The organism is Halorubrum sp. GN12_10-3_MGM (assembly GCF_005435235.1).
GTDB classification, from domain to species: domain Archaea; phylum Halobacteriota; class Halobacteria; order Halobacteriales; family Haloferacaceae; genus Halorubrum; species Halorubrum ezzemoulense.
On the sequence record NZ_SGUB01000018.1, the window covers coordinates 1 to 56,079 of the forward strand.

Sequence of the window (56,079 nt, forward strand, 5' to 3'; positions counted from 1 at the left end):
CCGCCGTCGCCCCCGTCGTCGACCTGCTCCGCGCTACAGCCGGCGAGCGCGACGGCCCCCGCCGCCCCGGCCGCAGTCAGGAACCGCCGTCGGGTGTGTGGCCGAGCGCGTCGCCGCCGTGTCCTGCTTTCGTCGTCGGTCATCACTCGGTTGTTGTACTCGGTGGTTACATAAGGGATCCGGGTCGGGGCGACACCGATTTGCCCGTCGCGGCCGTCGAATTCGTATGAAGCAGCGTCCGACGAACGGATCTGCGGCGACGCCGCCCCCACGCGAGACGACCACCCGACGCCGCCTGCTCGCGGGCGGCGCGGCGGTCGGCGTCGCCGGGCTCGCCGGCTGTCTCGGCGCCCGCGACGGGCCAGTCCCGGCCCCCGAGGTGACGAGCGACCGGATCGACGACTGGCGACGGACCGACAAGTTCGAGCGGACGGTGTTCGAGCGGTCGTACGGTCCCGTCACCGTCCGGGCGCTCGAACACACGGGAATCTACGAGTACGCGCCCGTCGCGGACGCGCTCGCCGAGACGCTCGGCGGGTCCGGGTCGCCGGTCGTCTTCTTCGCGACGCGGATCGACCTCCGGCCCGCCGTCGACCGACTCCCGGCCGAGATCGGGCGCGAGCGGATCATGCGCGAGGTGGAGGCGGCCGCGACCGACGCCTTCCGCGGGCAGCTCCGGAGCGCCGGCATCGAGAACGTCGAAATCGCCGACGAGGGGATCTCCACCGTCCGGTCCGGCAACACGGCGACCGTGTGGCGGCTGACCGGCGAGTACGCGCTCGACGGCGAGGTCCCGCTCCCGGACGGGACCGCCGCGGGACTCGATCGACCCCTCGACATCGGGGCCCGCCTCGGCGTCTGGCACGACGGAACCGACGTGATAGTCGCCGGCGGCGCGTATCCGACCGATCCCCTTCTCGACGCCTTCGACGCGGCGCTGCCGGACTCGATCGACGCCGAGAGCGCTGTGCGACGGCTCGCCGGCGCCGAGAGCGCCGAGGCGCTCGCGACCGACCCCGCCGCCTACGACGAGGACGTCTCGCAGTTGCTCATCTCGGTGGTGTGAGCCGACGGCCCCCCGGAGCCCCCCCGCTCGGCCCTCCTTCCGCCTCGAACCGACCCGTTTAATCGCCGTCGCGGGCTTCAGTCCCGTATGAGCCACTTCTCGGAGTTCGAAGTGATCCCCGCCGTCGACGTGCAGGACGGCGAGGTCGTCCAGCTGGTCGGCGGCGAGCGCGGGACGGGCAAGCGCTACGGCGACCCCGTCGCGGCCGCCGAGCGCTGGGTCGAGGCGGGCGCCGAAACCCTCCACCTCGTCGATCTCGACGGCGCGTTCGAGGGCGAGCGCGTCAACGCCGGCGCGATCGAGTCGGTCGTGGACGCGGTCGGCGGCGACGGCGCGGACGCGGTCGGCGGCGACGGCGCGGACGCGGTCGGCGGCGACGGCGCGGACGCGGTCGGCGGCGACGGCGCGGACGCGGTCGGCCTCCAGCTCGGCGGCGGCATCCGGGCCGCCGAGGGCGCGCGCGCGCTGCTCGACTTGGGGCTCGACCGCGTCATCCTCGGGACCGCGGCGGTCGAGACCCCGGATATCGTCGCGGAGATCGACGAGACCCACCCGGGGAGCGTCGTCGTCAGCCTCGACGCGAAGGACGGCGAGGTCGTCGTCTCTGGCTGGACCGAGGGGACCGGGCTCGACCCCGCCGAGGCCGCCGCCCGCTACGAGGAACTGGGGGCCGGCGCGATCCTCTTCACGAACGTCGACGTGGAGGGGCAGCTGGATGGGATCGACCGCGAGGCGGTCGCAAGCGTGGTCAACGCGGTCGAGATCCCGGTGATCGCCTCCGGCGGCGTGGCGGCGGTCGACGACGTGGTCGCGCTGAAGGAGGCGGGCGCGGCCGCGGTCGTCGTCGGGACGGCATTATACGAGGGCGAGTTCACGCTGCGCGAGGCGCAGGACGCGGCGGACGAGATTTAAATCGACTTCGCATTTACCGTTGATTGCTTATAATAACTGACTGCGGATCGGCGGCGAACACCGCCAAAGCCCCAGCCGCGAGGACTCGCGCGCCTCGTTGCGCGCTTCACTCGGTCGCTCACTCCGTTCGCTCCCTCGCTCCAGTGCTTACGTCGTCGTGCTTCGTCCTCGCGGCTGCCCCTTTGACTCCCACCCGACCGCACCGCAACCACGCCTCACACCTCCCCAGCCTCGCGGCTCCCTCCGCTTCGCTCCGGTCGCCGCGTCCCTCGCGCGCGCTGCCTCGCGGCCGCCGGTGGCGACCGCTCGCAGGCACGCGCCACCGCACCCCCGCTTATAACCATTCCCTCGACTCCCGCACCACGTCCGCTCCTCTCTCGCGGATCCGGAACCCCGCCACACCCGCAACCGACTTACGAATCCCCCGCGACGGGCCGGTATGAGCGACCACGACCGGACCGCGGCCGTCACCCGCGAGACGAGCGAGACGACCATCGAACTCACGCTCGCGGTTGACGGCGACGGCGACAGCGAGGTCGACACGGGGGTCGGCTTCTACGACCACATGCTCGAATCGTTCGCGAAGCACGGCCTGTTCGACCTCACGGTCCGCTGCGACGGCGACCTCGACATCGACGACCACCACACCGTCGAGGACGTGGCGATCTGCCTCGGCGAGGCGTTCGACGAGGCGCTCGGCGACAAGCGCGGCATCCGGCGGTACGCCGACCGCCGCGTCCCGCTCGACGAGGCGGTCGCGAGCGTCGTCGTCGACGTGGCAGGGCGGCCGTACTACGAGTTCTCCGGAGAGTTCTCACAGGAGTCTGTCGGGGAGTTCACCAGCGTCATGGCCGACCACTTCGCGCTCTCCGTAGCCCACAACGCCGGGCTGACGCTCCACGCCGCGGTCGAGCGCGGCGACAACGCCCACCACGAGGTCGAGGCGCTGTTCAAGGCGCTGGCGCGCGCGCTCGACGACGCCACCCGGCTCGACGAGCGCCGCAGCGACACGCCAAGCACGAAGGGCGAGCTCTGAGGCGGCGTCCCTCGGGGTCACTCGGGCGCGGCGAACTCGTTGTACTCCCCGTTGTGGTATACGAGCTTGCCCGTCTCTTCCAGCTCGTGGAGCAGGTCAAACACCTCGCTGTACTCGTGTTCGCGGTCGTACTCGACCGCCAGCCGCTGGACGACCACCCCCGGCGTCACCGCCGCGGCCTCGTGTTCTCGGACGATCCGGACCGCGAGCCGCCCGAGTTCCGCCCGTTCCGAGTCCATCTCGTGACGACGTTCGGCCGGGGTCGGCAAAACGGTCCGGGTCCGGGACGCGCCCGGTTCGCGTCCCGTCCGGACTCGGTTCGCGTCCGGTTCGCGTTCCGCCGACAACTTATCACACTGCGAACCGTTGGCAGGGCCGTATGGAACTCCGCTGTGAGGGCTGCGCCGGCTGCTGCGTCGACTGGCGTCCGCTCGATCCGGCCGCGGCGGGCTCAGACCGCACCGGGCCTCGTCCCCCGCTCGACGACACCTACGACCTCGTCCCGCTCACCCGCGACGAGGTCGTAGGCATCGTCGACGACGGCCTGGGCGACGCCCTGGTCCCCCGACTGTTCGAGCCGGCCGAGCGCGACGAGCGCGTTCGGATCGACGGGACCGACCTCGCCGCGATCGACGGCCGCCCCGTCTTCGTCGTCGGCCTCCGGAAGCCCCCCAAACCGGTCGCACCGATCGGGACCGACGAGCCGCGCTGGCTCGGCGCCTGCGCCTTCCTCGACCCGACGACGCTCCAGTGCCGGATCCACGGCGACGACCGCTACCCGCGCACCTGTTCGAGCTACCCGGGTCACAACCTCGAACTCGACGCCGAGACCGAGTGCGAGCGCGTCGAGGCCGCCGGGGGCGGGGACCGGCTCCTCGACGACGAGCCGGCCGACGACCTCCCGGCGCCCGCGTTCGGCCCGCAGGCGCTCGGCGCGACGGTGTTCGCGTACCCCGACCCGGAGGACCTCGACGGCGTCGTCGCCCGGCTCCGCGACGGCGGGGCGATCGCCGACGACCGCGCCCGCTTCGCCGGCGCCGCCGTCGGCTCTCGCCCCGGATCGCTGTCGGTGACGCGCGACCGCATGGCCGAGGCTCGGGACGACGCCCGCGAGGCCGACTCGTGGGTCGGGTCCGCGATCCGCGAGTGGACGGAGCGCGCCGGCGCCGACGGCGAGCGGGTCGGCCTCGACCGCGACGCGCGCGACCGCCTCGCCCGCGTCGTCGAGGACGACGCCGGCGCGCCCGGCACGCCCGGCTGGGACGCGGAGCGATAGGGGACGCGCCGACCGTCCTCGGTCGTGTGTTCGCGCCGCCTTCTCGCGCGCACGCACACGCGCGTGAGGCTTACCCGTCTCCGGACCCTCCGTTCGAACATGGACGAACGAGCCCCGACTGACGAGCCGGTCGAGTACGCGCGAGAGGACGTGTCCGTCCTCGTCGTGGGCGCCGGCGCCGCCGGCGCGCGCGCGGCGATCGAACTCGCCGAGCGCGGCGTCGACGACGTGCTCGTCCTCGGGAAGCGCGGACACGGCGACGCCCACACCACGTGGGCTCGGGGCGGGATCAACGGCGCGCTCGGGACCCACGACCCCGAGGACTCGCCCGCGATCCACGCGGCGGACACCCTCAACGAGGGCCACCTGATCAACGATCCCGGGAAAGTCGAGACAGTGACCGCGCAGATGCCCGAGCGGCTCCGCGAGCTCGACGACTGGGGGATGGCGTACTCCCGCACCAACGACGGCGCGATCGACCAGCGGTTCTTCGGCGCGCAGTCGTTCCGCCGGACCGCCTTCGCCGGCGACCACACCGGCGAGTCGCTGCTGAACACGCTCGTCGACCGCGCGCAGGCGCTGTCGGTCCCCTACCGCGAGAACGTGATGATCACGAAGCTGGTCTCCGACGGCGAGGCCGTCCACGGTGCGGTCGGCTTCGACATGGACGACGGCGAGTTCGTGCTGTTCAACGCGGGCACCGTCGTTCTCGCTGCCGGCGGCCACGCGGCGATCTACAACCGGCACACCTCCCGCGACGACGAGAACAACGGCGACGGCGCGGCGCTGGCCTTCGACGCCGGCGCGTCGCTGATGGACATGGAGTTCATGCAGTTCCACCCGACGGGGATGGCCGTCGACGAGGCCAACCCCGAGTGGGCGCCGTGGAGCGGCCGCCTCGTGACCGAGGCCGTCCGCGGCGAGGGGGGCCGCCTGTTCAACGCCGAGGGCGAGCGGTTCATGGAGCGCTACTCTCCGGACCAGATGGAGCTCGACGCCCGCGACGTGGTCGCCCGCGCCATCGCCCGCGAGATCGGCGAGGGGCGCGGCACGGAGCACGGCGGCGTCTACCTCGACATCTCTCACCGCGACGCCGACTTCATCGAGGAGCGGCTCCCCAGAATGTACGAGCGGTTCCAAGACCTCGGCGTGGACATGGCCGAGGAGCCCGTCGAAGTCGCGCCGACCTCCCACTACGGGATGGGCGGCGTCGCCGTCGACGACCACGGCGAGAGCGACGTTGACGGCCTCTTCGCCATCGGGGAGACGATGGCGGGCGTTCACGGCGCGAACCGCCTCGGCGGCAACTCGCTGGCCGAGACGGTCGCGTACGGCGTCGTTGCGGGCGAGCGGATCGCCGACCGCGTCGACGGCCCGGGCGAGGTGCCCGACGCCCTCCGCGAGGAGACCGTCGAGCCGCACCTCCGCGACCTGCGCGCGATGGCGGACAACGACGGCGCCAACGAGGTCGACGCGGTGCTCGCCGACCTCCGCGAGCTGATGTGGGAGCACGCGGGCATCCTCCGCGACGAGTCGTCGCTCCGGGAGGGGCTCGACCGCCTCGCCGCCGTCCGCGACCGCGCCGCGGACATGCGCGTCGGGCCGGTCACCAGCGAGTCGTTCGAGCTCGCCGTCGACGCCGGCTTCATGCTTGTCGCCGCCGAGGCGGTCCTCCGCGGCGCGCTCGAACGCGAGGAGTCGCGCGGCGCGCACTACCGCACCGACCACCCCGACACCGACCCCGACTGGCGGCGCAACGTCTACTTCGACGCGGCCGACGTCGGCGGCATGACGCTCCGCACCGAACCGGTCGATCAGCCGAGCGACGCCGTCCAGGCCGCCCTCGACGAGGGCCACGAGCTGGACTACCACCAGCTAGAGTAGCGACGGCCCGCTCCGCTCGTCCCTCCTTCACCCGCCCCGCTCCCGGTACCAGACGCGCTCGCCGACCGGCGACTCGCCGTCGTCGATCGGGAGCCGGCTCACGAACAGGTCCCGCACGGCGAGCGTGAGCGTCAACTCGACGGGCTCGCCGCGGTCCCCGTCTGCCACCGCTTCATCTCTTCCCGCCTCTCTCTCCGGCACGATCGGCCGCACCGTCACGACGCAGTGGCCGTCGCGCTCGCCGATCGATTCGACGACGCCGACCGACCACTGGTCGACGTGGTGCGACGGTTCCCTGGCGTGGACGCGGTCGTGGTTCACGACCGGGTCGCCTCCGCGTCGGTCGCGTCGCCCGCGACGCGCCGCACGGCGAGCGCGCCCTCGCAGGTACACGTCTCCTCGCACTTCGGGCACTCCGCCGCGGGGCGCTCGATCGGGTCGCGGTGGATCGTCTCGTAGCCGTGCGCGTCGAACAGCTTCTCCGGGGAGTCGTCGCCGCCGTGGTACCACGAGTCCGCGAGGAACAGGTCGACGCCCCGCTCCGCGCCGGCCTCGTGGAGGCGACCGAGCAGCCGGCTGCCGATCCCCCGACCCGTCGCGCCCTCCCTGACGTACCCCATTTCGAGGTGGCCGTACCGCTCCGCGGCGGGCAGCAGGTCGGGGTCGTCGAAGAAGTACATCTCGTCGGCGACGGCGGTCGGATCGGTGAACTCGCGGAGCGCCATGACGCCGAGGATCGCGCCGTCCCGGTCGCCCTCGCCGTCGACAGCGTCGGTTCGGTCACTCTCGCCGTCAACCGCGTCTCCCGCCGACTCGACGGCGTCCCCCTCGACCGCGACCAGCACGTGGTACGTCGGGTCGTCGATCCCGAGGTCCACGCCGTAGGAGCTCCCCTCGGTGAAATGAGAGGTGATGAGCGCCTCCAGCGGCTCGGCGTCGCCCGGTCGCGGCTCGCGGATCGCGATCTCGTCCATCTACCGGACGGACGCCGTCGCCGACCAAGAGCGGTGCGGTGCCGGCACCGGCCGCCTCCGGTCGGCGCCGATCAGGCCCCGGCGCCCGGCCGCCAGACTCCCTCCCGCCGGTCGAGCCACGCCACGACGACGACGTGCGGGAGCGTCATGGCGGCGATGGCGACGAGCGACACGGCGAGCAGGTCGCCCGGCGCCGCCACGCCCGCGGGGACCGAGACGCCGACCGCGCCGACCACGAGGAACCCGCCGAGCGTGAGCGGCGCCGCGTCGCGCCCGAAGCGGGCGAGCGCGCCGACCGCGTCGCCGGCCGACGCCGCGCTCGCCGCCGCTGGGTCGACGAGGACGAGCCGGCCGACGTGCCGGAGCGCGTGCCACAGCGCGAAGTACACCCCGATCGCGAACACCGGCGCGGCGAGCAGGAACCACGCCCACAGCACGGCCAGCTCGCCGGCGTCGCGGCGCCAGCCGCCGGCGTCGTGCCCGCTCCGAACCCGCCGGTAGCCGAGCCCGACCGACGCCAGCGTCGCGGCCGCCATCCCGACGCCGACCCCGGCGCGGACCGCGGGCGCGAACAGGGGGTCGACGGCCGTCGCGGCCGCGCCCCCGTCGACGAGGAACAGGCCGACGATCCACTCGGCCACCAGCCGGTACTCCTCGGGGTGCGCGAGGAGCGGGACGCCCATCGGGAGGCCGCCGCGGACGATAAGCGCCAGCCAGCGCTCGGCCGAGGTGGGGAGGTGGTCGACGCCCGCGATCGCGAGCGTCGCCACGTCGCCCTGCCCCCAGTGGAGCCACGTGAGCGCGATGAACCCGACGAACGCGGCGACGGGCGCGGCGAAGAACGCTGCGACGACCGCCCCGCCGAGGACCGCGTAGCCGACGGAGACGACCGCGATCGACCGCCGGAGCGACACGCCCGGCGCGGCCCGTAGGGGGACGAGGTGGTCCACTGCCCCGTGCGCCATCCCGACGGCGAGGGTGCCGAGCGCGAACGTCGCGACGCCGAGTTCGACCGGAAACAGGGGGGTCGCGGCGCCGACCGGCAACAGCGCCGCCAGCGCCAGCGCCGGACGTCGCGCGAACCACCGGTCGACCCGCTCGGCCGCCGGGTCGGCGTCGCGCCCGTCGCCGACGCTCTCGTCGGCCCCGCGTCCCGCGGTCGCGACGGACTGGGCGTCCGCCGCGCTCCGCGACGCCTCCGACGCCTCAGTCATCGACTACGTCCGGGTCCGGGTCGGCCGGGGACTCGGGGCCGCGAACGTCCCGCTCGGGCTCCGACCCGGCGCCGGCGACAGCGTCCGCCGCCGCCCGGCGGCGGTCGTTCCAGTCGAGCACCCACTCGAACAAGACGAGGCCGTTGATCGTCATCACTCCCGCGGCGACGAAGAACAGCATCTCTTCGATCGGGAGGCCGAGGACCGCGATCCCGGTCGTCAACTCCGGCGAGAGGTACCACGTCCCCATGCCGATCGCGATCCGGTCGGCGACCCAGAAGTACGCCGCCGGGGCGAGCGTCGCCGTGATCCACAGCCGCGGCGTGCGCGCGAGGTAGCCGCCGCCGACGCCCCACTGGAGCGCGAGGACGGGCCCGACCCACGCGATCAGCCCGCCGAGGTACAGGAACGACGGGTCGAGCCATGCGAGCCCCAGCCCGATCGGGACCATCGCGAGGCCGACGAGGACGCCGGCGGCCCGGGGCACGCGGTCGAAGTCGCCCTCGCGGAACGTCGGATCGAAACCGATCCGGTGGAGCGCGAACGCGACCACGATCGTCTGGATCGCAAAGAACAGGTACTCGCCGAGCGGGATCGAGAGCGCCCGCGCGACGACGGCGCCGTCCGCGTACCCCCAGGCGCCCCGGCGGATCATGTAGCTGATCCACGGGGTGGTGTAGGCGTACGCGATGGCGACGAGGATCGCGATCCCACCGACCGCCCGGCGCTGCCGCGTCGCCTCGTACCGCGGGGCGAGGTACCACAGCAGCGCCAGCACGGGGAGACTGAAGACGAGGTGAAACTGGAGATACGTCAGCGTCGGTAGCATCGGACCACCCCGGCGAAGACGCTCATGCCAACATATCGCCCCCGTTTCTGTTTAACCCTTCAGCCCAACGTGGTCAGGTATCGCCGGCCCGAACCGGTTCGGTGATCAGTCCCCGGCTGCGAGGACGCCGTGCGCCTCCAGCACCTTCCCCAGCCGGTACATGGAGGCGACGACCGAATCACAGACCGGCCGCACCGCGGACTTCGGGACGAAGCCGACCGCCAGGCCCGCGACCTCCAGCATCGGGAGGTCGTTCGCGCCGTCGCCGACCGCCACCGTCTCGCGCATCGGGACGCCGACCTCGCGGCCGAGGTCGGCGAGCGCGTCGTCCTTCGTCCCCTCGATCAGCGGTCCCTCCGCCTCGCCGGTGAGGGCGCCGTCCGGTCCGGTCGGCAGTCGGTTGGCGACGATCGTGTCGACGGCGACCCCCTCGCGAGCGAGCGCCGCCTCGACGCCGCGCTCGAACCCCCCGGTGAGGACGGCGACGTGGTGCCCCTCGTCGCGGAGGCGCTCGATGAGACGCGCGGCGCCGGGCCGGATCCGCACCGCGTCGAACGCGTCCTCGACCTCCGCCTCGGGAAGGGCTTCCAGCAGCTCCGCGCGCCGGTAGAGGCTCTCGGCGTAGCTGAGTTCGTCGTTCATCGCCCGCTCGGTGATCTCGGCGACCTCGTCGGCGACGCCCGCCCGCTCCGCGAGCAGGACCGTCATCTCGGAGTCGGAGAGCGTCCCGTCGAAGTCGAACGCGATGAGACTCATGGCGTCCGTTCGTCGCGGCGGGGCCTTGAAGCGCGCGGTCGCCCCCGATTTTCACCGGCGGGAGCGCCTCTCGGACACGGCCCGCTCACAGCCGCTCGCCGCGGTACTCGAAGTACCTGACCTCCTCGGCGCACCAGGCGCAGCCGCACTCGCTGTAGTAGCCGCTCCGCCCGGTGAGCCGATCGGGGTGGGTGATCTCGATGCCGCGCTGGAACCGCTCCGCGAGCTCGTGGTATCGGTCGCACTCCTCCCAGAACGACGCCGCAGCGGCCATCGTGTCCGTTTACGTGAAACTCGCATTTGAACGGTACTCCGAACTCGCGCCCGCCCGGCCCCTTTCGGCCGCGTCGCAGCGGTTCGCGCCGCCCTCCTCACTCGCCGTCAGCGTCGGCGAGGAACTCCACGTCGCCGGCGATGACCGCGCTCGCGATGACGCCGACGCCGACTACGGTGGCGACCCCGAGGGTGGTCATCGTCACCGAGAGCGCCGAGCCGCCGATCGCGACGCCCACGAACGCCCCGACGGCCCCCCCGACGCCGCCGGCGATCACCGCCAGCGTCTGTGCCTCCCGCATAGGTGTCGCTTTAGTAACACGGGTTATAAGCGTTCCCGCCGGGTTCTCTCCGGTGATAACGCCGCCCTCATTCCGGCGCCGGTGCCGCTCTCGGCGGTCGCCGGCGCCTCAGCGCGGGTACCGCCGCCCGAGGTCGGCGCCGTCGTCCGCCGCGTCGCTCCCGGCGGGCTCTCCGTTCGCGTTGTCGGAGTTCTCGTCGCCCGCATCCCCGTCGCCCACCTCCTCGCCGCCCGGACTCACGCTCCCGGTTCGGTAGCCGGCCATGTCGAGGGTGACGTACTCGAAGCCGAGGTCGGTGAGGTGTTCGTGGACGGCGTCGGCGAAGGCCGGGTCGAGCGCCCGCTCCAGTTCGTCGGGGGCGATCTCGACGCGTGCGAGGCCGTCGTGGTCGCGAACCCGGAATCCCTCGAAGCCCCACTCGCGGAGCACCCGCTCCGCCTTCTCGACGCGGGTCAGCCGCTCCTCGGTGACCTCCAGCCCGGTCGGGATCCGCGAGGAGAGACACGCCATCGAGGGCTTGTCGGCCACGGAGAGGTCGCGAGACTCGGCGATCGCGCGGACCTCCGCCTTCGTGATCCCGGCGTCGAGCAGCGGCGAGAACACGTCGAGCTCCTCGACCGCGCGGAGCCCCGGTCGGTGCCCCTCGCCGGGGTCGTCCGCGTTCGTCCCGTCGCAGACGGTGTCGATCCCCAGCTCCTTCGCGGTCTCGTACATCCGGCCGAGCCGCATGGTCCGGCAGTGGTAACACCGGTCGCCGTCGTTGGCGACAAAGTTCGGGTCGTCAAGCTCGGAGAACGTCACCGTCTCGTGGCGGACCCCGATCTCGTCGGCGACTCGCTTCGCGTCGTCGAGCTCCGCCGCGGGGAGCGTCTCGCTGCGGGCGGTACACGCCACGGCGTCGTCGCCGAGCGCCTCCGTTGCCAGCGCGGCCACCACCGCGGAGTCGACGCCGCCCGAGAACGCGACGAGCACCCCGTCGCGCTCGCCGAGCGCCTCGCGGGCGGTCGCCGCCTTCGCCGCCGCCTCGGGGTCGAGCGACCCGTCGCCGACGGCACGCGCGTCCTGACTCATGGCAGGCGTTGGCGACGAGCGCGAAAAAGGGCGTCGCACCCGGCGCGCTGGTCCTCGCTCTGAGACGCGCGCCGCCCCCCGACCCGCCGGACGCCGCGGGGATCCGCGGGAGCGACCCGCACGCTTTACACCGTTGCCGTGATACCGGCGGGTAGATGGAGCTGGAGGCGATCCCCGGCGTCGGCGCCAAGACGGCCGCTTCGCTGCGCGAACTCGACGACCCGGTCGCGACCGTCGAGTCCGGCGACGTGGCCGCCATCGCCCGCGCGCCGGGCGTCAACGAGGCCCGCGCGGCCCGCATCGCTCGCGGAGCGATCCGGCGCCGCCACGGCGACGACGGTCGCGTGCTGGCCACCGACCGCGCCCGCGAGCTGTACCGGGAGGCGATCGACCTGCTGCGCGAGCGCACCGTCACCGACTACGCGGCGAAGCGGCTGGAGACGTTCTACCCGAGCGCGTCCGCCTCGCGGATCGCGGAGGCGCAGTCGTTCGCCGCCGACGCGGCCGACCGCGACCCCGACCCGGCGGTCCGCGAGGCGCTCGCGGACTGCGCGCCCCTGTCGGACCCCCCGACCGTCCGCGTCCGCGACCGCTGCCTCGCGACGGCTGACGCCGAGACGCTCGCGCGCGCCGAGGCGGAGGTCCCCGAGCTCTCCGTCGAGACCGTCGAGGACGCGCGTGACGTCTCCGAGCTGGGCCGCTCGTACGCGTCCGTGATCGTCTTGGACGAGTCGTTCGCCGGGCTCGACGTGGAGGGCGACGTGAGCGTGCGGCCGGACGCGCTGGAGGCGCCGGCGGAGACGGTGCCCGAGCGGCTGCTCGCCTTCTTCGCCGAGAACCGCGACCGGCTGGAGGCGGCCGCGGCGGTCCACGAGGCGGCCGCGGCGGCCGGCGACCCCGTCTCGGGCGGCGGCCCTCCGGTCGCCCTCGACCGCCTGCGCGACGCGCTCTCGCGGCTCGACGACGACGGCACGATCGCCGGCGACGCGGAGCTGGACCGGCTCACCGCCGCCGTCGACGACCTCGACGCCGCGGTGTCGACGGCCGCCTCCGTCGCCGATGACCGGCTGCGCGAGGCGATCCGCGAGCGCGACGTCACCATCGAGGGGACCGACTTCCTCTCCCTCGTCGAGCAGGGCGCCCGCGTGGACTCCCTGCTGGACCGCGAGCTCGCCGACGAGTACGACGCGGCCGTCGACGCCGCCCGCGAACACCTCGCCGACGCGCTCCGACTGGAGCCCGAGGAGGCGGAGCTCGCGGAGCGCGTCTTCGGCGGCGACCCATCTTTCCCGGTCGACCACGACGAGAGCGCCGTCTCGCGGCTCCGGACCGAGCTCTCCGCGGCCCGGGACCGCCGGGCGGCGAAGCTGAAGGCCGACCTCGCGAGCGACCTCGGGGACCTCCGCCAGCCGGTCGAGGAGCTGGTCCGCGACGCCCTGGAACTCGACGTCGAGCTCGCCGTCGCGCGGTTCGCACGCGACTTCGACTGTACGCTGCCCGAGGTGGTCGAGCCGGCGGGCGACGACGGCGGCGAGGCCCCGCCCGCCGGCTTCCGCATCGAGGGCGGTCGCTCCCCGCTCCTCGACGTAGACTTCGCCGATGTCGAGCCCGTCGACTACGGCGTGTCGGGCGCGACGCTGCTCTCCGGGGTGAACTCCGGCGGGAAGACCTCGACGCTCGATCTGGTCGCGCTGGTCGTCGTGCTCGCGCAGATGGGGATGCCCGTGCCGGCCGAGTCGGCGACCGTCGAGCGGTTCGAGGAGATCCACTACTACGCGAAGTCGCAGGGCACTCTCGACGCCGGCGCGTTCGAGGCGACGCTGCGGGACTTCGGCGATCTCGTCGACGGCGCCGACGGTCGGCTGGTCTTGGTGGACGAACTCGAATCCATCACCGAGCCGGGCGCCTCCGCGAAGATCATCGCGGGCATCTTGGAGGCGCTCGACGACCAGGACGCGACCGCCGTCTTCGTCTCGCACCTCGCTCGCGAGATTCGCGCCGCCGCCGACTTCGAAGTCGCGGTCGACGGCATCGAGGCCGCGGGGCTCGTCGACGGCGAACTCCGCGTGAACCGCTCGCCGAAGAAGGGGCACCTCGCGCGGTCGACGCCGGAGCTCATCGTCGAGAAGCTCGCGGACGACCGCGGCGGCGAGTTCTACGGCGACCTGTTGGAGAAGTTCTGAGCCGGGAGCGGGTCTCCCCCCGCCCCGAGAACTCAGTCGCCGCCGTCGAGCTCCGCCGTGACCGTGATCTCGACGTCGAGCGGCGCGGGGAGCCGAGACACCTCGACGCAGGTCCGCGCCGGGTACGGCTCCGAGAGGAACGACCGGTACGCCTCGTTCACCGCGTCGTAGTCGTCCATGTCGGTGAGGTAGACGGTCGCCGACACGATCGCGTCCGGGGTCGTCCCGGCCGCCTCCAGAATCGCGGCGACGTTTTCGAGCGTCTGCGTCGTCTGTTCGCCGACCGAGTCGGGCGCCTCCCCCGTGTCGGGGTCCACGCCCGTCTTCCCGGAGACGTGGACCATGTTGCCCGAGACGATCGCCTGCGAGTACGGGCCGAGCGCTTCCGGGACGTCGTCCGTCGTGATCTCTCGCATGACCGGGGCGACGGCGCGCCGCGGCATCAAGATGCGGGTCGCGGGGGTCGCCTCGGCCGCTCCGACACCGCCGCGAGGCGGTCGCCCCGACCCACGCCCCGTCCGGGCGTTCGTCGCCCCGCCGACATATTCATACAGGCTCGGTCGGAATCGAGCCGTATGCCAGCCGTGTCCCCGTTCGGCGTCCTCCTCTTCGCGGCGCAGGTCGGCGTCGGCGCTCAGGTGTCCCGCTTGCTCCCCGACCGTGACCGCGCCCGTCGCGCGGCCGTCGGGCTCGCCGTGGCGGTACTGGGTCTCTTGATCCTGTTCCGCTTCGGTTCCATCGCGGCGCTCACCGTCGACCTGATCGCGCTCCTCGTCGTTGCGAGAGCCGTCGGATCGCCCGGCCGTCGGCCGACGGCGGGGTAACGCGACGGTCTCGGCGCCGCGTCGTCCCGGTTACGATCGCACCCTCAGAGCCAGACGAGCCGCCACTCGCCGTCCGCGGTCGCGACGAGCCACTCCAGTTCGAACTCGTCGCCGTCGCCGTCGGTGACTGTCACCGAGACGACCGCGTTCTCCGCGGCGACGGTCTCGATCGTCTCGTCGTCCGCGGCCCCGGCGAAGAAGTCCGAGACGCTCCGGACGCGCTCGGCGTCCACGTCCTCGGCGACGACGGCGGCCTCGACGAGCCCCTGACGCCGCGCGCCGTCGAAGAGGCCCGGCACGTCCGCCGCCACCTCGCCCAGCGGCGACGCGGGGTGCGAGAGCTCCCGGATGTCGTCGGCGAACGCCGCCGCGCTCTCGGCCTCGCCCGCCCGCCGGTAGTACTCCCTGACGACTGTCACCGGTCCTTCCGGTTCGCCGGGCCACACGACGCCCCACTCGCCGTCGTCGGTCGCGACGAGCCACCGACGCTCGAACTCGCCCCCGTCGCCACCGACAATGGTCGCCGAGACGACCGCGTTCTCCGCGGCGATCGACTCCAGCTCCTCGTCGGTGAGCGAGGCCGACAGGAATCCGGATATCGAGCGGATCCGGTCGGCCGAGACGTTCTCCTCGACGACCGCGGCGTCGGCGAGTTCCTGTCTCACCGTGGTGTCGAACGCCATCGGCACGTCCTCGGCGAGCGTCGAGAGCGGGGAGACGGGGTGCGCGAGCGCCGGAACGTCCGCCGCGAACGCCTCTGCGTCTTCGCTCGCGCTCGCCCGCCGGTAGTACGCCTCGACCGCCGCCGCGGGACCGCCGGCGCCTTCGGCGGTGGAGGAGCGCCCGGCCGCGAGCGCGAGGACCGCTGCGCCGCCAACGGAGAGGAACGACCGTCGTTCCATGACCGTGTGTCAAGCGATGTCGAGCAAAAGTTCTTTTCCCAATTTCGCCCCGAAAGCCACCACAGACGCCGCTCAGTCGTCGTCCGCGACCGCGGGCTTCCGACGGTCGTCGCGGGGGCCGTCGAGGTCCACGTCGGGCAGCATATCGCGGAGGTAGCGCCCGGTGTGCGAGGCGTCTTCCCGAGCGATCTCCTCGGGGGTACCGCTCGCGACGAGTTCGCCGCCGCCGTCGCCGCCCTCGGGGCCGAGGTCGATCACGTGGTCGGCGTTCTTCACGAGGTCGAGCTCGTGTTCGATGACGACAACGGTGTTGCCGGCGTCGACGAGGCGGTGGAGCACGTCGATCAGCTTACGCTCGTCCTCCTTGTGGAGCCCCGTCGTCGGCTCATCGAGCAGGTAGAGCGTGTCGCCGGTCGCGCGCTTGCCGAGCTCCTCGGCGAGCTTGACGCGCTGCGCCTCGCCGCCCGAGAGGGTGGTGGAGGGCTGGCCCAGCTCCATGTAGCCGAGCCCCACGTCCTTCAGCAGTTTCAGGCGGCGTTCGAGCCCGCGGTGGCTCTCGAAGAAGTCGTACGCCTCCGCGACGCTCATGTCGAGCACGTCGGCGATGGTCTTCCCCTTGTACTCCACGTCGAGCGTCTCGTCGTTGTAGCGGGCGCCGCCGCACTCCTCGCAGGGGACGTACACGTCCGAGAGGAAGTTCATCTCGATCTTGACGGTCCCCTGCCCGCCGCACTCCTCACAGCGGCCGCCTTTCACGTTGAACGAGAAGCGGCCCTTCTCGTAGCCGCGGCGCTTCGAGAGCTTCGTCTCCGCGAACAGCTCTCGGACGTGGTCGAACACGTCCGTGTACGTCGCGGGGTTCGACCGCGGCGTCCGCCCGATCGGCGACTGGTCGATGAGCCGCACCGTCTCGACCCCGTCGAGCCCCTCGATCGCGTCGTGTGCGCCGGGATCGACCGAGGTGTTGTCGTTCATCTCTCGCGCCAGCCCCTTGTAGAGGATGTCGTTGACGAGCGTCGACTTCCCCGAGCCGGAGACGCCGGTGACGGTCGTCAACGTGCCGAGCGGGATCGGCACGTCGAGGTCCTTCAGGTTGTGCTGGCGCGCGCCCGTCACCACGAGTTCGCCGTCTGGCTCGCGCCGCTCGTCGGGCACCGGGATCGACTTCCGGCCCGCGAGGTAGTCGGCGGTCACCGACTCGTCGGTCCCGACCACCTCGTCGAAGTCGCCCTGCGCGACGACCTCGCCGCCGCGCTTGCCGGGGCCGGGGCCCATGTCGATGATCTCGTCGGCGCGCCGCATCGTCTCCTCGTCGTGTTCGACGACGAGCAGCGTGTTGCCGAGGTCGCGGAGCCCTTCGAGCGTGTCGAGCAGACGGTCGTTGTCGCGCTGGTGGAGGCCGATGGAAGGCTCGTCAAGGACGTAGAGGACGCCCACCAGTCCGGAGCCGACCTGCGTCGCGAGCCGGATGCGCTGGCTCTCGCCGCCAGACAGCGTCGACGCCTCGCGGTCGAGCGTGAGGTACTCCAGCCCGACCTCCTCCATGAAGCCGAGCCGCGCGCGGATCTCTTTTAAAATCTCCTCGGCGATCGTCGTCTCGCGCTCGTTCAGCTCCGCCTCCATTCCCTCGAAGTGCTCGCGGGCGTCGGCGATCGACAGCTCGTTCACCTCGGTGATCGACGTGCCGGCGACGAGGACGTGCCGCGACTGCTCCTTCAGTCGGGTGCCCTCGCACTCGGGACAGGTGGTCACGGCCATGTACTCCTCGATGTGGTCGCGGGCGCGCTCGGAGTCGGTCTCGACGTGGCGGCGCTCCAAGTTGGGGATGACGCCCTCGAAGCGCTCCGTCTTCTCGCGCGTGCCGTTCTTCGTCGTCCACTCGAAGTGGACCATCCCGTCGGTGCCGTAGAGGAACTGCCGCCGGATCGACTCGTCGAGCTCCTCGAAGGGCGTGTCGAGGTCGACGCCGAAGTGCTCCGCGACGTTGTCGAGCTGGCGCGAGTAGTAGGTGCGGTCGTAGCTCCACGGCTCGAACACGTGCTTCAGCGGCTTCGAGGGGTCCTCGACGACGAGGTCCTCGTCGACCTCCTTCGTCGAGCCGATCCCCTCGCACTCCGGGCAGGCGCCGTACGGACTGTTGAAGGAGAACGAGCGCGTCTCGATCGCGGAGAACTGTACGTCGGAGTTGGGGTTGCCCAGCTCCTCGGAGAACTCGACGACGAGGCGGTCGTCGCCGTCGGCGTCGGCCGCGAGCGATCCCGTCGAGCGCGCGTTCGACGCGAAGGGAACGTCCTCGGGCGGGTCGGGGACGATCAGCTTGAGGACGCCGCCCGCCTCCTCGAGGGCGGTCTCGACCGAGTCGGTGATCCGCGAGCGCGCGTCCGAGGCCACCCGAACGCGGTCGACGATCACGTCGATCGTGTGGTCGTAGTTCTCGTCGAGGTCGGGGTCGTCGAGGGTGAGATCGACGGGCTCGCCGTCGATCTCGACGCGGCTGTACCCGTCGCTCACCAGCTCCTCGAATAAGTCCTCGAAGGCGCCCTTCTGGTCGCGGATGACCGGGGCGGCGATCTTCGCCCGCGTGCCCTCGGGCAGGTCGAGGATCTGCTTCACCATGTCCTGGGCGGACTGCTCGCCGACCTCCTCGCCCGTGACGGGGTCGTACTGGGTGCCGATCCGGGCGTACAGCAGCCGGAGGTAGTCGTGGAGTTCGGTGACGGTCCCCACCGTCGACCGTGGGTTGTTCGCCGCGTTCTTCTGGTCGATCGAGATCGCCGGCGAGAGCCCCTCGACGGACTCCACCTGCGGTTTGTCCATCTGTCCGAGGAAGTTGCGCGCGTACGCCGACAGCGACTCGATGTAGCGGCGCTGTCCCTCTGCGTAGACGGTGTCGAACGCGAGCGACGACTTCCCCGAGCCAGAGAGCCCGGTGACGACGGTGAACTCCTCCCGCGGGATCCGGACGTCGAGGTCCTTGAGGTTGTGTTCCTCGGCGCCGCGGACCTCGATGTAGTCCTTGCTCATTTCACTTCGTCCGTTGCGGGCGCGCGCGGGAATAGTCGTCGGTCGCGGGGACCGGCAGCGCCCGTTCTCGCCGTCGGCCGCGCCGAGCGCGGGGACTCACTCCCCGACGAACTCCGCGGGCGGAGAGAGGTCCCGCCGCCCCCCGAAGGTGACGAGGAAGAGGACGCCGACGCCGACGCCGTACGCCAACATCAACGGGATCGTCGCGAGGAACATCGTGATCACGTCGGCGGGGGTGAACACGGCCGCGACGAGCAGGATCCCGATCGTCACCTCGCGCCAGCGGGCGCGGAACACGCGGTACGGGACGCCGGCGTTGTTCAGCAGGACCATCGCGATGGGGATGTCCGCGAGGAAGCCGATCCCGATGGTCGTGTAGATGACGAGCCAGAGGAAGTCGCTCACCTGGTAGGTGATGACCATGTCCGCGAGGCGCGCGTCGGTGACGAGCCAGCCGATGATCCCGGGGGCGATGTACGCGTACCCGAGCGCGAAGCCGCCGATCATCCCGGCGCCGAGCGCGCCCGCCCACAGGTACACCTGATAGAGCCGCCCGGCGACGAAGCCGCGCTCGCGGAGCGCGGGCCACGCGTAGTAGAGGGCCACGGGGAACGCGGCGAAGATCCCGAGCATCACCGAGAACTTCACCATGAAGATGAGCGCCTCGACCGGGTGGAGCGTGATGATGTTGATCCCGCCCTCGACCTCCGCGGGCACGCGCCGTTCGAGGTCGCCCCGGACCGTTCCGAGCCCGCCGAGGTACAGCCACGTGAACGCGGCCGCCATCACGGCGCCGAACACCGCGACGATCCGGAACGACCGCGTGCGCAGCGAGTCGAAGATGAACTTGAGGTCCGTGTAGTAGCCGCCGATGTCGTCTTCGGCCTCCTCCTCGTTCCCGTCGGTGAGCTCCGCGAGGAACGTCGAACTCGCCCGCGAGGTCCGGTTCTGGACGTTCCCGACGAGCCCGTCCTCGCCGGCGTCGTCCGCGCCGCCGTCGCCGTCCGCGTCGCCGTCGCCGTCCGCGTCGCCGTCGCTCCCCTCGTTCGCCTCGTCGAAGCGGTCGAGGATCGCCTGCGCCTTCTCCGGGTCGTCGTCGTCGATCGCGGATTGCGCGAGCGCGAGTGACTCCTCTTCGCCCATCTCGGCGAACGCGTCCGCGGGGGCCGCCCGCACGCCCGCGGCGTCGAGTTCGCCCACGTCGATGGCGGTCGGGTCGCCGTACCGGTAGCCCGCGCTCGCGGTGTCGAGGTCGGTGTACACCGCCCACAGCGTCGCGACGGCCGCGGACGCGATCGCCCACGCGGCCGCGTAGACGCCGAGCGCGGTCGTCGGGTCGACGCCGAGCCCGGCGCCCGGTTCGAGGAACCGCCGCGTGCTCCCCGCGAGCCGGAGCAGGTCGTTGACCGCGGTTCGACCGCCGTACTCGTAGAAGCCGTACACGAGCGCGCCACCGAGGACGGTCGCGCCCCCGACGACGTTCCAGTGGTTCCGCACGGCGCCGAGCACGTCGATCCGGTCGGAGCTCCGTTTCGCCGTGACGACGAGCTTCGCGAGGTAGAGGCTGAAGCCGTACAGCGCGACCAGCGGGAACGCCCACAGTAGCTGGGTGAACGGGTCCGGCGGCGAAAAGACGGCGCCGAACACGAAGATGGCGACGACCGCGTAGCGCCACTTGTCGCGGAACGTCTCGTACGGGACGATCTCGGCGTACGACAGCCCGGTGATGACCATCGGCATCTGTCCGGCGAGGCCGAACGAGAGGGAGAGGAAGACGATGAACTCAGTCCACATCACGATCCCGTAGGTGGGCTGGATGTCGGCCTCCAGCCCGAACTCCGCGAGAAAGCCGAACATCAGCGGGAAGAAGGCGAAGACGCCGTAGGCGACGCCGGCGGAGAACAGCCCCGCGGCGAGCAGTCCGAGGAGCGCGAGCTTCCAGCGGGCGATCGGCGACTGCGGCCACATACCGCGAGCGCGGAGTTCGTCGCGGGTGACGTAGATCAGCGGCGGGATCGCGGCGATCGCGCCCACGATCAGCCCGATCTTCGCCTGGAGGAGGATCACTTCGAACGGGGTCGTCGCGATGATGTCCGCCTCCTCGGCGACGGCGGCGCTCATGTTGGACTCGGTCACCTCCCGCAGCCGGTCCCAGATGTACGTTCGGAGCGCCCAGAACGTCGCGAGGAAGCCGATGAGGAAGACGACGAACACCTTCTGGAGATCCTTCTGGATCGATCGAAGGAACGCCTTCGCCGTCTCGCGGCCCTCCGCGATCGACTGCTGGGTGTCTTCGTCGAGGGCGCTCGCCATACGGAAGGCGACGGTCGTCGCCGTTATCAACCTTTTCGACCGCGGGCGCTCCGGCCGCCGAGCCGTCGCGGGGCCGTTGAGCAGTTACGAGCCCGCCGGGCCCGGCCAGGCCGCCGCTTCGGTCGCTCCGTCGCCGCCGCGAGACCCGGTTTCGCCCCCGCGCGACGCAGCCATCCGAAAAGGTTGATAACCGCCCGGTCGCGTAGGGCAACTGAATGGACGACTCGGACCGGCCGCGCGACGACGACTCGGCCGCCGCTGACGGGTCGACCGACGAGGACGAACCCGAGAGCGACGCCGCCGGAGAGGGCGGCGAGAGCGTCGAGTCCGTCGACGCCGCGTCCGAGAGCGTCGAGTCCGAGGTCGAAGCAGAGGTCGGACCCGAGGTGGACCCCGCCGCGGTCGACGCCGACTCGACCGCCTCCGCTGACGCCGACTCGGCCGCCTCCGCGGCCACCGGCTCCGCGGACGCCGCCGACCCGTCGACTGACGGCCTCCCGGCGACGGACGACGCCCAGAGCCTCGGCGACGGCGGCACGCCGGCGACGACCGCGGACGCACCGACCGCCGACGCCGCCACGGCCGTCGAGGACGAGCCGTTCGAGGGTATCGAAGGGCCGGAGACGGACGAGGAGATGCCGCTGGCCGCGCACATCGAGGAGATGATGCGCCGGCTCGCGGTCGTCTTCCTCATCGGCGGGCTGGCGACGCTCGTCGTCGTCACCGAGTCGACGGAGCTGATCAACTACTTCTGGAGCTACCACATCCCGGCGCCGCTGGAGAACCGCCCGCGGCTGTACGGCCCGCTCGAACTCCCGCTCACCCGCCTGAAGGTGGCCGGTCTCGCAGGCGTCGTGGTCGGGCTCCCGGCGTTCGTCTACGAGACGTACCGGTTCATGCGCCCGGGACTCTACGAGACGGAGCGCCGCTACTACCTCGCGGCGGTCCCGACGAGCCTAATCTTAGGCGGTGTCGGGATCGCGTTCGCGCACTTCCTCGTGTTGCCCGCGATCTTCTCGTATTTCACCACCTACACCTCCGACGCCGCGACGATCGCCTTCGGGCTCGCGGAGACGTTCAACCTGATCGTCATCATGCTCGCGTTCATGGCGATCGTCTTCCAGATCCCGCTTTTCATCATGCTCGCGATCATGATGAACCTCGTCACCCGGCAGTGGCTGGAGGCGAAGCGGCTGATCTTCTGGGGGTCGTTCCTCGGGATCGCGTTCCTGTTCAGCCCCGATCCGACCGGGATGGCGCCGATCATCGTGACGCTCACGATGATCGCCCTCTTCGAGGGGACGCTCGCGATACTGCGCTGGACCGGGAACTAGATCCGGTCGGTGCTGTTTCTACCACTGATTGCGGATCGACAGCAGACACCGTCAGCGCCTCAGACGCTCGGTCGTTCGTGAACTGCGGTTCTACGGCGACCGCCTCCCAATCCCCAGCCGCCCGGCTCTACGCAGACACCTGCTGATCGCCGACGACACCTCCGAAGCCCTAGCCGCGAGACTCGCGCGCCCTGTTGCGCGCCTCACTCGGTCGCTGACGCTCCCTCGTTGCGGTGCTTACTGCGGCCTTCGGCCTCGCGGCAGCGTGGCGCTACGCGCCACGGGCAGCCGGCGGCTTCGCCGCCGGCGACTGCCCCTTCGAGTCCCGCCCCGACCACACGGCGCCGCACCTCACACCGCCCCAGCCTTGCGGTTCACTCCGGGCTCCCTTCGGTCGCCCGTCGCTCACCGCGTCCCTCGCGCGTGCGACTCGCGCCCCGCGGGCGCTCGTCGGCACGCGCCGCCGCTCCGCCGACACGCATTAGTCCGCCGCGGCAGGATCGACTCGGTATGGTCCTCGGCCTCGTCGTTCCGGCAGCTATCTCGTTCGTGTTCGCCGCGGTCGCGGCGTACGTGGGCGCCCTCCGCGCGCTGGAGGTGTACTTCGACCCGAACCAAGACAGCGTCTTCCTCATGGACGACCGCGAGCCGCCGTACCGCCGGTGAGGCCGCGGCAGTTCCGGTTCGGCCCCGCCAGCGGCGCCCTCACGCCTCGCCGAGCAGCTCGACGAGCAGCGCGTTCTGCGCGTGCATCCGGTTCTCCGCTTGGTCCCAGACCAATGCCCGGTCGGATTCGAGCACGCCGTCCGTGATCTCCTCGCCGCGGTGCGCGGGCAGGCAGTGCATCACCTTCGCGCCGGTGTCCGCGAGCAGGTCGGCGTTCACCTGGAACCCGTCGAAGGCGGCGAGCTTCTCCTCGCGCTCGTCCTCCTGCCCCATCGAGATCCAGACGTCGGTGTAAACGACGTCGGCGCCCTCGATAGCGGTCGCCGGATCAGCCGTCGGCGCCACGTCTGCGCCGAACTCGGCGGCGCGGTCGAACACGTCGGGGTCCATCCCGTAGTCGGCGGGCGTGGCGACCTCCACGTCGACGCCGGCCATCGCCGCGCCGACGACGAACGACTGCCCGACGTTGTTGCCGTCGCCGACCCACGCGACCGTGGCGTCCTCGCCGACCGTCTCCCGGATCGTGAGGAGGTCGGCGAGCGTCTGACAGGGGTGCGCCTCGTCGGTGAGCCCGTTGATCACGGGACAGTCGGCGTACTCGGCGAGGGTCTCCACGTCCTCGTGGTCGAACAGCCGGGCCATCACGCCGTCGACGTACCGGCCGAGGACCCGCGCCGTGTCCTTCAGCGGCTCGCCGTGGCCGAGCTGGATGTCGTCGGGGCCGAGGAACATCGCGTGGCCGCCGAGTCGAGTCATGCCCGTCTCGAAGGAGACCCGGGTGCGCGTCGAGGGTTTCTCGAAGATCATCCCCAGCGTCGCGTCCCCGAGTCGAGGGTCGGTCTCGCCCGCCTTCATCGCGGCGGCGCGGTCGAGCAGGGCGTCCAGTTCGGCGGGCGTCACGTCGTCGATGTCGAGGAAGTCGTCGGTTGCGAGGGGCATCGTTGGTGTGGTGTCGGGTGGTGGTGTCGTTCGAAAACAGTCGGTTTCGGAGAGGTGTGTCGGGTTACAGTCGCTCGCGGCAGACCTCGGTCAGCACGCGCACGGCGCGGTCGAGGTCGGGTAGCGGGAGCCGCTCGTCGGGCGCGTGGTCGAGGTCGGAGTTCCCGGGCCCGTAGGTGACCATCGGGCAGTCCCACGCGGCCGCGAAGAGGTTCATGTCGCTCGTGCCGGTCTTCCGGAGCAGGCGCACGTCGCCGCCTGCGGACCGGATCGCGACGCGGAACGCCCGCGCGAGGTCGGTCCGCGGACTCTCCATCACGGGCGGCATCGGCTCGCCCCAGCGGACGGTGCCGGTCGACAGCTCCGCCTCCGCGAGCTCGTGGATCTCGTCGACCGGCCGCGACGGCGGGATCCGCAGCTGGACGTCCACTGTCGCCTCCACGGCGAGGCCGTCGTCGCTCAGGCCGCCGTCGACCGAGATGGGCTTGGTCGTCACCTGGTCGAACACGGCGGTCTCCGCGTCGTCCGGCGTGAACGCCTCCTCGACGCCGTGCCACCAGTCGATCGCGTGCTGGATCGCGTTCGGCTCCGGCCGCGAGGAGTGGCCCGACTCGCTGGTGTTCACGTACGTCCCCTCGAGCAGGCCGCGGTAGCCGAGCGTGATCCCCTGCCAGCCCGACGGCTCGCCGTTGACCACCGCCTCCGGCGCGTCGCGGTCGCCGATGAGGTGGCGCGCGCCGCCGGAGTCGACCTCCTCGCGGACGACGCCCGCGAAGGAGACGCCGGTCTTCACCGCGGCGACCGCCATCGAGACGAGCGGTCCGGTCGCGTCGACCGACCCGCGACCCCACAACACGGGGTCGCCGGGGTCGCCGACGCGGACGTCGGAGGGCTCCGGCAGCTCGCCCTCGGACGGCGCGGACCGCACCTCGACAGGGATGTCGCCGGGGACGGTGTCGACGTGCGAGGTGAGGAGCACGGCGTCGTTCGCCGGGGCGCGGACGTTGCCGACCTCGTCGATCCACGCCTTCCGGCCGTTCGCCTCGAAGAAGTCGACGAGGCGCTCGGCCGCCCGCTCCTCGTTGCGCGACGGCGAGGGGATCGAGACCATGTCGTACAGCAGCTTCCGGGCGGGCGTGTCGCAGGCCGCGGGGTAGCCGCCGCCGGCGACGACGTCGGTGCCGCCGGCCGCGGCGTCGTCGGCCGCCTCGCCGCCCTCCCGATCCTGTTCCTTGCCGGCCGCCATCAGCCGACCACCTCGGCTATCGCGTCGACGACGGCGTCGGCGTGCTCGCGCTCGATCGTCAGCGGCGGCAGCAGGCGCAGCACGGTCCGCCCCGCCGGCAGCGCGAGGATCTGGTGGTCGATGGCGAGGTCGCGCAGCAGGCGGTTCGACCCGCGGCGCACCTCGATCCCGACCATCAGCCCGTCGCCGCGCACGTCGCGCACGTCGTCGCCGAGGCGGTCGCGGAGCTCGCTGCGGAGGTAGTTCCCGACCGCCTCGGCGTGGGCCGGGAGGTCCTCGCGCTCGATCACGTCGAGGGTGGCGCCCGCCGCGGCCGACACTACGGGCCCGCCGGAGAACGTCGAGCCGTGATCGCCCGAGTCCTCGGCGATCCAGTCGCGACACAGCGTCGCGCCGATCGGGAGCCCGCTGCCGAGCCCCTTCGCGGTCGTGAGGATGTCCGGTACCACGTCGTGGCGGTCGGCGGCCCACATGTCTCCGGTGCGCCCGAGCCCGGTCTGGATCTCGTCGAGGATCATCGCCGCGCCGGAGGTGGCGGTCGCGACGCGGACAGCCTGAAGGTACTCGGTCGGGACGGGGTTGATCCCGCCCTCGCCCTGGAGCGGCTCCAAGATGACCGCGGCGGTGTCCTCGTCGACCGCCTCGCGCATCGCCTCGGCGTCGCCGTACTCGACGAACTCGACGCCGCCCGCGAGCGGGCCGAACCCGTCCTTGTACTTGTCCTTCCACGTCGTCGCGAGGGTCCCCATCGTCCGGCCGTGGAACCCCTGCGTGGTCGCGATTATCTTCTCGCGGCCCGTCGCGTGCCGGGCGAACTTCAGCGCGGCCTCGTTCGCCTCCGTCCCGGAGTTACAGAGCCAGACGTTGTCGACGTCGACGGGCGCGACCTCGGCCAACCGCTCGTACAGCGCCGTCCGCGCCGCGTGCGGGTACGACGCCTGGACGTACAGCAGCTCCTCCAGTTGGCTCGTCGCGGCGTCGACGACCTCCGGGTGGCAGTGGCCGACCGGCGTACAGGCGTAGCTGGCCCCGAAGTCGAGGTACTCCGTGCCGTTCGTGTCGGTGAGGTGTACCCCATCTCCCGAGGCGATCCCAATCGGCTTCTCCGAGAAGACGAAGCCGCTCACGCGGTCTCACCTCCGTCGGGCTCGGCGGGTCCGCTGTCGCCGTCCGCCTCTCCGGTTTGGCCGTCCGCTGCCTCGTCGTCTCCCCCCGCTGTTCCGTCGCCGCCGAGCGCCGCCCGCTCGATTGTCGTCCCCTCGCCGCCGAGCGCGGCGACGACCGGGTCGCGGACGTTGGCGTCCGCGATCACGACGCGGCCGGCTCCGCCTTCGAGCGCCTCTCTCGCGGCCATCACCTTCTTGCTCATGAACCCCTCGGCCGCGTCCTCGACGGCCGCCAACTCGTCGGGCGTCGCGGCCGCGTCGATGCGCGTCTCGGGGTCGTCCGGGTCGGCGTACACGCCCGCCACGTCGGTCAGGAGGACGAGGTCGGCGTCGAGCGCGCCCGCGACCGCCGCGGCCGCGCGGTCGGCGTCGGCGTTGACCGCCGTCACCTCGCCGTCGCCCTCGTCGCCCGCCATCGGCGGCGAGACGACCGGCGTGTAGCCGCCGTCGAGGAGGTCGGCGAGGAGGTCGGCGTTCACCGACTCGATCCGCCCGGAGTGGTCGCCGCGCCGGATCTTCCGCTTCCCGTCCTCGACGACGCGGACCGCGGACTTACGCGGCCCGGCGAGGAGGCCGCCGTCGACCCCGGAGAGGCCGACCGCGTCGACTCCGGCCGAGCGGAACTGTGCCGTCAGTTCGGTGTTGAGCTTGCCGGCCATCGCCATCGCGAACGCCTCCATCGTCTCCGCGTCGGTGAACCGCCCGGTGACGCCCGAGGCGGACTCGACGTAGTCGGGCTCGATGCCGAGCCGTTCGAGCGTCTCGTCGACGACCGTCGAGCCGCCGTGGACGACGACGACGGGGCGCCCGTTGGCCGCGAGGTGCGCGACGTCGCCGACCGCGCCGGCCGGGTCGACCGCCTTCGCGCCGCCGACCTTGACGACGACGGGCGGCTCGGCCGCCGGTTCGGAACCACTCCCCGTCACGGCGCACCCACCGGGTGGAGCCCGTCGAACTCGAGGCCCGCCGTCTCGGGCAGTCCGAGGGCGACGTTCGCCGCGTGGACCGCCTGCCCGGCGGAGCCTTTCATCATGTTGTCGATCGCCGAGAAGACGACCACACGGCGGTTGCCGGGGTCGAGCTCGAAGCCGACCTCGCCGTGGTTCGTCCCGGCGACCGCCTTCGGCTCGGGGTAGCGGTAGACGCCGCCCCCGCCCGAGACGATCCGCTCGAACGGTTCGTCCGCGTAGGCGTCGCGGTACGCGCCCCAGAGGTCCCCCTTCGAGACCGGCTCGTCGGGGAAGACGTGACACGTCGCGCTCGCGCCGCGGACCATGTCGACCGCGTGGACCGTGAAGGAGACGGAGAGCCCGATGTACGCCTCGATCTCCGCCTCGTGGCGGTGGCCGGTCGGGGCGTACGGGCGCACGACGCCCGAGCGCTCCGGGTGCGAGGAGGCCGCGCCGCCGCCCGCGCCGCCCTCCGAAGAGCCGACCTTCACGTCGACGACGACCTCGCCGCTCTCGGGACCGAGCGCGCCGGCGTCGACGAGGGGCTTCAGCCCGAGGATCGTCGCGGTCGCGTTACAGCCCCCGCCGGCGATCAGGTCGGCGCCGGGGAGGTTCCCGCGGTTGATCTCCGGGAGCGCGTACTCCGCGCGCTCCAAGTACTCCGGCGACTCGTGCCCGTCGTACCACTCGTCGTAGGCGTCGGCCTCGGGGAGCCGGAAGTCCGCCGAGAGGTCGACCACGGTGTCGGCGGCCTCGGTGAACTCGTCGATGCGTTCCATCGAGACGCCGTGCGGCGTCGCCGCGAACAGCACGTCGACCGATTCGAGGTCCTCGGGGTCCGAGAAGCGAAGGTCGAGCCCGCGCAGGTTCGGGTGCGAGCGCCCGACGGTCATGTTGTCGGCCGACCGCGAGGTCGCCTGGACGACCTCGAAGTTCGGATGGCCGGCGAGGAGCCGCAGCAGCTCGCCGCCGGTGAACCCGGTGCCGCCGACGACGCTGGCGGTGTAGGCGTCGGTGGCCGCACCGCTGTCCTCGGCGTCTACGGTCACGCGTCGGCCCCCGCGACGGCTCCGTCGGCCAGCTCGGTCGCCTTCGCCTCCAGCCAGTCGACGACCCGCGCCGGGACGTCGACGTCGGTGGCCGCGTCGAGCGCCTTGAACTCGACGGTGTGGTTCACCTCGTGGACGGTATAGTCGTCGGCCGCGCCGTCGCCGTCTGCGCCGACGCCGGTCTCGGCGGTGTCCGATTCCGCCTCGACTCCCACCTCCATCAGGTCGACGCCGAGCATACCGCCGCCGACGGCCTCCGAGGCCTTCTCGACGAGTTCGGTCGCGCGTTCGTCGAGCTCGAACGGCTCCGTCTCGCCGCCCTTCGCGGCGTTCGTGAGCCAGTGGTCCGAGGAGCGCGTCATCGCCGCGACCGGCTCGCCGTCGACCGCCAGCACGCGGATATCGCGGCCGGGCTTGTCGACGAACTCCTGGACGTAGAACACCTTGTGCTCGTAGTGGCCGAGCGTCTCCTTGTGTTCCAAGATCGCTTCGGCGGCGTTCCGCGAGTCGATCTTCGCCATCAGCCGCCCCCACGAGCCGGTCACGGGCTTGAGGACGCACGGGTAGCCGAACGACTCGATCGCCTCTAGGGCGGCCTCCGTCGTGAACGTGACCTCCGTCGCCGGGGTCGGCACGTCCGCCTCGGCGAGCGCGAGCGAGTTCTTCGCCTTGTCGGCGCAGACGTCGCCCGTCTCCGGGCCGTTCACCACGGGGACGCCGTAGCTGTCGAGGAACCGCGTCGCGTACAGCGACCGGCTCGTCGACAGGCAGCGGTCGACCACGAGGTCGAGGTCGTCGACGGCGGCCGTCGTCGAGTCCAGGCCGAACCGCTCCTTGCGCACGTCGATCTTCGCCACGTCGTGGCCCCGCTCGCGGAGCTCGCCGAGCAGGAGCTTCTCGTCTTTCCGGATCCGCGAGTAGAGGACGCCTACGCGCACGTCGATTCCCCTCCGTTCGGGTCGGTGTTCACGCGCATGTCGACCACTCGGGTGTCGCGGCCGCGGCGGTCGTCGCCATCTACTCGCCCCAGTCCTCCTCGAGCTCTGGCGCCTCCTCCAAGACGACCGGGTCGAGCGAGATGACCTCCAGCTCGGTCCCCGTGACCGGACTGTCGATGATCTCGCCGACCTCCACGTCGGCCGGGATCTCGATTTCCTCGCCCGCGATCGGGTCCTCCGCGGTCAGCGTGTCGGTGTCGCTTGTCATCGTACTCCACTCTGGGTGACCCGATACCATAAATCTTCCGAACTTACCAAAAAGTATACACTAGCTAAAGCAACGGCTATCGGTTCGAGAGCGGCCGAAAGCGCCCGGACGAACCGGACTATCAGATCCTAGTTACTTGTTCGTCTCCTCGCGGAGACGAGTTCGCGACCGGGGGTCGTCGGTCGACCCCCGGTCGCGGCGGTCGTCGCAGTCGGTCCGGCTGCGGCGGTCGGTTCGGCGGCGGCGGCCGGTTCGGTGTCCGCCCGCGGCGACCACCGCGGTCGGTCCCACGATCACTCATACGTCGCCACCTCCGCGTCGAGCGCCTCGGCCGCCGCCGCCAGCGCCTCGCGGCGGTCGTCGAGCGCCGTCGCGTCCGCGTCGATCCCTGCGGTCGCGGCCGTCAGGTCCGCCGCGACCGCCTCCGGCGCGGGGCCGCCCGCGGAGTCGCGGCTCGCGACGCTCGCGGCCGGATCGAGGACGCGTTCCACCTCGTCGCGGGACACGCGCTCGAAGAGGGACTCGCCCAGTACCGCCTGTGCGGCCTCGTCAACTTTTGCGGCGGCGGTCGCTGGGTCGTCGCCGTCTCCGACCGCGGGGGCGGCGCTCGCGACGATCTCGTGGGCGGTCCGGAACGGGAGGCCCGCCATCGCGAGCAGGTCGGCGACCCCCGTGGCCGTCGAGAACCCCTCGCCCGCGGCGGCCGCGAGCGCGTCCGCGTCCCACTCGGCGGTCGCGACCGCGCCCGCAGCGATCTCGGTCGCTTCGCGCACGTCGCCGGCGATATCGAAGACGCTCGCGTGGGCGCGCTGGAGGTCGCGGTTGTACGCCCGCGGCAGCCCCTTCAGGAGGCTCAACGTACCGGTCGCCTCCCCGATCGCGTCGCCCGCGACGCCGCGGGTCAGCTCCAGCGTGTCGGGGTTCTTCTTCTGGGGCATGATCGACGAGGTCGAGGCGTACGCGTCCGCCAGCTCGAGGACCCCCTTGTTCGAGAAAACGATCAGGTCCTCGGCGAGCCCCGATAGCGTCGTCGCGAGCGTCGCGAGCGCCGTCGCCGTCTCCGCGAGGAAGTCGCGCGCCGAGGCGGCGTCCATCGAGTTGCGGACCGTCCCGTCGAAGCCGAGCAGCTCCGCGGTCCGGTCGCGGTCGACGTCGAACGGCGTCCCGGCGAACGCGGCCGCGCCGAGCGGCGACCGGTTGACGCGGTCGTACGCGTCCAGGAGCCGCTCCGTGTCGCGCGCGAGCCCGCCCTCGTACGACAGCAGGTAGTGCGCGACCGTCGTCGGCTGTGCCGGCTGGAGGTGGGTGTACCCCGGCATCACCGTCTCCGCGTGTTCCTCGGCGACCTCGACGAGCGCCTCCCGGGCGGCGACGGTCGCCTCGGCGGCGTCGAGCAGGTCCTCGCGCAGCCGGTACCGGATACACGTCGCCACCTCGTCGTTGCGCGAGCGGGCGGTGTGCATCCGGCCGCCGTCCGGGCCGACCCGGTCGATGACGGCGGTCTCGATCGCCTCGTGGACGTCCTCGCCGTCCGGGAGCGCGCCGTGGCCGGCGGCCTCCACCTCGTCGAGCGCGGCGAGTATCTCGCCCGCGACCCCGCCGTCGACGACCCCCTGTTCGGCGAGCATCACCGTGTGCGCCCGGTCGACGGCGAGGTCCGCCTCGAAGATTGCGGCGTCGGCCGCGAGGCTCGACAGGAACTCGCGGGCAGGTCCGCCGCTGAAGCGCTCGCGCCGGACGGCGGTGTCGTCACCGCCGGCCGCCTCGTCCGCGTCGCTCGCGTCGGGATCGTCGTCGGTCATCTAGTTATCGTCCGCGTCGGACCCGTCCGTCTCGCCGGACCCGTCCGTCGCGAGCTCGGGCTTCGAGACGCTCGCCTTCACGTCGTTGGCGAGGCGCTCCTGGAGTCCGTGGTACTTCGCGACGCCCGTCGCGTCCGACTGGGCGATGCCGGCGACGTCCTCGGTGTTGAACGAGGCCATCTCCTCGGAGTAGACGGCGTACTCGGAGTCGCGGGCGACGACGCGGCAGTCGCCGCCGGACACCTTCACGGTCGCCGTGCCGGTCACCACGTCCTGCGTCTCGTCGACGAAGGCGTTCAGCGCGTCGACGACGGGCGCGAACACGAGCCCCTCGTACGCCTTCTCCGACCACTCCTGCTCGATCCCCTTCTTGAACGAGCGCTCGTTCTTCGTCAGGACGAGATCTTCGAGTGCCTGGTGGGCCGTCAGCAGGACCGTCGCGGCCGGGTGCTCGTAGTTCTCGCGCACCTTCAGCCCGAGCATGCGGTCCTCCATCACGTCGGTGCGGCCGACGCCGTACCCCCCGGCGTGCTCGTTGAGGTGCTGGATGAGCGGCACGGGGTCCATCGCCTCGCCGTCGACGGCGACGGGGATCCCCTCCTCGAACGTCACCTCGATGGTGGTCTCGCCCTCCGGCTCGGCGGTCCACTCGTAGATGTCCTCCGGCGGCTCGTAGTTCGGGTTCTCCAGCTTCCCGCCCTCGACCGCGCGCGACCAGATGTTCTCGTCGATGGACCAGACGCCGCCGTCGCCGGCCTCGACGGGCAGGTCCTTCTCCGCGGCGTAGTCGATCTCCCACTCGCGGGTGAGGCCGAGTTCGCGCACGGGGGCGATCACTTCAAGATCGGAGCCGCGCCAGACGGCCTCGAACCGGAGCTGGTCGTTCCCCTTCCCCGTACAGCCGTGGGCGATGGCGTCACAGCCCTGCTCCTCGGCGACGCCGAGGATCGCCTCGGCGATGACCGGGCGCGCGAGGGCGGTCCCGAGCGGGTAGCCCTGATAGCTGGCGTTGGACTTCACCGCGTCGAAACAGAGGTCCGCGAACTCATCCTTCGCGTCGACGACGTGGATGTCGAGCCCCAGCGCCTCGGCGGTCTCCTCGGCCTCGTCGAACTCCTCGGTGGGCTGGCCGACGTCGACGTTCACGCCGATGACCTCGTCGTAGCCGTACTCCTCTTTCAGCAGCGGTACGCAGACCGTGGTGTCGAGTCCCCCGCTGAACGCGAGTGTAACGCTCGTCATTACCAGAGTACACCCGGCCTACGGTCTTAAATTCAGCGGTTTCAAGATTGTAAGAAAAAGACAGCGCGGCCGCTCGCGGTGACGATAGTCGAGACTCTCCGGAACGGAACGGCGCGAACGCGACGAGGGATGAAGATTACTGGCCCGAAGGGCCTCGTCGTCGCGCCGCGCCGGAAGCCGGTCGCGGCGGTCGGACGTCTCGTCGCGGTCGCAGGGCTCGTCGGCCTCGGAGAAGGGCGGCGTCGAGACGAGCCACTGCGGTCATCGCGTGTATGTACCGATCTCCGATATAAAACTGTTCCGCACCGCCCGGCGCGCGCAAGGTTTGCCGGACGGCCCGGAGATCGCCGGTCGCCCGGTCTACAGCGCCTCGCGGTACGCTTCGAGCGTCGTCTCGACGTCCTCCTCCGTGTGCGCGTAGGAGGTGAACTGACACTCGTACTGGTTCGCGGTGAGGAACACGCCTCGGTCTTTCATCTTCTGCCAGAACACCCGCTCCCAGCGGTCGGTCGCAGCGTCGGCCACGTCGGCGCCCGTCTTTGGGCACGAGTCGTACCGGGCGCAGTCCGGGTCCTGCCGACAGCCGCCCGCGCAACAGGCGTCGACGTCGTCCGGCGCCTCGCGGGTGAACACCGTCTTGAACATCGAGTCGGTGCCGACGACGGTGTACTCCGGCGCGCGCTCGGCGCAGATCTCGGCGATCCCCTCCCGGAGCTGCCGACCGAGGCGGTTGACGTGCTCGTACACGTCGTTTTCGGCCGCGTACTCCAGCCCGGCCTTCCCGGCGGCCATCGTCACCGGGTGCCCGGAGAAGGTGCCGGACTGGAACACCTCGCCAGCGGGCGTGAACCCCTCGATGATCTCCGCTTTCCCGCCGATCGCGCCGACCGGGAAGCCGCCGCCGATGATCTTCCCGAACGTCGTCACGTCGGGGGTGACGCCGAACTTCGACTGGGCGCAGCCGAGGCCGCCCACCCGGAACCCGGTGATCACCTCGTCGAAGATCAGTAGCGAGCCGTGGTCGTCACAGAGGTCCCGCAGCGTCTCGTGGTAGCCGTCGACGGGCATCACGATCCCCTTGTTGGCGAGTATCGGCTCGACGAGGACGGCCGCGATCTCGTCGCCGTGTTCCGCGAACACCTCCTTCGCCGCCTGCGGGTCGTTGAACGGGATCGGCAGGGTGTGCTCGGCGAACGCCTCCGGGATCCCCGCCGTCGACGGGTGCGCGTCGCCCGGCGACCCTTCCACGAGCGTCGACTCCTGCGCGCCGTGGTAGCCGCCCCGCATCACGACGATCTTGTCGCGGTCGGTGTGGCCGCGCGCCAGTCGGACCGCCGAGACGGTCGCCTCCGTGCCGGAGTTGACGAAGCGGATCGACTCGACGCTCGGGACGTGCCGCGCCACGAACTCGGCGTGTTCGACCTCGATCTCCGTGGGCGCGCCGTACATCGGTCCCTCCGCGACGTGCGACTGGACCGCCGCCTCCACCGGGTCGGGCAGGTCGTGGCCGTAAAGGAGGGGGCCGTACCCCATCACCCAGTCGACGTAGCGGTTCCCGTCGGCGTCGATCACTTGGCCGCCGTCGCCGCGCTCGACGAAGAACGGGTGCGGCATCGTCGCCCGGACCGAGGAGTTGACGCCGCCCGGCATGACCGACAGCGCGCGGTCGTACAACTCGCGCGAGCGCTCGTGGTTCATACCGACCGGTTGGGTCGGCGGGCTGAAAGTAGTTGCCGAACCGCCGTCACGCCCGCCCGAAAAAAGTCCGTCCGTCGATCCGTGCGCGGTGTCTGCCCGCCGGGAGCGTCGCTACACCGCCTCCGTTCCGGTCGCACCGGTGCGGACTTGGAGCGCGTCCTCCACCGGCATGATGAACACCTTGCCGTCGCCGGCCTCGCCGGTCTTCGCGGCGTCGGCGATGGCGTCCGCGACCTCGTCGGCCGGGATGTCGGCCACGACGACCTCGACTTTCACCTTCTGGTGGAGATCGACGGTGAACTCCTCGCCGCGCCACTGGCCCTTCTTCGCGGGCTGGCTGCCGCGACCGGAGACGTTCGTCACCGTCAGCGAGGGGGCGTTGATCTCCGCGAGCGCCTGCTTGATGTCTCCGAGCTTGTCGGGGCGGACGACCGCCGTGACCATCTTGATGTCCGTGCCGGCCGCCGCGCCGCCGTCGGCCCGGGGAGACTCCCCATCGGACTCGGTCGTGTCGATCACCGACGGGCCGCCGTCGGTCGCGACGCGGTCGCCGCCGAACTCGGGGTAGGTCTCGACGCCGTGTTCGGAGATGTCGAGGCCCTCCTGTTCGTGCTCGGCGGTGACGCGCGCCTCGCCGGCGAGCTTGAGCACGTACCAGACCGCACCGGTTGCGGTGATCGTCCAGCCGCCGATGATGACCACGCCGACGAGCTGAGCGACGAAGTGGGCGCCGATGCCCGCGCTGAGCTGACCCGGTGCGGCGACGAACGGGAAGAGGAGCGTCCCGAGAACGCCAGCACTCCCGTGAACCGGGAACACCGCGCAGACGTCGTCGATCTTCAGGTTGTCCGAGACGAACTCGAAGACGATCGGGAGCTGCGCGCCGGCGAGCCCGCCGACGACGACGGCGCCCCACCATGCCGTGGTGTCGGGGATTGCGGTGATGCCGACGAGCCCGGCGAGCAGGCCGTTGGCGACGTAGAGGGTGTCGACCTTCCCGGTCTTCGCCCAGACGACGAGCGCGGCGCCGATCCCGCCGGACGCCATCGCGATCGTCGTCCCCATCGCGACGAGGTTGAGCGTCAGCGTGTTGAACACGCCGCCGCTGACCACTGACGCCGTGCCGACGTTGAAGCCGTACCAGCCGAACGCGAGGACGAGCGTCCCCAGCACGGCGAACGTCAGCGAGTGACCGGGGATGACGTTCGTCGAGCCGTCCTTCCCGTAGCGGTCCATCCGCGGCCCGAGGATGGCCGCGGCCGTGAGGCCCGCGATGCCGCCCATGCCGTGGACGATCATGCCGCCGGCGAAGTCGTGGAACGCGGTGCCCGTCAGCTGTGCGACGAGCCCGTCACCGGAGGCCGACCACGTGAAGGCGATGACCATCGGGTAGATGACCGCGGCCAGGAGGAACGTGTAGGTGACGTACGCGCGGAGCTTCGCGCGACCCGCGACCGCCCCGGAGACGATCGTCGCTGCGGTCATCGCGAACACCGCGCCGTAGAGCCAGTTGACGTAGGGACCAACCACGCCCGACTTGACGGCGAGTTCGCCGCCGGAGTACAGCGATCCCGCGGCGGAGGCGATCCCCGACGACCCGTTCACGAGGCTCGTGAACGCCGTGCCGATGAGGAAGAACACCGCCACCCCGACGCTCCACGTCAGGAGGTTCTTCGTCAGCTGGTTGGCGACGTTCTTCGACCGCACCTGCCCGGCCTCCAGCATGGCGAAGCCGGCGTGCATGAAGAAGATGAGGAACGTCACGACGAGGATCCACGTCCCGTTCATCGCGGACGCGAACGTGCTCGGATCGATCGTGGCGAGGACGCCGCCCGTCACAATTCATCCACCTCTACTGAACGCTCGTCCGATTCAAACCGTGCTTCGCTCGTGTTCATGTGCTGAATCACGTTTCGATTCCCGGGAACGCCTATACATAAACGTTAGAGTTGAGTTTCACAAAAAACACGGTTGATAATACGGCGGTCGTCCGATATAAGGACGTGGCTATGGAATATAAGGACGTTTTTCTCGCGGTTCCGCCGCAATTGTTGCGCTCGAACTCGACGGTCGTTGTGTAGCTCAGCTATCTATTTCGGCGTGATCCGTCGCCGAGCGGCGCTCTCGGGGCGGGCGCGGTCCCCTCTGGCGAGTATTGCCGCGCCGCCGTCCCGCGCTTGGGCGCCGCACGGGCTCTCCGTCCCGAATTCGGGTCGTTCCGGCCTCGTCGGCAGAAGTAGACGTTTGTCAACCCGTCTCGCGGTTCCTCGACGGAATCGATATCTCGGCGGTGTCAGACTGCCCTCTCCGCTGACCGATGTCCCGGAAATACCGTTATTCCGGCTTCAGACCCTCGTTCTGGACGCGCATCACGGCCTCGCCGTCGGCGAGGTTCGGCGCGTCGACGAGGCGGACGATCCGCTTGTCGCCCTTCGACTTGCGGAGGTACATCCGGAACGTGGAGGCGTGTCCGAGGATGTTGCCGCCGATCGCCTGCGTCGGGTCGCCGAAGTACGAGTCGGGATTCGACGCGACCTGGTTCGTGACGAGGATGGCGGTGTTGAACAGGTCGCCGATCCGCATCAGGTCGTGGAGGTGTTTGTTGAGCTTCTGCTGGCGATCCGCAAGCTCGCCCCGACCGACGTACTCCGCGCGGAAGTGCGCGGTGAGCGAGTCGACGCAGACGATCCGGATCGGCCATTCCGTCTCCTCGTGTTCGCCGGCCAGCTCCTTCGCCTTCTCGGCGAGCAGGATCTGGTGGTTGGAGTTGAACGCCTTCGCGACGTGGATCTGGTCGAGGAACGCCTCGACGAGCTCTTCGAGCGCCTCCTCGTCCGAGGGCGTCCCCTCGATCTCGCGGCGCTCCATCTCGTCGGCGAGGATCTCGTCGTCGAGCCCGCGGACCATGTCGTCGATCCGCTCCGGTCGGAACGTGTCCTCGGAGTCGACGAAGATACAGCCGCCGTCGAGGCCGCCGTTCTCCGGCTCCAGCTGGACGTTGACCGCCATCTGGTGGGTGACCTGCGACTTCCCGGACCCGAACTCGCCGTACACCTCCGTGATCGACTGCGTCTCGATGCCGCCGCCGAGCAGGTCGTCCACCTCGTCGATCTGCCAGGAGAGCTTGCCGATCTCCTGGCGGCGCTCCAGCACGCTCGCGCCGGTCTCGAAGCCGCCGACGTCGGCGGCGTCGCGGGCGGCGTTGATGATGTCGGCGGCGGACGACTCGCCGATGTCGGCCGTGTTCGACATCTCGCCGGGGCTCGCGACGGCGATCGACTGGTAACTCTCGAATCCGTTGTCCACGAGCTTGTCCGCGGTTGCCGGGCCGACGCCGGGGAGGTCCTCGAGTTCGTCTTCAGGCATGTACACAGTGCTTGTTTGCCATCCCGTATAAAGACTGGTTTACACCCGAGTGAAAGTGAAGTTCGCCGAGCGTCACCGCTCGGTCGCGGTTCGCTATCTCTCGAAAGCGTTCGTCGGAGCGGCCCGCTCCGTCGCGCGGTGAAACTGGTCGAGGGGTCAGGGGCGACCCGGCGGTCGGGTCCTCAGAAGCCGACGCGGCGGACGTACCCGAGGTCGCGGATCTCCACGAGCAGGTCGCCCGACAGCTCGGCGTCGGTGATCACGTACAGCTTCGGGTCGTCGGTGAACTCGGGGTCCTCGCTCAGCACCTGCCGGATCGAGACGCCGCGGTCGGCCAGGATCCCCGTCACCTCGGCGACGATCCCGGCCTCGTCGGCGGCCGCGACCTCGATGGTGAGCACCGTCAGGTCGAGGACCGGGGCGAGGTCCATCAGGCTCGGGACCGACGAGATGTTGGTGAAGATGCGCTTCAGCTCGGGGTCGGCCAGGATCGCGTCGGTCGTCGAGTCCACGACGCGCCGGTCCACGTCGAGCTCGCGCGCGATGCCGGTGTAGGGGATCTCGATCCCGCCGGAGACGACCCGCCCCTCCTCGTTGACGGAGAAGCCGCGCTCCAAGAACAGCCGGATCACCGCCTGCTGGCTGGGTGACCCCTCGAACTTCTCGAGGATCTCGTCGAACATTCGTTGTCGGGAGTGGTCGCAGCCGGGCGTTAAAAAGGCGGGTGCGTCGCGGCCGGTCGCGTCGCGGTCGTCTGGCGACCCCGCCGGCCCGGACCACTTCCGCCCCGCCACCCGACCCCTTTTAGCCGACGCCGCCGAACTCCGCCCCGTGTCAGAGTCGCCGCACCTGCGGTTCTTCCCATACGAGGAGCCGTACCCGAACCAGCGCGAGGCGATGGACCGGGTCGCCAACGCGCTGGACCGCGGACAGGACGTGCTGTTCGAGGGGGCGCCCGGGACCGGGAAGACCCTCTCGGCGCTCGTGCCCGCGCTGGAACACGCGCGCGAGCACGACCGCACGGTCGTCATCACGACCAACGTCCACCAGCAGATGCGGCAGTTCGTCGAGGACGCCCGCGCGATCACGCGCGAAGAACCCATCCGCGCGGTCGTGTTCAAGGGGAAGTCGTCGATGTGCCACATCGACGTCGACTACCAGGAGTGTCAGACCCTCCGCGACACCACCCGCGAGATGGTCGAGACGGAGAGCGAGGTCCGCGAGCTGGAGTCGCGACAGCGCGAGCTGCTGGCCGAGAGCCGCGAGGGCGATACGGGCGCCGCCGAGGCCCGCGAGTCGGTCATGGACGAACTCGACGAGCTGGAGGCGGAGATGGAGGAGTACGACGCCGCGAACGTCTGCGAACACTACCGCAACAATCTCACCCGCGACACGGACGACTTCTTCGGGTGGCTCTTCGATGACGTCCGCACCCCCGACGACGTGTACGAGTACGCCGACGAGCGCGCGCTGTGCGGCTACGAGCTGCTGAAGAAGGGGATGGAGGGGGTCGACCTGGTCGTTTGTAACTACCACCACCTGCTCGACCCGAACATCCGCGAGCAGTTCTTCCGGTGGATCGACCGCGACCCGAGCGAGATAATCACCGTGTTCGACGAGGCGCACAACATCGAGGACGCCGCCCGCGACCACGCCACCCGAACGCTGACGGAGAACACGCTCGACGCCGCCTTAGACGAGGTGGCCGACAGCGACGACTCCCGCGCGGAGCCCGCCGAGAACGTCCTCCGCGCCTTCCGCGACGCCCTCGCCGAGACGTACGAGGACGCGCTCGGCTTCGGCGGCTCCGAGTCCGTGACGGAGAACTGGGAGGACATTGCGGTCGCCAACGACGACCGCCGCGACGACCTCACGCTCGCGTTCCTCCGCAACTACGAGGGGACGGGGATCGACGCGGAGACCGAGCTCGCCGTCCAGCTCGGCCAGGCGATAGACGAGGAGTACGAGCGCCGCTACCGGGACGGGGAGGCGACCACCCGGTCGGAGTCGCAGACGCTCGCGGCCGCCCGGTTCATCTCGACGTGGATGGACGAGGGCGCGGAGTTCGGCCAGTATCCCGTGCTCTCCGTCCGGCGCGACGGCGGCACCGACGAGGTGTACGGCCGGGCGGAGCTGTACACCTGTATCCCGCGGAGCGTCACGAGCGAGCTGTTCGACGAGGTGGCCGCCTCGGTCCTGATGAGCGCGACGCTGCGCCCGTTCGACGTGACCGAGGACGTGCTGGGGCTGGAAGACATCGCCTCGATGGCCTACGAGATGGGGTACCCCGAGGCGAACCGCCGGACGTTCGCCGCCGACGTGCCGCCGCTGTTCGCCGCCGACCGAAACGACCCGGAGACGCAGGAGGCCGTGTCGTCGCTGCTCCGCGACGCAATCCGCTTTACCCCGGGCAACACGCTCGCCTTCTTCCCGTCGTACGCCGAGGCCGAGCGCTACCACGAGCGGCTCGCTGGGGCGAGCGGGGGCGGAAGCGCCGCCGGCGGCGCCGCGGCGGACGCCGTCGACCTCGGTCCGATCCACCTCGACGGGCCGGGCGAGGACGAGGAGCGGCTCCGCAGCGAGTTCGTCGAGAGCGACGGCGCCGCGCTGTTCACCTCGCTGTGGGGGACGCTCGGCGAGGGCGTGAGCTTCGACGGCGACGACGCCCGGACGGTCGTCGTCGTGGGCGTCCCGTACCCGCACCTCTCGGACCGCACGGAGGCGGTCCAGGACGCCTACGACCGCGCGTTCGCGGACCGCGACCGCGCCCGCGACCCGGGGTGGACGTACGCGGTCGAGGTCCCGACGATCCGCAAGACGCGACAGGCGCTCGGCCGAGTGATCCGCGGCCCCGACGACTACGGCGTCCGGATCCTCGCGGACCGGCGCTACACGACTGCCGACATGGGGAAGTACTCGGTCCGGTCCGCGTTCCCGCCCGAGGAGCGCGAGGAGCTGCTCGACGTCGACCCCGCGAAGCTGAAGTTCGCGATGCTGAACTTCTATCAGGACCACGACGCGTACGACGGCCCGCCGCCGTCGCCGTGACGCGGGCGCGCGGTCTCGCTCCCGGGCGCTCGCCTCGACGTCACTTCCGGCCGTCCTATCCGGGCATCGACGCGAGCAGGATCGAGACCAGGATCAGGAGCCCGGCCAGCAGCGTCGTGACCACGGCGTGGATCAGCGTCATCGCGGCGACCGCCCGCCGCGGCTGCTCGTAGCTCCACCAGAACATCGTCCCGTCGACGAGGAGCGCCGCGAGGAGGATGAGCCCCCCGGGGAGTTCGAGCCCATTGCCGGCGACGCTGATCACCGCGGGCAGCGGGCCGATGTAGAGGGCCCGCCGCGGGTCGGCGTCGCCGAGGACGTTCCGGGCCGCGACGTGCGCGGTGAGACAGAGGAACAGCGCCAACAGGACGGTCGTCCCGAGCACGGAGACCGGCGTCACCGTCTGTAAGAGCATGGTCGCCATACGCGGCGACGGGTAAAAGTGATCGCGGAACGCGGTCGCGGTGTCGCCGCATCGCGGCCCCGTCTCGATCGCGGGCTCGCCGCGTCAGTCCAACAGCCCGAGGCCGTTCAGCTCCTCGACGATCACGTCGACGGCTGCCTCGGCGTCGGCGGGGCTCGTGCCGCCGGTGACGACCACTTTCCCGCTGCCGAAGAGCAGCGCGACGACCTCCGGCTCGTCGAGCCGGTAGACGAGCCCGGGGAACTGCTCCGGCTCGTACTCGATGTGTTCCAAGCCGAGCCCGATCGCGATCGCGTTCAGGTTCAGGCTCTCGCCGAGGTCGGCCGACGTGACGATGTTCTGGACGGTGACCTCCGGGTCCTCGATCGGGATCTGGAGCGCGCGGAGCTCCGCGAACACGATGTCGAGGCTCTCGTGGACCGCCTCGACCGAGTTCGCGCCCGTACAGACGATCTTCCCGGAGCGGAAGATCAGGGCGGCCGACTTCGGGTCCGTGGTGCGGTAGACGAGCCCGGGGAACTGCTCGGGGTCGTAGTCGGCGCCCTCGAGGTCCATCGCGACGCTCTGGAGATCGAGTTCCTGCCCGATCCCCGTGGAAGCGACGACGTTTTCGACGGTGATCGTCTCCTTCGGGTCGGCCCTCATTACTTCCATCCTCGCCCGAACGAGTTAAAAAGGTGGCTGGTCGGAACCGCCACGCTATTGTCGTCGCCGCGCGGAGCGGTCGGCGTGTACTGGCTCGAACTCGCCGGCGAGACCGACGCCTTCGCCGCCCGCGAAGCGGCGACCGCGGCGACCGGCGTCGACCTCCTCGCGCCGGGGATCGCTCGGACCGGCGGGGTCGACGGCGCGCACGCCCGGCGCCTCGCGTACACGCGCGCCGCCCACGATGCGGTCGCGCGGACGGACGCCGACGTCGACGCCGCGGTCGCCGCGCTCCGCGCCGCGCCGCTCGACCGCTCCGGAAGCGTGGCGGTCCGCGCCCGCGACGTCCGGGGAACGTCGGGAGTCTCCACCGAGGCGGTCGAGCGCGAACTCGGGAGCGTCCTCGTCGACCGCGGGTTCGACGTCGACCTCGACGACCCCGACCACGTCCTTCGCGCGCTCTTCGCCGCCGGCCCGCGCACCGAACACGACGCGGTGGCCGGCGCGGACGGCGGCGACGCGGACCTGTGCGCGCTCGGGTGGGTCGCCGCCGAGGCCGCCCGCGACTTCGCGCCGGACCCCACCGACCGCCCCTTCTTCCAGCCGGGGAGCATGGCCCCGGTCGACGCCCGCGCCTACGCCAACCTCGCGGGCGCCGCCCCCGGGCGGACCCTGCTCGATCCCATGTGCGGCACCGGCGGTCTCCCCCTCGAAGCGGGCCTCGTCGGCGCCGACGCGGTCGCCTGCGACGCGCAGGCGAAGATGGCCGACGGCGCGCGGCGGAACTTCCGCGCATACCTCGCCGCCGACGCCGACGCTCCCTCCCCCGACTGGCACGTCGCCCGCGGCGACGCGACCGCGCTCCCGCTTCCCGACGACGCCGTCGACGGGGTCGCGTTCGACGCCCCCTACGGCCGACAGTCGAAGATCGCGCGCCACGAGCTGGCCGACCTCGTCGCGGGCGCGCTTGCGGAGGCGGCCCGGGTCGCGCCGCGCGCGGTGCTGATCGCCGACCGCGACTGGCGCGGTCCCGCCCGCGACGCCGGGTGGACCGTCGACGCGGCGTTCGAGCGCCGGGTTCACCGGTCGCTGACGCGCCACGTGCTGGTGTTGCGCCGCGAGGCGGACGCGGGAGGCGAGGCGGACCCGGCGGATATCTCGCCCGACGCGGACGGAAGCTTGCCGGACCGAGAGTGAACGACCGATCGGCGGAATCGCTCTTATCCGACGCTGGCGCGACAAGTTTCAGTTCCGCCCCGACGCCGGGCAACGGTTAAGTGCGCGGCCTCTCGTGGTACTCGCATGACCGGGGACGGCGGGGACATGCTCTCGTGGGACGAGTCGGTGTTCCGCGACGAGTCGGTGTTCGAGATCGACCACGTCCCCGAGACGTTCCGCCACCGCGAGAGCCAACTGGAGAACCTCAAGTACGCGCTCCGCCCCGCGGTTCGCGGCTCCCGCCCGCTCAACACGATGGTTCGCGGACCGCCGGGAACAGGCAAGACCACCGCGGTCCAGAAGCTCTTCGGCGAGCTCGGCGCCCGGACCGAGGTGCGGACGGTCCGCGTCAACTGCCAGGTCGACTCCACGCGCTACGCGGTGTTCTCCCGGCTGTTCGAGGGGATCTTCGAGTACGAACCCCCGTCGTCGGGCATCTCGTTTAAGAAGTTGTTCGGCCAGATCACCGACCGCCTCGTCGAGGAGGACGAGGTGCTCGTCGTCGCCTTGGACGACGTGAACTACCTCTTCTACGAGAACGAGGCCTCCGACACGCTGTACTCGCTCCTCCGCGCCCACGAGGCGCACTCCGGCGCGAAGATCGGCGTCATCGTCGTCTCCTCGGACCTCGGGCTCGACGTGATCGACGACCTCGACACCCGTGTCCAGTCGGTCTTCCGGCCCGAGGAGGTGTACTTCCCCGTCTACGACGCGACCGAGATCTACGACATCCTCGCCGAGCGCGCCAAGCGCGGCTTCCACGAGGGCGTCATCGGTGACGCCGAACTGGAGCGGGTCGCCGACCTCACCGCCGAGAGCGGCGACCTCCGGGTCGGGATCGACCTCCTGCGCCGGGCCGGGCTCAACGCGGAGATGCGCGCCTCGAAGACCGTCTCGAAGGAGGACGTCGAGGACGCGTACGACAAGTCGAAGCACGTCCACCTCTCGCGGTCGCTGCGCGGGCTCTCCGACTCCGAGCGTGACCTCGTCCGCGTCCTCGCCGAGCACGACGGCGAGCGCGCCGGCGCGGTGTACGACGCGTTCAACGACGAGACGGGGCTCGGCTACACCCGCTACTCGGAGATCATCAACAAGCTCGATCAGCTCGGCGTGATCGACGCGGAGTACGCCGACGTCGACGGCCGCGGCCGCTCCCGCGAACTCTCCTTGGCCTACGACGCGGAGGCCGTCTTGGACCGGTTGGAGTAGGCGGCGACCTACCTCTCGTCGTCACCGCGCGCCGTCTCGTACCCAGTCGCCCACGCGAGGGCCCCGACGGCGAGGATCGCGACGGTCTCTCGGTCCGACCCGACGAGGGACTGCGCGACGACGGAGACGGCCCCGACCGAGACGGCGACGTACGCGCCTTCGGGGACCGCGAAGGGGAGTCGACCGCGCGACTGAAGCGCCGCGGTCACGAACATCGCACCGAGGAGCGTCAGGCCGAACAGCGGGAGGACAGCGGTTGCCGAGGACATACTTCCGACTGATCGCGTCGCGAGTAATACATTTCGGCGGTCGCGCGGTCGGAGCAAACCGCCGACGCCTTTTCAATAGCTCCGCCCGCACCTCGTCGCATGAAGACGAGCGGCGGGAGCGACGCGATGAAGCGGCGCGCCGGCGAGTCGGCGGCCGAGGCCGTCACCGACGGCGACGTGGTCGGACTGGGGACGGGGTCGACGGCGGCGCACGCGATCCGGCGGCTCGGGGACCGGGTCGACGCCGGCCTCGACGTCCGGGGCGTCCCGACCTCGTTCGCGAGCCGCGAACTCGCGGTCGGGGCGGGGATTCCCTGCCTCGACCTCTCCGAGGCGGTCGGTCTCGACGGCCCGGGTATCGACCTCGCCATCGACGGCGCGGACCAGGTGGCGACCGGCGTCGACGGGGGCGGCGCCCCCGACACCGGCGGGGCTCTGATAAAGGGCGGCGGCGCGGCCCACGCCCGCGAGAAGTTGGTCGACGCCGCGGCCGACCGCTTCCTCGTCGTCGCGGACCCCTCGAAGGAGTCGCCGCGGCTGGACCGGCCGGTCCCGGTCGAGGTGCTGCCATCGGGACGGACCGCCGTCGCCGCGGCCGTCCGGGAGGCCGACGGCGAGCCGACGCTGCGGCGCGCGGAGCGGAAGGACGGTCCGGTGGTGACTGACAACGGGAACCTCGTGCTCGACTGCGCGTTCGGCGAGATCGCCGACCCGGTCGCCCTGTCGGCGACGCTGGCCGAGGTTCCGGGCGTGGTCGAGCACGGGCTGTTCGTCGGGATGACCGACGAGATACATGTCGGAACCGAGCCCGGCGTCCGGATCGAGTCGGTCTGATATCCCCGGGCGACGCCCCGCAGCGCGGCCGCTCGGCGGGCGGCACGCAAATAAAATGGAACGGAAACGAGTTCCGTCTTAGAGGTCGCGCGGCTGGACCGTCTTCCGGTCGTTGGCCTCGGCGCGGCGCGCGGCGTCTTCGAGCAGCTCGTCCACTTCGTCGTCCAGCGCGTCGTAGAAGTCCGAAGCGACGTTCTTGTCGTCCAGGGCTTCCTTGACGGCCGCTTTGACAATGAGGTCTGCCATGCGATCGGGCCTACCCGGTGATGGTTAATAAGAGTTCCTGAATTCGACCGCGAGGGGCGCCGTGCGGCCCGTTCGCGGGAGGCCGCGAGTACAAGCGCGTATAAGTCTTGTGAGATTCTCGTCTCCGCGCCGCCGCGAGCACGACGCGAAACGCGGCCCGACCCCACTCCGAGCGCGGTCCGGACGGAGCGCGCGTCGTCGCGTGACGCTCGCGAACGCGCTTCGACCCCGGCTCGACCTCGCGCGCGGCGCGCCCGGCTCGAACCGACAGCTTCGACCGAGGCCGCCCCCGACGACGCCCCATGCGAGAGACGTTAGCGGCGCTGGAGGCGGGTGAGATCGGCATCGAGGAGGCGGAGTCGCGGCTCGCAGGCTACGCGACCACGGACGCGGGGCGCTTCGACGCCGCCCGCGAGCGACGCCGCGGGATCCCAGAGGCGATCCTCGCGGAGGGGAAGACACCTGCGGAGGTCGCCGCCCTGGCGACGACGGCGCTCGACACCACCGGCCGGGCGCTCGTGACGCGGGCGGACGAGGCGACGGCGGCCGCGGTGGCGTCGGCGGTCGGCGACGTGGGACCGGACGCGACGGTCGAGCGCGACGATCGGACCGGGACCGTCGTCGCGCACGCGGCCGACTTCGAACTCCCCTCGCTCGACGCCGCGGTCGCGGTCGTGGCCGCCGGCACCGCGGACGCGCCCGTCGCCGGCGAGGCCGCGGTCGTCGCCCGCGAGATCGGGGCGACCGTCGACCGGGTCGACGACGTCGGCGTCGCCAACCTCGACCGGATCGTGGACCAGGCCGACCGGGTCCGCGAGGCGGACGCCGTCGTGGTCGCGGCGGGTCGCGAGGGGGCGCTCCCGACGGTCGTCGCCGGCCTCGTCGACGCCCCCGTGATCGCGCTCCCCGTCTCGACCGGCTACGGCGTCGGCGGCGAGGGAGTGGCGGCTTTGGAGGGGGCGCTCCAGTCGTGCTCCGTGCTGACGACCGTCAACGTCGACGCCGGGTTCGTCGCCGGCGCGCAGGCCGGGCTGATCGCCCGCGCGGTCGACGCCGCGCGCGCCGAGTGAGCGGGGGGATCGAGCGAGGAGATCCGGCGACATCCGGACTCGCTTAACCGACCGTATACCGGCAGCCGACTGGGTCGAAAAAGGGTATTAGTTTGTCGAGCCCGTATGGTAGTTGCCGACGCACGTCGGCATCACATGCCACGCTGTGACCACTGCGGGTCGCACGTCTCGGACCGCTTCGCTCGCGTCTTCGCGGACGAACGCGGCGACCTGAACGCGTGCCCGAAGTGCTCCGCGAACGCGGGCATCGCAGAGGTGTCTCGCGAGCGGACTCGAACCGGGGACTGACCGGCGAAACGCCGATCGAAGGACGAGCGCACGGGGAGCGACTGCTCCGTTCGCCTGCCCCTCCGGGCACACCCGCACACACTTGCCGCTCGCGCTCGGACGGCCGACCGTGGCCGACCACCACGTGTACGTCATCGAGTGCGCCGACGGCACCCTCTACACCGGGTACACGACCGACGTCGAGCGGCGCGTCGCCGAACACGACGCCGGCGAGGGCGCGAAGTACACCCGCGGGCGGACCCCCGTCACCCTCCGCCACGTCGAGTCGTTCGACTCGAAGTCGGCGGCGATGTCGCGGGAGTACGCGGTCAAGTCGCTGTCGCGCGCCGAGAAGGAGCGGCTGATCGGCGAGGGCGACGACGCGGGGGACTGACCGCTTCGCCTCTCGCTCACTCCACGAGGCGCTCGATTTCCGTGACGAGGATGCCGGTCGCGCCGACCGACCGGAGATCCGAGATCGTCTCGAACACGTCGCGCTCGTCGACGACGGCGTGGACCGCCACCATCCCGTTGCCGTTCTCGTCGGCCTCGACGTCCATCACGGTCGGGCCGCCGAGCCCGGGGATCACGTCCTTCACTGCGTCGAGCCGCTCTTTCGGCGCGTTCATCATCAGGTAGCGACGGCCGTCCGCGGCGAGGACGGACTCGAAGGCGGTCACCACCTGCTCGACCTTCGCGTCGTCGACCACGTCGGGGCGCGCGAACAGCCGGACGGAGGAGTCGAGCACGTCGTCGATCACCGCCAGCCGGTTCACTTTCAGCGTCGTCCCCGTCGAGGTGATGTCGACGATGGCGTCCGCCATGTCGACGTGCGGGGTCAGCTCCGTCGCGCCCGTCACCGTGACCACGTCGGCGTCGACGCCCACGCGGTCGAGGTAGTCGCGGGTGACGTTCGGAAACTCGGTCGCGACCGTCCTGTCCGCTAGGTCCTCGACCGCCGACACCCCGCCGGCCTCGGGCGCGGCGAGGACGAGCCGACAGGAACCGTAGCCCAGATCGAGCAGGTCGACGAGGTCGCCCTCGGCCGCCGCGCTCGCGGCGTCGACGACGCCGCCGGACTCGGCCGCCTGATCGAGGCCGGTGACGCCGAGGTCGGCCGCGCCGTCGCGGACGTACTCGGGGATGTCGGCCGCCCGCGCGAACAGCACCGTCACGTCCTCGTCGACGGTGTCGGCGTACAGCTGGCGGTCGGCGGTCTCCTCGACGTGGAGCCCCGCGCGCTCCAACAGCGAGAGCGTCGGCTCGTGCAGGCGGCCCTTGTTGGGGACGGCGATGCGCATACGGGGAGCGTCGCGCGGACAGGGGGAAACGTTTTCGTCCGGAGGGGCGGGACTGGTGGCGACGCGAGACTGGTTATAAACAGATGCGGTGGCGCGTGCCGGTGAGCGGCCGTCAGGCCGCGAACCGCACGCGCGAGGGAGTCGGTCGCCGAGCGAAGCGACGGCGACCGACGAGGCTGGGGAGGTGTGAGGCGCGGTGCCGTGCGGGGTGGGACCCAAAGGGGTAGTCGCCGGCGGCGAAGCCGCCGGCTGCCCGTGGCGCGTAGCGCCACGCTGCCGCGAGGGCGCAGTAGGCGTTCAGGGGAGCGAAGCTCTCATGAGCCAATCAGAACGCGGAGCGTTCTGATGACGACGTAAGCACCGCAGGGAGCGAACGGAGTGAGCGACCGAGGAGCGCAACGAGCGTACTGCGCCCTCGCGGTTGGGGCTTTGGCGGTGTTCGTCGCCGATTCGTTACCAACCGCTTATATACGAGTCGCCGGTCGCGTCGAGTCTTCTTCCGACCACCCAGTACGCGACGGGGAGGCAGCCGGCGAACGCGACCGGCCAGACGGTCAGCTGGGATATCGGATCGGGCGGCGAGACGAGGCTCCCGACGACCAGCCCCGCGGGACCGGCGACGGCGACGATCGCGGTGGCCCGCTCCCACCGCGACGGCGGGTACTCGCGAGACCGTCCGCGGCGCCACCACAGCAGGTAGTAGAACAGCACAATTCCCGAGAGCGGTGCGAAGACGCCCCAGACGGCCGGATAGTCACTTCCGCGGGCGTGCGCGTCGAGGTTCACCCAGACGCCGGACGCGAGCCAGACGAACAGCACTAGGGCGGCGCCGAAGGCGACGGGGGGAGTGAGGAGGGACACGACCGGGTGTTCCGTCGGATCAGTAATCGGTTTTCCCCCGAGCGGAACCGTCCGCGCGGAACCGGTTTCGTCGCAGTCACCGACGTAGCCGCGCCGCTCAAGTGGCTCGCCGCCCAACGACGCGTATCGTGAGCGACGCCGACTCCCCCCTCTCGGAGGACCGCCCGACCGTCGACCGCCCGCTCCGCGTCGACGCCCCGTTCGAGCCCGCGGGCGACCAGCCCGAGGCGATCGAGCAACTTGTCGAGGGGTACGAGTCGGGCGCGACAAAGCAGACGCTGCTCGGCGTGACGGGGTCCGGGAAGACCAACACCGTCTCGTGGGTCGCCGAGGAGTTGGACCAGCCCACTCTCGTTCTCGCCCACAACAAGACGCTCGCGGCCCAGCTGTACGAGGAGTTCCGCGAGCTGTTCCCGGACAACGCCGTCGAGTACTTCGTCTCCTACTACGACTACTACCAGCCGGAGGCGTACGTCGAGCAGACGGACACGTTCATCGACAAGGAGATGTCGATAAACGAGGAGATCGACCGCCTGCGCCACTCCGCGACGCGCTCCCTGCTGACCCGCGACGACGTGATCGCCGTCGCGAGCGTCTCGGCCATCTACGGGCTAGGCGACCCGGGAAACTACCGCGACATGGCGCTCCGCCTGGAGGTCGGCGAGGAGGTCGGCCGCGAGGAGCTGCTCACCCGGCTCGTCGACCTGAACTACGAGCGCAACGACGTGGACTTCACGCAGGGGACGTTCCGCGTCCGGGGCGACACCGTCGAGATATACCCGATGTACGGGCGCTACGCGGTGCGCGTCGAGCTGTGGGGCGAGGAGATCGACCGGATGATCAAGGTGGACCCGATGCACGGCGAGGTCGTCTCCGAGGAGCCCGCGGTGATGCTCCACCCGGCGGAGCACTACTCGATCCCGGACGACAAGCTGGAGCAGGCGATCGCGGAGATCGAGGACCTGATGGAGAAGCGGGTGAGCTACTTCGAGCGGCAGGGCGACCTCGTGGCCGCCCAGCGCATCGAGGAGCGGACCACCTTCGACATCGAGATGCTGCGGGAGGCGGGCTACTGCTCCGGGATCGAGAACTACTCGGTCCACATGGACGACCGCGAGTCCGGCGACGCCCCCTACACCCTGCTGGACTACTTCCCCGACAACTTCCTCACCGTCGTCGACGAGTCCCACCAGACGATCCCGCAGATCAAAGGGCAGTACGAGGGCGACAAGTCGCGGAAGGACTCGCTCGTCGAGAACGGGTTCCGGCTCCCGACCGCCTACGACAACCGCCCCCTGACGTTCGAGGAGTTCGAGGAGAAGACGGACCGCACCCTCTACGTCTCCGCGACGCCGGGCGACTACGAGCGCGAGACCTCCGACCGGATCGTCGAGCAGATCGTCCGGCCGACCCACCTCGTCGATCCGAAGGTGGAGGTGACGGGGGCCACCGGGCAGGTCGACGACCTCCTCGAGCGCGTCGACGACCGGATCGAGCGCGACGAGCGCGTCCTCGTCACCACGCTCACCAAGCGGATGGCCGAGGATCTCACGGAGTACCTCGAGGAAGCGGGCGTCGACGTGGCGTACATGCACGACGAGACCGACACCCTCGAACGCCACGAGATCATCCGCGACCTCCGCCTGGGCAACATCGACGTGCTCGTCGGGATCAACCTGCTCCGCGAGGGGCTCGACATCCCGGAGGTGAGCCTCGTCGCCATCCTCGACGCCGACCAAGAGGGGTTCCTCCGCTCCACCACGACGCTCGTCCAGACCATGGGGCGGGCCGCGCGCAACGTCAACGGCGAGGTCGTCCTCTACGCCGACGAGGTGACCGACTCGATGGAGGCGGCGATCGAGGAGACCCAGCGCCGGCGCGAGATCCAACTGGAGTACAACGCCGAGCACGGCTACGAGGCGACCACCATCGACAAGCCGGTCAGCGAGACGAACCTCCCCGGCTCGAAGACGGACACCTCGTCGGTCAGCGTCGGCGACGTGGAGAGCGAAGCCGAGGCGAAAGCCCAGATCGAGGCCCTCGAGGACCGCATGGACGGGGCCGCGAGCAACCTCGAGTTCGAGCTGGCGGCCGACATCCGCGACCGGATCGCGGAGCTGCGCCGCGCGTTCGAGATCGACGGCGGCGACGAGGGCGTGCCCGCGCCGATGATCGACGAGTAGCGCCCGATTCTCAGCCCGCGTCACCGTGGCGGCGGGGTTTTTACGTCGCTGTGCCACACTCTCGCCCGTGTACCGTCGTGCTGTCGTCTCCGGAGCGCTCGCGGTCGCCACCACCGGGTGCGTCGACCGCCTCCACGACGTGGCCGCCTCGACGCCGCGCGACCTCGGCGTGCGGAGCCGGTACGTCGACGGCAACCCGATGGTCGACGCGCGCAGCGTCCTCGCGCGCCCGGAGGAGCTACCGACTCACGCCGCTTCCTTCCGGTCCGCCGCCGCGGCCCGCGGCGCGCTCAAACCCGACGCGACCGAGTCCCGCGCGTTCGTCGAGCGCACCGACTTCGTCGACGACGGGGGCGACGCGATCTTAGTGATCGCCCAGCGGCTCACCGCGCCCGAGGTCCGCCTCCGGCTCGGCGGGATCAGCCGCACCGGCGACCACTCGCTTCGGATCGCCGTCGACCAAGGCGGCGTCCGCGGCGAGATCGACGCCGACGAGCCGGTCGTCAAGACGCTCCTGTTGCGCCTCGCGGACGAGCGCGGCCCCCCGGAGCGCGTGATCGTCGCCATCGGCGACGAGCGCGCCGGCATCACGGTGTGACGGTCGGGCCCCCCTCCGTCGCGATCCCGGCCCGGTCCCGCGATTGTTTTGTGGCCGGGACGCTTCCGGTCACGCATGTCACTCCGCAGTCGACTCCTCGGTTCGGCCCTCCTCGTCGTCGGCGTCGCCGCGATCGGTCTCGCGGGAACGGTCGCGCCGGCGTTCGTCCCCTCCTCGTCCGCGGCCGACGGAATCGCACTGACCGCACCCGCTCCTCTCTCGTCGCTCGCCGCCCCCGCGCTCCTCGCGGCCGGGTCGGTCCTGCTCGTCGGCGGCGCGGCCGCCGCGACCGGGGGCGACGGCTCCGGCCGCGCGGCGCTGGTCGCGCCCGCGTTCGGCGCCGTCGCCGCGCTCGCGTTCGGCGTCGGCCTCGTCGCGGCGCCCGGATCGGCCCCCGCGACGGCGACGAACCCGGCGGCACACGCCGCCCTCACAGCCGGTCCGCCCGCGCGGATCGCCGCCGGTGCGGCCGTCGGCGGCGCCGTGGCGCCGGTGGTCCGCGCGACGACAACCGAAGACACCGTCGCCCTCCTCGCCGGCTCCGTCCTGCTGCTCGCGGCGCTCGCGGCGGGGGCGTCCGACCCCCTCTCGTTGGTCACGGGAGGAGTCGGCGGCGCGGTCGCAGTCGCCCTCCTCTGGGCGGTCGACCCGGACCGCTGGCGGCCCTGACCCGGCTCACGATCGCCCGCGCGTCTCAGTCGCTCGGCCGCTCGCTTTCGGCCTCCAGTTCGATGTCGCGGTCGGCCTCGCGGGTCGCCGCCTCCTGCTTGGCGAGGTCGACGTCGCGGGCCGCGTCCCCGTCCCGGGTCTCGTCGGTGCGGAGGTCGTCGTCGGCCACGGTGTCGATCTGTTCGAGGGCGCTCTCGATGTCTTCCAACCCGAGCAGCTTCTCCGTCTCCTCGTCGAACTCCTTGCCCTCTAACCCCTCCATCTGCTGAACGTCGGAGCCGGAGAGGGCCTTGCCGTAGCGGCCGACGAGGCTGGTGAGCTCCTGCGGGAGGACGAAGGTGGTGGACTCGCCTTTCCCGATCTCCTCTAGGGTCTCCATGCCGCGCTCGATGATGGCGCGTTCGCCCATCGACTCGGCGGAGCGGGCGCGGAGGACCGTCGAGATGGCGTCCCCCTGCGCTTCGAGGATCTGGGACTGCTTTTCACCCTGCGCGCGGATGATGTTGGACTGCTTGTCACCCTCGGCCTGCTCGACCGCGGAGCGGCGTTCACCCTGCGCTTCGAGGATCATCGCGCGGCGGCGGCGCTCCGCGCCGGTCTGTTGCTCCATCGCGCGCTGGACCTCCTGTGAGGGGCTCACCTCGCGGACCTCGACGGCCTCGACGCGGATCCCCCACTCGTCGGTGGGCTCGTCTAACTCCTCGTTGATCCGGTCGTTGATCAGCTCCCGCTGCGAGAGCGTGTCGTCGAGCTCCATGTCGCCGATGACGGCGCGGAGGGTGGTCTGTGCGAGGTTCGAGACGGCGTTCTTGTAGTCGTCGACTTCGAGGAACGCCTTCTTCGCGTCCATCACCTTGATGTAGACGACCGCGTCGGCGGTCACGGGGGAGTTGTCCCGCGTGATCGCCGACTGGCTCGGCACGTCGATCGTCTGGGTCCGCATGTCGAACGCGTACGTCCGCGAGACGAACGGGGGGATGAGGTGGACGCCCGGTTCGAGCAGCTCGCGGTACTCGCCGAAGACGGTGAGCGCCTCCTTGTCGTAGGCGTCGACGATCTCGACGGCGCTGACGACCGTGACGGCCGCCAAAAGCACCGCCAGCGCCGCGACGCCGAACGCGAGGCTCTGCCCGAGGAGGGCGACGGCGACGAGGAGGGCGACGCCGAGCGCGAGGTACTGCCAGACCCCGTCCGGGATCTCCCCCAGCAGCTCCTCCAGCTCGGCGGAATCGCCGCGCGGACCTTGTGTTCCCATACCGGAAGTTACGGCCCGACGCTGTTAACGGTTGCCACGAGTTCGCGCGCTGACGCGTCATCTCTCGCGATCCGTCGTTCCCGCCGTCGTCCTCGCACGCGCTCGACCGCCGATCTCAGAGATACCGGAAACGCCCGCGTGGGCCGGTCGGCTTTAACTACGCGGCAGCGGAACACAGATCCATGCCATCCGACGAGGGGGACGACGGCCCGAAGTTCAGCACGCGAAGCGTCCACGCCGGCTCCGACCCGGACCCGGCGACGGGCGCCCGCGCGACGCCCATCTACCAGACGACCGCCTATCAGTTCGACGACGCCGACCACGCCGCGGACCTGTTCGGCTTGGAGGAGGCCGGCAACGTCTACTCCCGGCTGATGAACCCGACCAACGCCGCCCTCGAAGAGCGGATCGCCTCGCTTGAGGGCGGGGTCGGCGCGGTCGCGACCGCCTCGGGCATGGCCTCGCTCGACGTGACGACGTTCCTCCTCGCCTCGGCGGGCGACAACATCGTCACCTCGTCGGCGCTGTACGGCGGCACCTACACCTACCTCACTCACTCCGTCGAGCGCCGCGGCGTCTCGACGCGGTTCGTCGACCCCCTCGACTACGAGGGGTACGCCGAGGCCATCGACGAGGACACGGCGTACGTCCACCTCGAAACGATCGGGAACCCCGCCCTGGTCACGCCCGACATCCAGCGGATCGCCGACATCGCGCACGACCACGGCGTGCCGCTGTTCGTCGACAACACGTTCGCGACGCCGTACCTCTGCCGGCCGCTCGAACACGGCGCCGACCTCGTCTGGGAGTCGACGACGAAGTGGCTCACCGGCAACGGCACCACGGTCGGCGGCGTCGTCGTCGACGGCGGCTCGTTCCCGTGGGCCGACCACGCCGAGAAGTACCCCGAGATCGCGCAGGACAACCCCGCGTACCACGGGATCAACTTCGCCGAGCGGTTCGGCGACGCGGCGTTCACCTTCGCGGCGATCACTCGCGGCCTGCGCGACTTGGGCGACCAGCAGTCGCCGTTCGACGCGTGGAACACGCTCCAGCAGACGGAGTCGCTCCCGCTGCGCATGGACCGCCACTGCGAGAACGCGGGGATCGTCGCCGAGTACCTCGACGACCACGACGACGTGGCGTGGGTGAACTACCCCGGGCTGGAGAGCCACGAGACCCACGAGGAGGCGAGCGAGTACCTGGAAGGCGGCTACGGCGGGATGCTCACGTTCGGGCTGGAGGCCGGCTACGAGGCGGCTCGCGCGACCGTCGAGGAGGCCGACCTCGCATCGCTCGTCGCGAACGTCGGCGACGCGAAGACGCTCGTCATCCACCCGGCGTCGACAACGCACCAGCAGCTGACCGAAGCGGAACAGGAGGCTGCCGGCGTCACCCCAGACATGGTGCGCCTCTCCGTCGGCATCGAGGATCCCGCCGACATCGTCGCCGACCTCGAAGCGGCTATCGAGGCGGCGACCGAATAGCCGCGGTCCGCCCTTCGCTGCCCCGTTTCTGACAGGGTCAGTTCTCCGCCTCGAAGCCGTCCTCCCACCGGAACGTCCCGTTCCGCTGGACGACCTCGCCGTCGATCTCCATCCGGGAGCGCTCGCTCACGTCGGAGATCATGTCGACGTGGACCGCGCTGTCGTTGCCGGACTCGCCCTCCGGCAGGCAGGCGTCGTAGGCGCGGCCGACCGCGAGGTGGACGGTGTCGCCCATCTTCTCGTCGAAGAGGATCGAGTCGGTGAACCGGTCGATGCCGCGGTTCATCCCGATTCCGAGCTCGCCCAGCCGCCGCGCGCCGTCGTCGGTGTCGAGGACGTCCGCGACTGCCTCCTCGCCGGACTCCGCTGAGAAGTCGACGACCTCGCCGCCCTCGAACGCGAGGTGAACGTTCCGGACCCGCGTCGCGTCGATCGTCATCGGCACGTCGAAGAAGACCTCGCCCTCGGTGTCGTACGGCGCGGTGAACACCTCACCGGAAGGGAGGTTGTGCGAGTCGTACGCGACGGAGGCGGCGGAGTTAACCGCGGTGCGGCCCGCGATCGACATCGTCACGTCGGTGTCGGGAGCGCCGTCACGCTCGGTGACGATCCGGACCTCGTCGCCCGCGTCGAGGACCGACTTCATCTCGGCCATCTCGTCGGCGAGGGACTCCCAGTCGCGGAGGACGGCGTCGTAGACGAACTCTTGGTACTCCTCGTAGGCCATCCCCGCCTGCTGGGCGAGGCTCCGCGTCGGGTGGACCGTCGACACCCAGTCGGTGTCCATCCGCGCCTCGCGGACGCCCTGCCGCGCCTTCGCGTACGCTTGCCGGGTCGGGCGGTCGACGTCCGCGACCGCGGTGGTGTTGCGCCCGCCCCCGACTCGGAGGTAGGCGTCGGCGGCCTCGAACATCGCGCGCTCGACCGCGGGGTCCGAGTCGAAGTCGTCCGCCTCGACATCGCCGTCGGTCCCGGCCTCGACGCCTTTCAGA

55 protein-coding genes (1 of these 55 only partly in view) are annotated in these 56,079 nt (G+C 71.0%); 20 read left to right on the forward strand and 35 right to left on the reverse strand.

The features are described from left to right. Positions 1-226 precede the first annotated feature (226 nt). From EXE47_RS12865 to hisB, 3 genes are all read left to right on the forward strand, one after another. Entirely contained in the window at positions 227-1,066 is an 840-nt protein-coding gene (locus EXE47_RS12865) for a hypothetical protein (protein WP_086220450.1), read from the forward strand. 87 nt (positions 1,067-1,153) lie between these two features. Then, positions 1,154-1,978 carry a HisA/HisF-related TIM barrel protein gene (locus EXE47_RS12870; RefSeq protein WP_089308505.1) on the forward strand — a complete coding sequence of 275 codons (825 nt, stop codon included), beginning with the start codon at positions 1,154-1,156 and terminating at the stop codon, positions 1,976-1,978. Positions 1,979-2,417: 439 nt separating this feature from the next. Beyond that, a complete protein-coding gene (gene hisB / locus EXE47_RS12880) occupies positions 2,418-3,014 on the forward strand; it encodes an imidazoleglycerol-phosphate dehydratase HisB (protein ID WP_089308503.1) in 597 nt (198 codons plus the stop codon). 17 nt (positions 3,015-3,031) lie between these two features. On the opposite strand, the gene EXE47_RS12885 is transcribed toward hisB, so the two are convergent. Further along, the gene (locus EXE47_RS12885; protein ID WP_089308502.1) at positions 3,032-3,253 is read right to left on the reverse strand and encodes a hypothetical protein; all 222 of its coding nucleotides are present in this window, start codon (positions 3,251-3,253) and stop codon (positions 3,032-3,034) included. A 140-nt stretch (positions 3,254-3,393) separates the two neighbouring features. On the opposite strand from EXE47_RS12885, the gene EXE47_RS12890 reads away from it, so the two are divergent. After that, the gene (locus EXE47_RS12890; RefSeq protein WP_089308501.1) at positions 3,394-4,290 is read left to right on the forward strand and encodes a YkgJ family cysteine cluster protein; all 897 of its coding nucleotides are present in this window, start codon (positions 3,394-3,396) and stop codon (positions 4,288-4,290) included. Positions 4,291-4,389: 99 nt separating this feature from the next. Further along, entirely contained in the window at positions 4,390-6,174 is a 1,785-nt protein-coding gene (locus tag EXE47_RS12895; protein WP_089308500.1) for an L-aspartate oxidase, read from the forward strand. A 27-nt stretch (positions 6,175-6,201) separates the two neighbouring features. On the opposite strand, the gene EXE47_RS12900 is transcribed toward EXE47_RS12895, so the two are convergent. The 8 genes from EXE47_RS12900 to larE form a co-directional block, all read right to left on the reverse strand. Continuing rightward, positions 6,202-6,495: a hypothetical protein gene (locus tag EXE47_RS12900; RefSeq protein ID WP_089308499.1), complete on the reverse strand. Its 294-nt coding sequence runs from the start codon at positions 6,493-6,495 to the stop codon at positions 6,202-6,204. Then, positions 6,492-7,148 (reverse strand): GNAT family N-acetyltransferase, encoded by a 657-nt coding sequence (locus tag EXE47_RS12905; protein ID WP_089308498.1) that lies wholly within the window; start codon positions 7,146-7,148, stop codon positions 6,492-6,494. The genes EXE47_RS12900 and EXE47_RS12905 overlap by 4 nt, the downstream gene beginning before the upstream one ends. 71 nt (positions 7,149-7,219) lie before the next feature. After that, entirely contained in the window at positions 7,220-8,362 is a 1,143-nt protein-coding gene (locus tag EXE47_RS12910) for a Brp/Blh family beta-carotene 15,15'-dioxygenase (RefSeq protein ID WP_089308497.1), read from the reverse strand. Continuing rightward, a complete protein-coding gene (locus tag EXE47_RS12915; protein ID WP_089308496.1) occupies positions 8,355-9,191 on the reverse strand; it encodes a lycopene cyclase domain-containing protein in 837 nt (278 codons plus the stop codon). Before EXE47_RS12915 ends, EXE47_RS12910 begins: the two co-directional genes overlap by 8 nt. A gap of 105 nt (positions 9,192-9,296) precedes the next feature. Next, on the reverse strand, positions 9,297-9,947 hold the full coding sequence (gene serB / locus EXE47_RS12920) for a phosphoserine phosphatase SerB (protein WP_089308495.1): 651 nt from the start codon (positions 9,945-9,947) through the stop codon (positions 9,297-9,299). An 85-nt stretch (positions 9,948-10,032) separates the two neighbouring features. After that, positions 10,033-10,221, reverse strand: coding sequence for a hypothetical protein (locus EXE47_RS12925; RefSeq protein WP_049932088.1), 189 nt, complete (start codon positions 10,219-10,221; stop codon positions 10,033-10,035). A gap of 97 nt (positions 10,222-10,318) precedes the next feature. Further along, positions 10,319-10,522 (reverse strand): hypothetical protein, encoded by a 204-nt coding sequence (locus tag EXE47_RS12930; RefSeq protein ID WP_049932090.1) that lies wholly within the window; start codon positions 10,520-10,522, stop codon positions 10,319-10,321. 108 nt (positions 10,523-10,630) lie between these two features. Then, complete coding sequence (gene larE, locus EXE47_RS12935) at positions 10,631-11,593, reverse strand: ATP-dependent sacrificial sulfur transferase LarE (protein WP_089308494.1); 963 nt, start codon at positions 11,591-11,593, stop codon at positions 10,631-10,633. A 155-nt stretch (positions 11,594-11,748) separates the two neighbouring features. On the opposite strand from larE, the gene EXE47_RS12940 reads away from it, so the two are divergent. Beyond that, a complete protein-coding gene (locus tag EXE47_RS12940; RefSeq protein ID WP_089308493.1) occupies positions 11,749-13,776 on the forward strand; it encodes a helix-hairpin-helix domain-containing protein in 2,028 nt (675 codons plus the stop codon). A gap of 32 nt (positions 13,777-13,808) precedes the next feature. Here the strand turns inward: EXE47_RS12940 and EXE47_RS12945 are convergent, their stop codons facing one another. Beyond that, a complete protein-coding gene (locus EXE47_RS12945; RefSeq protein WP_089308492.1) occupies positions 13,809-14,192 on the reverse strand; it encodes a RidA family protein in 384 nt (127 codons plus the stop codon). Positions 14,193-14,351: 159 nt separating this feature from the next. On the opposite strand from EXE47_RS12945, the gene EXE47_RS12950 reads away from it, so the two are divergent. Beyond that, complete coding sequence (locus EXE47_RS12950) at positions 14,352-14,600, forward strand: hypothetical protein (protein WP_049932095.1); 249 nt, start codon at positions 14,352-14,354, stop codon at positions 14,598-14,600. A gap of 44 nt (positions 14,601-14,644) precedes the next feature. Here the strand turns inward: EXE47_RS12950 and EXE47_RS12955 are convergent, their stop codons facing one another. From EXE47_RS12955 to EXE47_RS12965, 3 genes are all read right to left on the reverse strand, one after another. After that, on the reverse strand, positions 14,645-15,502 hold the full coding sequence (locus tag EXE47_RS12955) for a hypothetical protein (RefSeq protein ID WP_089308491.1): 858 nt from the start codon (positions 15,500-15,502) through the stop codon (positions 14,645-14,647). A gap of 72 nt (positions 15,503-15,574) precedes the next feature. Further along, on the reverse strand, positions 15,575-18,526 hold the full coding sequence (gene uvrA, locus EXE47_RS12960; protein ID WP_137708402.1) for an excinuclease ABC subunit UvrA: 2,952 nt from the start codon (positions 18,524-18,526) through the stop codon (positions 15,575-15,577). Between the two features lie 96 nt (positions 18,527-18,622). Next, entirely contained in the window at positions 18,623-20,839 is a 2,217-nt protein-coding gene (locus EXE47_RS12965) for a twin-arginine translocase subunit TatC (protein ID WP_089308489.1), read from the reverse strand. 215 nt (positions 20,840-21,054) lie between these two features. Here EXE47_RS12965 and EXE47_RS12970 point away from each other — a divergent pair, with 215 nt between their 5' ends. Together EXE47_RS12970 and EXE47_RS18750 are read left to right on the forward strand one after the other, a co-directional pair. After that, the gene (locus tag EXE47_RS12970) at positions 21,055-22,173 is read left to right on the forward strand and encodes a twin-arginine translocase subunit TatC (RefSeq protein ID WP_089308488.1); all 1,119 of its coding nucleotides are present in this window, start codon (positions 21,055-21,057) and stop codon (positions 22,171-22,173) included. Between the two features lie 510 nt (positions 22,174-22,683). Beyond that, positions 22,684-22,839 carry a hypothetical protein gene (locus EXE47_RS18750; RefSeq protein ID WP_167373085.1) on the forward strand — a complete coding sequence of 52 codons (156 nt, stop codon included), beginning with the start codon at positions 22,684-22,686 and terminating at the stop codon, positions 22,837-22,839. Positions 22,840-22,878: 39 nt separating this feature from the next. Here the strand turns inward: EXE47_RS18750 and argF are convergent, their stop codons facing one another. The 14 genes from argF to EXE47_RS13035 form a co-directional block, all read right to left on the reverse strand. Beyond that, entirely contained in the window at positions 22,879-23,778 is a 900-nt protein-coding gene (gene argF / locus EXE47_RS12975; protein ID WP_086220589.1) for an ornithine carbamoyltransferase, read from the reverse strand. Positions 23,779-23,842: 64 nt separating this feature from the next. Further along, positions 23,843-25,024 carry a [LysW]-lysine hydrolase gene (locus tag EXE47_RS12980; RefSeq protein ID WP_089308487.1) on the reverse strand — a complete coding sequence of 394 codons (1,182 nt, stop codon included), beginning with the start codon at positions 25,022-25,024 and terminating at the stop codon, positions 23,843-23,845. Then, the gene (locus tag EXE47_RS12985) at positions 25,024-26,151 is read right to left on the reverse strand and encodes an aspartate aminotransferase family protein (protein WP_049932109.1); all 1,128 of its coding nucleotides are present in this window, start codon (positions 26,149-26,151) and stop codon (positions 25,024-25,026) included. Before EXE47_RS12985 ends, EXE47_RS12980 begins: the two co-directional genes overlap by 1 nt. Next, entirely contained in the window at positions 26,148-27,116 is a 969-nt protein-coding gene (locus tag EXE47_RS12990; protein WP_089308486.1) for an acetylglutamate/acetylaminoadipate kinase, read from the reverse strand. Before EXE47_RS12990 ends, EXE47_RS12985 begins: the two co-directional genes overlap by 4 nt. Further along, the gene (gene argC / locus EXE47_RS12995; RefSeq protein ID WP_089308485.1) at positions 27,113-28,189 is read right to left on the reverse strand and encodes an N-acetyl-gamma-glutamyl-phosphate reductase; all 1,077 of its coding nucleotides are present in this window, start codon (positions 28,187-28,189) and stop codon (positions 27,113-27,115) included. The genes EXE47_RS12990 and argC overlap by 4 nt, the downstream gene beginning before the upstream one ends. Then, a complete protein-coding gene (gene lysX, locus EXE47_RS13000) occupies positions 28,186-29,127 on the reverse strand; it encodes a lysine biosynthesis protein LysX (RefSeq protein ID WP_089308484.1) in 942 nt (313 codons plus the stop codon). Before lysX ends, argC begins: the two co-directional genes overlap by 4 nt. A gap of 79 nt (positions 29,128-29,206) precedes the next feature. After that, positions 29,207-29,395: a lysine biosynthesis protein LysW gene (gene lysW, locus EXE47_RS13005; RefSeq protein ID WP_049932116.1), complete on the reverse strand. Its 189-nt coding sequence runs from the start codon at positions 29,393-29,395 to the stop codon at positions 29,207-29,209. Between the two features lie 132 nt (positions 29,396-29,527). Continuing rightward, positions 29,528-29,692, reverse strand: a complete 165-nt coding sequence (locus EXE47_RS18480) for a hypothetical protein (protein ID WP_158293613.1) — start codon at positions 29,690-29,692, stop codon at positions 29,528-29,530. Further along, positions 29,689-31,197 (reverse strand): argininosuccinate lyase, encoded by a 1,509-nt coding sequence (argH, locus tag EXE47_RS13010; RefSeq protein WP_089308483.1) that lies wholly within the window; start codon positions 31,195-31,197, stop codon positions 29,689-29,691. The genes EXE47_RS18480 and argH overlap by 4 nt, the downstream gene beginning before the upstream one ends. Beyond that, complete coding sequence (locus EXE47_RS13015; RefSeq protein WP_089308482.1) at positions 31,198-32,439, reverse strand: argininosuccinate synthase; 1,242 nt, start codon at positions 32,437-32,439, stop codon at positions 31,198-31,200. It abuts the gene before it with no gap. A gap of 360 nt (positions 32,440-32,799) precedes the next feature. Continuing rightward, complete coding sequence (locus EXE47_RS13020; RefSeq protein ID WP_089308481.1) at positions 32,800-34,137, reverse strand: glutamate-1-semialdehyde 2,1-aminomutase; 1,338 nt, start codon at positions 34,135-34,137, stop codon at positions 32,800-32,802. 111 nt (positions 34,138-34,248) lie between these two features. After that, entirely contained in the window at positions 34,249-35,976 is a 1,728-nt protein-coding gene (locus EXE47_RS13025) for an ammonium transporter (RefSeq protein WP_199237898.1), read from the reverse strand. Positions 35,977-36,471: 495 nt separating this feature from the next. Next, positions 36,472-37,503, reverse strand: a complete 1,032-nt coding sequence (gene radA / locus EXE47_RS13030) for a DNA repair and recombination protein RadA (RefSeq protein ID WP_049932122.1) — start codon at positions 37,501-37,503, stop codon at positions 36,472-36,474. A gap of 182 nt (positions 37,504-37,685) precedes the next feature. Beyond that, positions 37,686-38,186: an ACT domain-containing protein gene (locus tag EXE47_RS13035; protein ID WP_089308480.1), complete on the reverse strand. Its 501-nt coding sequence runs from the start codon at positions 38,184-38,186 to the stop codon at positions 37,686-37,688. Between the two features lie 148 nt (positions 38,187-38,334). Between EXE47_RS13035 and EXE47_RS13040 the strand changes: the two genes are divergently transcribed. Next, a complete protein-coding gene (locus EXE47_RS13040) occupies positions 38,335-40,551 on the forward strand; it encodes an ATP-dependent DNA helicase (RefSeq protein WP_137708403.1) in 2,217 nt (738 codons plus the stop codon). A 55-nt stretch (positions 40,552-40,606) separates the two neighbouring features. Here the strand turns inward: EXE47_RS13040 and EXE47_RS13045 are convergent, their stop codons facing one another. Both EXE47_RS13045 and EXE47_RS13050 read right to left on the reverse strand, forming a co-directional pair. Further along, a complete protein-coding gene (locus tag EXE47_RS13045) occupies positions 40,607-40,966 on the reverse strand; it encodes a hypothetical protein (protein ID WP_049932127.1) in 360 nt (119 codons plus the stop codon). A gap of 93 nt (positions 40,967-41,059) precedes the next feature. Further along, positions 41,060-41,620, reverse strand: a complete 561-nt coding sequence (locus tag EXE47_RS13050; RefSeq protein ID WP_049932128.1) for a TATA-box-binding protein — start codon at positions 41,618-41,620, stop codon at positions 41,060-41,062. 84 nt (positions 41,621-41,704) lie between these two features. Here EXE47_RS13050 and EXE47_RS13055 point away from each other — a divergent pair, with 84 nt between their 5' ends. Together EXE47_RS13055 and EXE47_RS13060 are read left to right on the forward strand one after the other, a co-directional pair. Continuing rightward, the gene (locus tag EXE47_RS13055) at positions 41,705-42,817 is read left to right on the forward strand and encodes an RNA methyltransferase (protein ID WP_049932156.1); all 1,113 of its coding nucleotides are present in this window, start codon (positions 41,705-41,707) and stop codon (positions 42,815-42,817) included. A gap of 105 nt (positions 42,818-42,922) precedes the next feature. Beyond that, positions 42,923-44,047 carry an ORC1-type DNA replication protein gene (locus tag EXE47_RS13060; protein WP_049932129.1) on the forward strand — a complete coding sequence of 375 codons (1,125 nt, stop codon included), beginning with the start codon at positions 42,923-42,925 and terminating at the stop codon, positions 44,045-44,047. Between the two features lie 8 nt (positions 44,048-44,055). On the opposite strand, the gene EXE47_RS13065 is transcribed toward EXE47_RS13060, so the two are convergent. After that, positions 44,056-44,316: a hypothetical protein gene (locus EXE47_RS13065; RefSeq protein ID WP_049932131.1), complete on the reverse strand. Its 261-nt coding sequence runs from the start codon at positions 44,314-44,316 to the stop codon at positions 44,056-44,058. Positions 44,317-44,415: 99 nt separating this feature from the next. Here EXE47_RS13065 and rpiA point away from each other — a divergent pair, with 99 nt between their 5' ends. Continuing rightward, positions 44,416-45,150, forward strand: coding sequence for a ribose-5-phosphate isomerase RpiA (gene rpiA / locus EXE47_RS13070; protein ID WP_049932132.1), 735 nt, complete (start codon positions 44,416-44,418; stop codon positions 45,148-45,150). 78 nt (positions 45,151-45,228) lie between these two features. Here rpiA and EXE47_RS13075 read toward each other — a convergent pair whose 3' ends face one another. Next, positions 45,229-45,396 carry a DUF1931 family protein gene (locus EXE47_RS13075; RefSeq protein ID WP_004047560.1) on the reverse strand — a complete coding sequence of 56 codons (168 nt, stop codon included), beginning with the start codon at positions 45,394-45,396 and terminating at the stop codon, positions 45,229-45,231. Between the two features lie 302 nt (positions 45,397-45,698). Between EXE47_RS13075 and larB the strand changes: the two genes are divergently transcribed. From larB to EXE47_RS13085, 3 genes are all read left to right on the forward strand, one after another. Further along, a complete protein-coding gene (gene larB / locus EXE47_RS13080; RefSeq protein ID WP_094494219.1) occupies positions 45,699-46,466 on the forward strand; it encodes a nickel pincer cofactor biosynthesis protein LarB in 768 nt (255 codons plus the stop codon). Between the two features lie 135 nt (positions 46,467-46,601). Next, complete coding sequence (locus EXE47_RS18755) at positions 46,602-46,754, forward strand: hypothetical protein (protein ID WP_008440770.1); 153 nt, start codon at positions 46,602-46,604, stop codon at positions 46,752-46,754. 109 nt (positions 46,755-46,863) lie between these two features. After that, a complete protein-coding gene (locus EXE47_RS13085) occupies positions 46,864-47,127 on the forward strand; it encodes a GIY-YIG nuclease family protein (RefSeq protein ID WP_049932157.1) in 264 nt (87 codons plus the stop codon). A gap of 16 nt (positions 47,128-47,143) precedes the next feature. Here EXE47_RS13085 and hisG read toward each other — a convergent pair whose 3' ends face one another. Further along, on the reverse strand, positions 47,144-48,034 hold the full coding sequence (hisG, locus tag EXE47_RS13090) for an ATP phosphoribosyltransferase (protein WP_049932135.1): 891 nt from the start codon (positions 48,032-48,034) through the stop codon (positions 47,144-47,146). Between the two features lie 453 nt (positions 48,035-48,487). Beyond that, the gene (locus EXE47_RS13095; RefSeq protein ID WP_049932136.1) at positions 48,488-48,895 is read right to left on the reverse strand and encodes a hypothetical protein; all 408 of its coding nucleotides are present in this window, start codon (positions 48,893-48,895) and stop codon (positions 48,488-48,490) included. Positions 48,896-49,023: 128 nt separating this feature from the next. On the opposite strand from EXE47_RS13095, the gene uvrB reads away from it, so the two are divergent. From uvrB to EXE47_RS13110, 3 genes are all read left to right on the forward strand, one after another. Continuing rightward, entirely contained in the window at positions 49,024-51,078 is a 2,055-nt protein-coding gene (gene uvrB / locus EXE47_RS13100) for an excinuclease ABC subunit UvrB (RefSeq protein ID WP_137708404.1), read from the forward strand. A 67-nt stretch (positions 51,079-51,145) separates the two neighbouring features. Continuing rightward, positions 51,146-51,676 (forward strand): hypothetical protein, encoded by a 531-nt coding sequence (locus EXE47_RS13105; RefSeq protein WP_049932140.1) that lies wholly within the window; start codon positions 51,146-51,148, stop codon positions 51,674-51,676. A gap of 75 nt (positions 51,677-51,751) precedes the next feature. After that, complete coding sequence (locus EXE47_RS13110; RefSeq protein ID WP_137708405.1) at positions 51,752-52,345, forward strand: hypothetical protein; 594 nt, start codon at positions 51,752-51,754, stop codon at positions 52,343-52,345. Between the two features lie 25 nt (positions 52,346-52,370). Here EXE47_RS13110 and EXE47_RS13115 read toward each other — a convergent pair whose 3' ends face one another. After that, on the reverse strand, positions 52,371-53,600 hold the full coding sequence (locus EXE47_RS13115) for an SPFH domain-containing protein (protein ID WP_085682503.1): 1,230 nt from the start codon (positions 53,598-53,600) through the stop codon (positions 52,371-52,373). Positions 53,601-53,782: 182 nt separating this feature from the next. On the opposite strand from EXE47_RS13115, the gene EXE47_RS13120 reads away from it, so the two are divergent. Then, on the forward strand, positions 53,783-55,087 hold the full coding sequence (locus tag EXE47_RS13120) for an O-acetylhomoserine aminocarboxypropyltransferase/cysteine synthase family protein (RefSeq protein WP_049933351.1): 1,305 nt from the start codon (positions 53,783-53,785) through the stop codon (positions 55,085-55,087). A gap of 37 nt (positions 55,088-55,124) precedes the next feature. Here EXE47_RS13120 and EXE47_RS13125 read toward each other — a convergent pair whose 3' ends face one another. Then, positions 55,125-56,079: the 3' portion of an aminopeptidase gene (locus EXE47_RS13125; protein ID WP_049933352.1), read on the reverse strand. It continues 191 nt past the right edge of the window; only the last 955 of its 1,146 coding nucleotides appear in the window; its start codon lies off the right edge, out of view; the stop codon is at positions 55,125-55,127.

What these genes read in the sequence shown, in the direction of transcription:
- EXE47_RS12865 (WP_086220450.1), top strand. Translation starts at nt 227, where the DNA reads ATGAAGCAGCGTCCGACGAACGGATCTGCGGCGACGCCGCCCCCACGC.
- EXE47_RS12870 (WP_089308505.1), top strand. Translation starts at nt 1,154, where the DNA reads ATGAGCCACTTCTCGGAGTTCGAAGTGATCCCCGCCGTCGACGTGCAG.
- hisB (WP_089308503.1), top strand. Translation starts at nt 2,418, where the DNA reads ATGAGCGACCACGACCGGACCGCGGCCGTCACCCGCGAGACGAGCGAG.
- EXE47_RS12885 (WP_089308502.1), bottom strand. Translation starts at nt 3,253, where the DNA reads ATGGACTCGGAACGGGCGGAACTCGGGCGGCTCGCGGTCCGGATCGTC.
- EXE47_RS12890 (WP_089308501.1), top strand. Translation starts at nt 3,394, where the DNA reads ATGGAACTCCGCTGTGAGGGCTGCGCCGGCTGCTGCGTCGACTGGCGT.
- EXE47_RS12895 (WP_089308500.1), top strand. Translation starts at nt 4,390, where the DNA reads ATGGACGAACGAGCCCCGACTGACGAGCCGGTCGAGTACGCGCGAGAG.
- EXE47_RS12905 (WP_089308498.1), bottom strand. Translation starts at nt 7,148, where the DNA reads ATGGACGAGATCGCGATCCGCGAGCCGCGACCGGGCGACGCCGAGCCG.
- EXE47_RS12910 (WP_089308497.1), bottom strand. Translation starts at nt 8,362, where the DNA reads ATGACTGAGGCGTCGGAGGCGTCGCGGAGCGCGGCGGACGCCCAGTCC.
- EXE47_RS12915 (WP_089308496.1), bottom strand. Translation starts at nt 9,191, where the DNA reads ATGCTACCGACGCTGACGTATCTCCAGTTTCACCTCGTCTTCAGTCTC.
- serB (WP_089308495.1), bottom strand. Translation starts at nt 9,947, where the DNA reads ATGAGTCTCATCGCGTTCGACTTCGACGGGACGCTCTCCGACTCCGAG.
- EXE47_RS12925 (WP_049932088.1), bottom strand. Translation starts at nt 10,221, where the DNA reads ATGGCCGCTGCGGCGTCGTTCTGGGAGGAGTGCGACCGATACCACGAG.
- EXE47_RS12930 (WP_049932090.1), bottom strand. Translation starts at nt 10,522, where the DNA reads ATGCGGGAGGCACAGACGCTGGCGGTGATCGCCGGCGGCGTCGGGGGG.
- larE (WP_089308494.1), bottom strand. Translation starts at nt 11,593, where the DNA reads ATGAGTCAGGACGCGCGTGCCGTCGGCGACGGGTCGCTCGACCCCGAG.
- EXE47_RS12940 (WP_089308493.1), top strand. Translation starts at nt 11,749, where the DNA reads ATGGAGCTGGAGGCGATCCCCGGCGTCGGCGCCAAGACGGCCGCTTCG.
- EXE47_RS12945 (WP_089308492.1), bottom strand. Translation starts at nt 14,192, where the DNA reads ATGCGAGAGATCACGACGGACGACGTCCCGGAAGCGCTCGGCCCGTAC.
- EXE47_RS12950 (WP_049932095.1), top strand. Translation starts at nt 14,352, where the DNA reads ATGCCAGCCGTGTCCCCGTTCGGCGTCCTCCTCTTCGCGGCGCAGGTC.
- EXE47_RS12955 (WP_089308491.1), bottom strand. Translation starts at nt 15,502, where the DNA reads ATGGAACGACGGTCGTTCCTCTCCGTTGGCGGCGCAGCGGTCCTCGCG.
- uvrA (WP_137708402.1), bottom strand. Translation starts at nt 18,526, where the DNA reads ATGAGCAAGGACTACATCGAGGTCCGCGGCGCCGAGGAACACAACCTC.
- EXE47_RS12965 (WP_089308489.1), bottom strand. Translation starts at nt 20,839, where the DNA reads ATGGCGAGCGCCCTCGACGAAGACACCCAGCAGTCGATCGCGGAGGGC.
- EXE47_RS12970 (WP_089308488.1), top strand. Translation starts at nt 21,055, where the DNA reads ATGGACGACTCGGACCGGCCGCGCGACGACGACTCGGCCGCCGCTGAC.
- EXE47_RS18750 (WP_167373085.1), top strand. Translation starts at nt 22,684, where the DNA reads ATGGTCCTCGGCCTCGTCGTTCCGGCAGCTATCTCGTTCGTGTTCGCC.
- argF (WP_086220589.1), bottom strand. Translation starts at nt 23,778, where the DNA reads ATGCCCCTCGCAACCGACGACTTCCTCGACATCGACGACGTGACGCCC.
- EXE47_RS12980 (WP_089308487.1), bottom strand. Translation starts at nt 25,024, where the DNA reads ATGGCGGCCGGCAAGGAACAGGATCGGGAGGGCGGCGAGGCGGCCGAC.
- lysW (WP_049932116.1), bottom strand. Translation starts at nt 29,395, where the DNA reads ATGACAAGCGACACCGACACGCTGACCGCGGAGGACCCGATCGCGGGC.
- argH (WP_089308483.1), bottom strand. Translation starts at nt 31,197, where the DNA reads ATGACCGACGACGATCCCGACGCGAGCGACGCGGACGAGGCGGCCGGC.
- EXE47_RS13015 (WP_089308482.1), bottom strand. Translation starts at nt 32,439, where the DNA reads ATGACGAGCGTTACACTCGCGTTCAGCGGGGGACTCGACACCACGGTC.
- EXE47_RS13020 (WP_089308481.1), bottom strand. Translation starts at nt 34,137, where the DNA reads ATGAACCACGAGCGCTCGCGCGAGTTGTACGACCGCGCGCTGTCGGTC.
- radA (WP_049932122.1), bottom strand. Translation starts at nt 37,503, where the DNA reads ATGCCTGAAGACGAACTCGAGGACCTCCCCGGCGTCGGCCCGGCAACC.
- EXE47_RS13035 (WP_089308480.1), bottom strand. Translation starts at nt 38,186, where the DNA reads ATGTTCGACGAGATCCTCGAGAAGTTCGAGGGGTCACCCAGCCAGCAG.
- EXE47_RS13045 (WP_049932127.1), bottom strand. Translation starts at nt 40,966, where the DNA reads ATGCTCTTACAGACGGTGACGCCGGTCTCCGTGCTCGGGACGACCGTC.
- EXE47_RS13050 (WP_049932128.1), bottom strand. Translation starts at nt 41,620, where the DNA reads ATGAGGGCCGACCCGAAGGAGACGATCACCGTCGAAAACGTCGTCGCT.
- EXE47_RS13060 (WP_049932129.1), top strand. Translation starts at nt 42,923, where the DNA reads ATGACCGGGGACGGCGGGGACATGCTCTCGTGGGACGAGTCGGTGTTC.
- EXE47_RS13065 (WP_049932131.1), bottom strand. Translation starts at nt 44,316, where the DNA reads ATGTCCTCGGCAACCGCTGTCCTCCCGCTGTTCGGCCTGACGCTCCTC.
- rpiA (WP_049932132.1), top strand. Translation starts at nt 44,416, where the DNA reads ATGAAGACGAGCGGCGGGAGCGACGCGATGAAGCGGCGCGCCGGCGAG.
- EXE47_RS13075 (WP_004047560.1), bottom strand. Translation starts at nt 45,396, where the DNA reads ATGGCAGACCTCATTGTCAAAGCGGCCGTCAAGGAAGCCCTGGACGAC.
- larB (WP_094494219.1), top strand. Translation starts at nt 45,699, where the DNA reads ATGCGAGAGACGTTAGCGGCGCTGGAGGCGGGTGAGATCGGCATCGAG.
- EXE47_RS18755 (WP_008440770.1), top strand. Translation starts at nt 46,602, where the DNA reads ATGCCACGCTGTGACCACTGCGGGTCGCACGTCTCGGACCGCTTCGCT.
- hisG (WP_049932135.1), bottom strand. Translation starts at nt 48,034, where the DNA reads ATGCGCATCGCCGTCCCCAACAAGGGCCGCCTGCACGAGCCGACGCTC.
- EXE47_RS13110 (WP_137708405.1), top strand. Translation starts at nt 51,752, where the DNA reads ATGTCACTCCGCAGTCGACTCCTCGGTTCGGCCCTCCTCGTCGTCGGC.
- EXE47_RS13115 (WP_085682503.1), bottom strand. Translation starts at nt 53,600, where the DNA reads ATGGGAACACAAGGTCCGCGCGGCGATTCCGCCGAGCTGGAGGAGCTG.
- EXE47_RS13120 (WP_049933351.1), top strand. Translation starts at nt 53,783, where the DNA reads ATGCCATCCGACGAGGGGGACGACGGCCCGAAGTTCAGCACGCGAAGC.